This window comes from Rossellomorea aquimaris TF-12, from assembly GCF_001648555.1.
Lineage (GTDB): Bacteria > Bacillota > Bacilli > Bacillales > Bacillaceae_B > Rossellomorea > Rossellomorea aquimaris.
The window spans coordinates 1-57,671 of record NZ_LQXM01000029.1; the positions used below are offsets into that span (position 1 = coordinate 1).

Genomic DNA, 57,671 nt, shown 5'->3' on the forward strand with positions numbered 1-57,671 from the left:
CCATATATGGCTTAGAGGTTTTTTTATACTTCTTAAAAATAAGCTTTATATTTTTGATGTGAAAAATAAAATTATTTAAAAATTGACAAATATTAGCTATGATATTCATATAGTTCATTATAACTAATATTTGAAAACTGAGGTGGTTTATAATGCGTATTCTTAAATTTGGGGAATTGTATCAAATCACGTTTCTAGCAAATTTTTTTCCAGTTAATTGTTACATAGTGGATGAAGGCGAGGAATTAACACTTATTGATGCGGGATTACCATTTAGTTCACAAGGAATTTTAGAAACTGTAAAAAAAATTGGGAAACCACTGACGAAAATTTTACTTACACATGCTCATGAGGATCATGTTGGTGCTTTAGATAGAATAAAAGAAACGTTACCAAAAATTCAAGTATACATTTCTGAACGAGATGCAAGGCTTATGAATGGAGATAAAAGTGTGGATGCACATGAGTCACAACGGCCCATTAAAGGTGGAGTTCCAAAGTCAATGAAAACTAAGCCAGATATTCTACTCCATCATACGAATGAAGTGGGTAGCCTTATTTGTTTTTCTTCACCTGGTCATACCCCGGGTTCTATGTCTTTTTTTCATCAGCAATCCAATGCATTAATCGCGGGTGATGCTTTTCAAACACGGGGTGGAATTGCAGTAGCAGGAAAAGTAAACATTTCCTTCCCATTTCCTGCATTTGGTACGTGGGATAAAAAAACGAGTATTGAGAGTGCAAAACTTCTTATTGAATTAAACCCACAACTACTTGCAGTCGGTCATGGGAATGTTTTAATAAACCCAATCGAAAGAATGAAGCAGGCTGTTTTAGAAGCAGAAAAAAGAAGTAAGGAACCTGTTTACAAATAAAATATTTGAAATTCAACTTGAAGATAGAATAGGAGAAGAGAATAATCATGAAACAGATCATCGCCATGGGTGGTGGAGGGTTTTCTATGGAACCCGATAACCTTTTACTAGATCAATATGTAATTAATCAATCAGAGGAACCAACACCAAAGGTTTGCTTTATACCAACAGCAAGCGGTGATGCAGAAGGATATATTGACCGATTTTATGAAGCGTTTAATGCTTTGAACTGTAAACCATCTCACTTATCACTCTTTAAACTTCCAACTAAAGATCTCGAAAGTTATTTGCTTGATGCGGATATTATTTATGTGGGAGGGGGCAATACGAAAAGCATGCTCGCTTTGTGGAGAGAATGGGAAATTGATCAGATTTTAAGGAAGGCATGGGAGAAAGGCATTATTTTAGCTGGCTTAAGTGCAGGATCCATTTGCTGGTTTGAACAAGGGATGACAGATTCCTATGGAGAAGATTTGGATGTTATTACTGGACTGGGGTTTCTTAAAGGAAGTCACTCTCCACATTATGACGGTGAAGAAAATAGAAGACCATCCTATCATCAATGTATTCTGGCAGGAGAAATCAAGGATGGTTATGCTGCTGATGATGGCGTCGCTCTTCATTTTCATGATGGAAACCTGTTTAAGGTCTTGAGTTCTCGAATGAATGCTATGGCATATAAGGTGAGTAACGTAAATAAAAAAGTTCTAGAAAAGGCTATACCCACTCAATACTTGGGAAAATCCTCAAGTTGAAAATTAGATTTAGAGAACGATAACCTTTTCTTATGGGCTATCATTCAATAACCTTTCTTTTCTTCCTTAAAAGAACTACCTACTATTGAATGAAAGGAGGCTATGGAATGATAACCGTTAAGTTTATATCTGCAGAGGATACTTATTCGATTAGACATAAAATATTAAGGCCAAATCAAGAGGTTGATGACTGTATATATCCAGAAGATTCTAAAGAGAGTACTTTTCATGTAGGAGCGTACAAAGAACATAAACTTGTAGGAATTGCTTCTTTCTATAAGGAAAATCATTCTGATATAAAAGTGGAGAATACCTACCGTTTAAGAGGAATGGCAACTGATTCCAAACATAGAGGGCAAGGAATAGGGACAGCAGTTATTCACTTTAGCGAAGAGTATTTAAAAAGAAAAGGAGTAAAATCATGGTGGTGTAACGCAAGAACGACTGCTTCTCCTTACTATGAAAAGCTGGGTCTCATACAAATAGGAGAAGTGTTTACTATTTTATCTATTGGACCACACGTTATGATGTATAAGAAATTGGAGTAGAGAAAATGTTGAATTTTATATCTTTTTTATTTCCTCTAAAATAACGACCGAGCAGCCATGACTGCTCGGTCGTTTTTCATTCTACTTTATCCATCCCGGATCTTCTTAACCTAATAAATTTAATAAAGTTCAACACAACTGTTTTTGTAACTGCATAAAAAGGTACAGCTAAAATCATTCCAATAATTCCTGCTAAATTTCCTGCAACAAGTAATAAAATGATAATAGTTGCTGGATGTGTATCCAGCCTCTTTCCAAGAATAAGGGGAGAGAGAAGGTTCCCTTCAATTTGTTGTGCTATCGTCACTACCACTATAACAAGTATAGCTTTAGTTGGTGAATCAAATAAAGCTACTATGATCGCTGGAGCTGCACCGATAAAAGGTCCAATGAAAGGAATAATATTTGTAATGGCCCCAATTAAAGCCATAACTAATGCATAGGGTAATCCAATAATTAAATACCCAATAAATGTAAGAGTCCCAACAAAAGAAGCAACAGTCAGTTGACCTTGTATATATGCCGCAAGAGTATCACTAGTATCTTTCAATGTATTGATGCCTTCCTCACGATAGGAAGGAGGAAGGAACTTCGAAATGGCTTTCGGGAGTTTATGACCATCCTTGAACATAAAGAATAATAAAAAGGGAACGGTGACAATCAAAATGGTAATACTAGTAATTACACTAAGCAACCCTTTTAAGGCTGAAGTAATATTGTCAGGTAATGTATTTGCGAAGTCCATTAACTGCTTCTCTAAATCTTTTAGGGACACATACTCCTGGTTCATCATCCATTTGAACTGTTCCGTTTGAGACAGGTATTCTATGAAATTTCTCGTCTGACGAGCATATTCAGGTAGTTCATTGAACAACCCTGTAACCTGTCTTGAGATAATTGGAGCAATAAGGACAATGATCAATGCAAGGACGCCAATAATCACTGCATACAGTACAATAATAGCAAGTGTTCTTGGGATTTTAGTTTTTTCTAGAAGATTAACTAAAGGGTTTAATAAAAAATATAAAAACCCTGAAATGATTATCGGGAAAAATAACGTTGATGCAAAAACAACAATAGGTTCAAATAAAAATGAAATTTTTGTTGAGACATAAATAATGGTAAGTATTATAAGAATTTGCAAGCTCCAGGAATACATTTTTTTCTTGGTCAATCTATTCACCTCTTTATAGTCTAGTCTGTATGGTTAAGTATATCAAAAACATTAGAAAAAACCCTACTATTATAGGAATAAAGGAGAATTAATTTTGAAGAAGAGAATATTAGAAGAATTGTCTGAAATGGAGAAAGAAGAGAATGTAAAGGTCATTTATGCAGTAGAGGCGGGTAGTCGTGCATGGGGCTATCATACGGATACGAGTGATTTTGATGTTCGTTTTATCTATATAAGTCAAGTTCATTCATATTTATCTCTTCAAAAATCGAGGAATGTTATAGAGAAACCTTTTCATTCTAAACTAGAGATGAGAGGTTGGGATCTTACAAAAGCTCTTAAGCTTTTACACAATTCCAACTCTTCAATTTTAGAATGGTTAACAGAAGAAAACGTGTATATAGAACACCCCATTATTAAAAAAATTAGAGCTCTTGGAGAAGCAACATTCTCAATCAAGACTTGTTTGATTCACTATCGACAAATGGCTAAAAGGAATATGAATTTACAAAAGAAAGAAGATTTTGTTGAAGTGAAAAAATATATGAACATCCTAAGACCTTGGCTAGCCTGCAATTGGATTGTAAAGTTTAAAACATTTCCTCCCAATAATATCTATTTACTTCTTAACCAGGTAATGATGAATGCAGAAACACGATTAGAAATAGAACGCATATTGAAACTTAGAAAAAATGATCGGAATTTTATGCCATATGCCTTTTTTGCAGAAGTAACTGAATACATAGAGAGTGAACTTATAAAAATTGATTGTAATATAAAAGAATTAAAGAATCCTCCTAAGAACCTAGGGGAAGCAATTGATGATTTGTTTCTTGTATCCTTGAAAGAAGTTTGGAAAATTAACTTCTGATAGAAATATACCAAAGGTCTGCAACCCATCCTTTACTGCTCTTGCATAAATCATCACTTCTAGGAAAGTATACTAATAAACTTTATTTTCTGAAGGTGCTATGATGAAATCGTCTGATAAAAGAAAGAAGAGATTACCAAAGCCGTTGCTTTCAGATATGGAAGAAATTGAGATGGATGTCCTAAGCTTAGAGGAAAAAATTTCTTATATTAGTGAAAGTCTTTTTAATACGGATGATTTAAAAATTAGAGAATTAACGTTTAATAATAAAAAAATGGTTATTTTATTTATTGATTCAGTTATCGATAACAGGAACTTACAATTAAATGTGATTAAACCAATTATTGAAAAAAGTGCAGGAGATATACAAAATGTCGTAAATTCTAATAATGTAAAAGAAACAGTTTATTTAGACGAGGCATTATGTGCAATGGTTGATGGGCATTGTTTACTGTTAATGGAAGATAGTGATGTTTTGACATATATTTGTATACCAAAAGTTATGAGAGATCGTTCTGAACCAATAAATGAAAAAGTTATAAGAGGTTCACATCAGAGTTTCACTGAAAATATTACAGAAAATATTCATCTAATTAGAGAACGAATCTCAACTCCAATGCTTACAGTGAAATATTCTAGTTTAGGAAAGACATCGAAAACGAAATATGCTGTTGTGTATTTATCACATCTAACAAATCCTGAAATAGTAAAAACCATTGAAGAACGAATTAGTTATATCAATGTTGATTCGGTTCAGTCACCAGGATATTTTGAGGAATTTTTAGAAGATAGCTCTTTTTCTCCATTTCCACAATATATAAATACAGAACGTCCAGATCGAGTTGCAGGTAATCTTATGGAGGGAAGGGTAGCCCTAGTGATGGAAGGTAGTCCAACTGTTTTGCTTCTTCCAGTTACTTTCTTTAGTTTCTTTCAATCAACAGAGGATTATAATAATCGGTCATTGATTGGCTCCTTTATTAGATTCATTAGATTGATTAGCTTTATTGCGACATTGTGTTTACCAGCATTTTATATTGCAGTTATTTCGTACAATTATGAAATCATACCAGTAGAAATTATATTTTCCATAAAAAGCTCGCTTGAATATGTTCCTTTTCCTCCTTTAATTGAAGCAGCCATTATGCAATTTACTTTGGAATTACTCCGTGAAGCGGCTGTACGTCTCCCTAATCCTGTAGCTCAAACCATTGGGGTAGTAGGAGGGCTTGTCATTGGAACGGCTGTCGTAGAAGCTAATTTGGTTTCGAATACAATGCTAATCGTAGTAGCGATTACGGCCATTTCATCATTCGTCATTCCGTCAAACGAAATGAGTACATCAGTAAGGATTTTAGGGTTCCCACTGATGATACTGGCAGCATTGTTTGGTGTATTCGGAATAGTAATTGGATTAATGTTTTTGTTAATACACATGGTTAATCTTAAGTCACTAGGACATAATTATTTATACCCTCTTGCTCCTTTAGATTTGAATGCATTAAAAGACACCTTCGTTAGATTACCTATCTGGTTAATGAAAGAACGAACAAAAGATTTGAAACCACAGTATATGTGGAAAATGACAAATCCAAGAGGATGGAAAAAAAATGAAGAATCAAAATAACCTTACTTCCATTCAATTAATTTTCTTTGTCATCCAAACCCAAATTGGAGTAGGTGTACTTGGTCTTCCATTTAATGTATTTTCTGTTTCAAAAGGGGATGCGTGGATTTCCATTTTACTGGCAGGTGCAGTTGTTCAAATCCTTATGATTGGATTTTGGATCTTAGGCAGGAGATTTCCTACTAAGTCGTTATTTCAATACTCAAAACAACTGGTGGGAAAGGTTATGGGAACATTCATTAATGTAAGTTATATTGTTTACGGACTACTTGTGACCGCATTAGTTTTAATGTATTCTACAGCGATCATTAGCAGCTGGGCACTTACTCTTACACCTAAATGGATTATTATGCTCCTGTTAATTGGAACGGCTGTTTATTTGGGGAGAGAGAAATTATCTCAAATCAGTGATGTTTATGTAGTGGTGTCAAGCCTTATTTTCTTTCTTATCATCATTTCGGTTCTAGTATTAATACTGTACCCAGTAGAATGGAGATATTTATTTCCAATTGGTCATTCTGGTGCGACAAATATTTTGAAAGGAGTAAAAGAGGCGTATTTTTCAATGTTAGGTTTTGAATTATTACTTATCATTTTTCCTTATTTCCAGAATAATGGAGAACGCTCCATCTTGTATTCCGTTTCCTTTGCCAATCTCTTTGTTACCTCGACATATACTTTTCTCACAATAGTAAGCCTTGTTACATTTAGCCCTGAAGAATTAAAAATTGTCCCTCAGCCTGTCCTTTATTATGTAAAATCACTTTATTTACAAATTGTGGAAAGAATAGATTTGGTATTTGTATCGTTATGGGTAGTGAATGTCATTACATCTTTGACAAGCTACCTCTATTTATCTACTGAGGGTAGTACATATACGATAAAACGATTTAATCGAGGCACTTATACGATGTTATTTGGAATACTCGCATATTTAATTGCCCTGATTCCTGGAAAAGAAAATGAAATGGAACTCTTTAATAAGCTAGTAATAAGTCTCTCTTATTTTTATATTGTTGTAATACCATTTTCACTGTTGATCATCTCCTTTATTTTAAAGAAAAATGAAAGAGGGAAGGAAACATGAATAAGAAATTTCTACTAGTAATTGTTCTCGTTTTTGTTTATCTTTCATTGACAGGTTGTTGGGATCAACGATTACTTAAGAATGGAAGGCTTGTATTTGCTTCTTCATTTGACTTAATAGATGGGAAAACTATCCAATCAACGGCCATTATTCGTGATTTTAAGAATGGAACACCTACAAATGTTATCATCCAGGGGAAAGGGAACACCATTCGTGAAACAAGAATGATTATGGACCGAAAAATATCTGGTAATTTTGAGCCTTCCAAAAATAGAGTGTTTCTTTTAGGGGAGGAGTTGGCGAAAAAGGATATTTATCAATTTCTAGATATCTTTTATCGGGATCCTAATAGTTCCATATCAGCAAAAATAGCAGTTGTTGATGGGAAAGGTGAAGAGATACTTAACAAAATAAGTGAGAAAAATATACTGATTGCAGAGTTTTTAATTGAATTAATTGCAAGTTCAGAAGCTTCTACTGCCTCTCCTAAACACAATGTTCAATCTATATGCACGGTTATGTTTGATGAAGGGAAAGATTTTGCCATTCCTTTAATAAAATTAAATGATGAAAATGAAGTGGAGTTAGAAGGTACAGGAATCTTTCACAATAAGTCTCTAGTTGATACCTTGAATGTTCAAGAATCTACGCTATTTCTCATTATGGCTAACCAAAAAGCAAAAATTGCTCGATTGGCTACTAAAGTGGAGAGTGATAAAAAACTAAATATAAATAATTTTATTACCTACAATATTTCAAAAGCTAAATCAAAGCTGAAGATCGTATCTGATTCTCCAAGTAATATTCAAATAGAAATAGATGTTAAGGCAGACATCTCTGTTGTCGAATATCCAGAAGACCAATTAACCGATAAAAAGAAACTTAAAGAATTAAATAACGAGATATCAAAAAAATTAACGGAAGAAGCAGAAAATTTAATAAAAAAAATTCAATTGGCTAACTCAGATTTATTTGGGATTGGTAGAGAATTGATTGCGTACCATCCAAAGACTTGGGAAAAGGTAAACTGGGAAGAACTATACCCTAGGATTACCATCACACCTTCTATCGAAGTTGATATTGTTGGTCATGGGATCATCAATTAAAATGTACAAGTAAAGTGTCCCCCCTATTGAAATCAATAGGGGGACATTTACAAATTGTTTTTTGTCACTGGTAAGCTGCTCCGTCACGAACTTTTTTCAGATGGTGAAGGGGAGGCGGGCGTAGACTCCTACATAAATCTTGCTTGCAGACATCCTTGAAGAGGATAGGTGTAGCGCACTCCGCATAAAAGAGCGTTAAGATATCAACTTCAACCCTATAATACTCCCTACGATACAACTTATAAAAAATAACCGCTTTCCGTCTTTTTTTTCCCTGAAAAAAATCATTCCTATTATGACAGCTCCAGCTGAACCAATACCAGTCCAAATTCCATATCCAGTACTCACTGGTATTTCAAGCAGGGAGAGAGACAATAAATAGAAACTCAAAGCACCTGCTGAAAAACTCAATAAGGAAGGTACAAATTTTTTATAGCCTTCCGATAGTTTCATAAAAGTGACCATGATTACTTCTGAAAATCCAGCTAAAATTAATAGGAACCAAGCCATTATGTGGACCTCCCCGTATTCGTTTGTTCTTTGTCACTCACCTTAAGTCCAATTACACCGAATATCAGTAACGAAATAAATGCTATTTTTAATATGCTTATTCCCTCATTCAAAAAAATCATACCGATGACTGCCGTACCGGCTGCTCCAATGCCAGTAAATACAGCATAAGCTGTTCCTATAGGTAACAGTTTCATAGAATTTGAGAAAAAATAAAAGCTGATAATGATGAGTATGGCTGTGACAATACTTGGGATGGGTTCCGAAAAACCTTTTGATAACGATAACCCTGTTGCCCAGCCAATCTCTAAAATTCCTCCGATGATTACGTATATCCAGCCCATGATGCTACACTCCTTTACTCCTACTACTGCAAGAAATTCCTAAGGAATAAACCTTCCAAGCAGACATCAATCGTTCTTGAAATACCTCTTCCGTGTAATAATGATGCTCTAAGAAAACGCCATCGACTAAACAGAAGAAGGATGCAAGAAATTCCTCTTCTGTCACATTTGCAAATAAATTTTGACGTGAACCTTCATTGTATATTGAAACTAAAATCGTTGTTGTAACCCTTTCAAAGTGTATGAATTTTTCTTGTATTACATCCTTAAAGGGTTTAGGAGGAAAAAAGGTAACTCTTTTCCATAATAATGCCTCTTTTGTTGTCATCAAACGATGACAAAACAAATCAAATAAGATCCGAACATTTTTCATTGGGTGTTTTGAATTCATATTCAAAGCTGCGTTTTCGTAAGCTGATATTTCAGAGGCACTTAAATCCTCTAATACTGCCAAAAATAAATCCTCTTTGCTTTCAAAATGATTATATATAGATGGCTTCTTTATCCCTACAGCAGTGGCTATTTCCTTAAGAGATGTATCTTCATACCCTTTTTGTCCAAATAAATCCAGGGCAACGGTTTTAATAAGTTGTTTATTATCTATTTTCACTTCATCACCTTTTCCTTAAGCTAACTACCGTTCGTTAGTTAGATTTTAATATTTCTAATGAATGAATGCAAGTTTAGATTGGAAGTTGCCAAATGTTTCTTCCTGAGAGTGATTTTTTAAAGTATCCGTTCATATAATCCTTTGTTGATCTTATTTTAAGGCTCTGAATTGGTTGTGGATGGTTTTCTTTAAAGCTGTTGCTTCTAGGTAGAATTCACATTTTGGAACGGTTATTGAAAGGGAAATCTCTAAAGTCGAGTGGGAAAAATCGGAGTGCCGAAAATATGGAATTCAAGCTGAAGAGGCTCGGCCAAAGCTAGCTGCAAGAGAATTCTTTCCCCTCACCATCTAACATGTATCCGATGACAGAGCCATTGTCATAAGGTGAGAAATCGGCTCCTGGAAATCTGAGGAATCATACCAGATCCTATATGAAAGGAAAGAGGATATGACTGTATATAGGAAATTATTCATGTTGTGTATTCTAATTTTAATATTGCTAGCTACTTTTTATTTAAAATACATAAAAATGAATGACGAACAATGGGTAATTATAGAGGAAAAATATTTTCCAGTTGAAGGTCAGAAAAAAGCAAAAGGAGTAAATTCTGGTAAAACGATAGATATTCCTCAGTATAAATCTTCCCCAAAATGTGCAATGGAATTTAATAATAGGAGAATTTATACGATAGATTGTGAAATATATTTGGATTTTAGTATAGGTGATAAAGTGAAAGTTACAGTTATTGAAGATAAACTCATGAAAATAAGAAGAAAGTAATAAAACGTTTTTGTTTTTCACCAAAAATCCATTTCATTCCTTTATGATAAAGAAGAGAGTATTGTATGAAAAAAATTATTTAAGGACTGATTATTGGTTTGACTAAAAGAGATCTTGTTCAATATTTTGTAGTTAATAAAGAATTAAAAATGTCTACAGGTAAGACAGCTGCACAAGTGGCTCATGCTGCAACATTAAGTACGATTGAATTGATGCAAAGAACATCACCCTTTCAAGATAGACAAGAAGATTTTGTAGAATGGGTACAAACGGGTATGAAGAAGATCATCCTCAAAGGAAAACAATCTGAACTAGAAAAATTAGAAAAGCGGGGGTATTTTAGTATTCATGACAGTGGATTGACTGAGATTGCTTCTGGTTCTTTGACGGTTATTGCTCTTCCACCAATGGAGAAATCCCATGCTAAGGAATTTATTGGGCATTTAACTCTATTGAAAAATTAGATTCAAACATTCGAAGCTCTCTATGGTGGGGAGTAGAAAAAAATTATTTGGGGGTGTAGGGATGTTTTCAAAAATTGATACGGTCCATATATGTGTTAGAGACTTAGATCAATCCATTAATTGGTACGAAGAAGTGTTGGAATTAGAAAACCTTTTTTACGCAGGAAAATATGTTGTTTTTAGAGTAGGACTTGGGAACACCACCATTACGATTCAAGAAGGTGAGGTCCGTCCCTCTTCAATAAAACCGATTTTGTTTTCAGATGCGTTAGAGGAGACGAGGTTAAAGCTTTTGGAGAAGGATGTAGAAGCAGGGGCGATTGAGTCAGATGGAGAGGTTACTTTTTTTGAATTTAAAGATTTAGATGGGAACATATTTGAAGTGTGTCATTTTGATTAACATTCAGGAAGTGATCAAAGGCTTAAGCTAAAGAAGTAAATATTCATGAATGGAGATACTTATATGGGTTACATAGAAGAATTGAGACTAATCGTGGGCAACCGACCACTGATTTTAGTAGGGGCTGTTGTGATTATTTTAAATAATAAAAATCAAGTACTGTTACAACAACGTACGTTTCCGCATGGATCTTGGGGCTTACCTGGTGGCCTAATGGAATTAGCAGAATCAACAGAAGAGACAGCAAGAAGAGAAGTAAAAGAAGAAACAAACTTAGAATTAGGAGATTTAACCTTATTGAATGTGTACTCAGGAGCAGATCAATACATAAAAGCTGAAAATGGAGATGAATTCTATGTTGTTACAACAGCCTATTACTCAGATGAATTTGAAGGAGAGCTAATAGCAGAATCGGCTGAATCAATACAAATCAAATTTTTTCATTTTGAGGACCTTCCAACTAAAATGGTAAGAAGCCACAAGGGAATGCTGTCAGAATATAAGGAAAAATATTATTCATCACAATCTAAATAATGAGGTGAACAATACCATTTGTTAAAAAGAAAGTATGGAGCGAGAGATGGATGGAAGAGGTTAATTAAGAAGAAGGTAAATATTAGGTATATCGATGAAGAGAAGAGCTATGCTTCCTATATAAAGATGGAGAATGTTTTAGAACCTTTATTTGTCCAATACGGAGAAGATACTATTTGTATAGTGGACAATGGTTATGAGTGGATTCAATATATCCCTCTCCATCGGCACTATTCTATTACAATGATGTTCAATCAAGAACAGACCATTATTCAATGGTATATTGATATTACGAAAGAAAATGGATTTCATCCTGTAAAGGGTCCTTGGATGGACGATTTATATCTTGACCTTATTGTTCTCCCTTCAGGAAAAATAATAGAAAAGGATAGGAAAGAATTAGAAAATGCTTTTACTCAGGGTATAATAACAAGAGAAGACTATGATTTAGCTATATTTGAAGGCAATTGTATAGCAAGAAGTATTGAAAAAAATGAACTCGATTTGGTTCTTATTACTAGTAAACTTTTAAAATTATTTAATTCTGGAGAAGATTGATTATAGGGGGCATTAACCTTAATCTATTTTTTACAAGAATATAGTTCACTATTTATTTGAAAGCAAAAAGACAAGATATGAGCCGAAATATAAGTATGAATCTAAAAATACACAAAAAAGGCTAATCAGCTATTAATCTGATCAGCCTTTTTTATATCATTTTAATGTATCTAGATACGCATAATATGCGGCAAGTTTTTCATTGTTGTTTGCTGCTTTACCGTTCCCCTTTAATGATTTCCCGATGGCGAAATATTCTTGATGCACAGGTAAAACATGAACTGTGACAGCAGGATTGTTCTTTTTTTTGAAATTTTTTGGCACAAAAAGCATAGAGAATTTATTCAATTATATTCCTCCTTTAAGGAGAGTTTATTTCCTAATTCATAGTTTGAGATTTAATAATTGTTTAACCTTATCACAGCACAAAAATTAATTCAACTTTCTAATTATTATAATAATTAGAAATGGATAGACTCATATAACGACCCCCAATAATCAGTTGGATGCTTCGTAGTATATAGTGAATATACCCTCACTATATACTATATCCAAACAACTTGGGAGGTATTTAAAAGTATGAATATTGATGAAGTACTAGAAGATACCGTAGAACTTGGACAAGAGGACCTATTGCGTCCCATATATCACATTGACATCGACTTATTATTAGAAAAAACTAGTAAAGTATAATACAATTTTGGCTGTTAAATAAATACTTATATATAAGATAAAAGGCAATCCCTAAGTGGGCTTGCCTTTTATCGTTTAGTCTATTCAAAATTCTTTATTCTCAATTTAGCAAAACATGCACTATTTAATCGTGTCTTTTATGTTTATTTACTAGTTCTTTCATCATATTGATAATCGTTGCTCTATCGTTTCTACCAAAAGAGTGTGTCCAGCTTGTAATAAGGGCATTCTCAGTAGAAGAAAGGTCTCTCTGTAGTCCATTTTCAAAAATTTCCTTAATTTCATTCTTTGGATTTTGTTGATTTAATGTTTCATTGTTCATTTATATAACCTCCTTAGTCTCCTTCATTATTTTCCCTTCCATCTTAAATCAAAACATTCAAAACCTCTTTTAACATTCAATGGGTATTTTATAGATTATTATGTGTTATGAGCTTTACTTATTTTTGTTGTTTTTGATAAGAGAGTAGTGGTTGATTTGCGCTCCAGGTGCTTAACGGAGGCGTTTAGTGTGCTTGTATAGTAGAAATACTATTTCTTTCGTTTATTTTTTGTTCCACCATATAGCACCTACTGCTTGAGAGAGCCATTTACAATATTCACGCTTTAAAGCAACAATCTATGCAAAATGCCAAATAAAATGAAAACAAGTTATGTATTCGAATAGGGAAGGGAATGATAATTAAAAAAAGGTTAAAGGAGAACACTATGGCTCTGCCCTTCTTTATAACGATCTTCATTGTTCTTATTTACATAGTGCTTTTTATGTCTAAGAAGCTTTCATTTGCTGCAAATTCAATTTTATTTATGCTTTTATCCATTCTCTCTACAAATTATTTAACAATCATGTCAACGAAATTAAATTGGATAAAGACATCTGAAGATTATATAAAGTTCAGTAGTTTATTAATAACTCGGGAATGTATCATGCCGTTAGTTGGAGTTTTGATTGTAAATGGGTTGATGATTTACACTAATAGATTACAAAAGGCAACGTTATTTATTGGAATTTTAATTTTTATGTGTTTAATGGATGTTCTTCATTTACATTTTAATGCTCTGGAGCACGTCGAATGGAGTTTGTTCAATTCAGTCATTGTGAATATTGTTTATTTGCTTATTGGAATAGGAGTGGGGGAATTTTTGTATTTTATCCAGATAAGGGAGGAGAGAGGAAATGGACAAAATTTATGAAAAATCATTTGATTTGAATGAGTGGTTTATTATCATAAGTCTCGTTGTTCTCATCTTTTTAATATGGATAACTCCCAAAGTATTCTCATTGTTAGAAGGATTAAGTTATTTTATTTACGGTATTTCAATCGGTATGTTCTATGATCATACGATCAGTATTCCACCGTGGGATTATTACGATGTAAATGACTCCTCGGCTTATCAAGCAATCGATTTCCTCAGCTACATTATGTATGGACCATATAGTTATTTTTTTATCTACTTTTATAAGAAATTAAGGATAAGAGGTATTATGAATCTGGCTTACGTTTTGGTTTGGACAAGTTTTTCACTCCTAATGGAGTGGGTAACCTTAAAGATAGGGATATTTCATTTTGATAAAGGTTATAAAATGTATTGGTCTTTTCCAATCTATTTGAGCGTTCAAACAATTCAAATACTATTTCATCATCATATAAAAAAAAGCCGAGGATATTAGTCATCTTAAAAGACAAATATCCTCGGGTTTTTTCTCTTATTAGATATTAAATCGGTATTTCTACTTTATATTGATTAAAACCGAAATCTTCAAGGGCTTGTTTTAAGCTTGAACTTGTCTTCAAATCCTCAAATGTAATCCCAAGATTTCCAAGGGTATGTGCTACTTCAGGTCGTATACCTGTTAATACAGATGTAACTCCCATCATTTTTAATGCTTGAATGATTTGATAAATATTGTGAGAGACCATTGTATCCATTATGGCAACCCCTGAAATATCTATAAATAAATAGTCCAATTGAAAGTCTCCACTTCGCTTTAACACCGTTTCCATAATGGAACTAGCTCTATGGGTATCAATTTCTCCAATCAAGGGGAGGACGGCTACCTTTTCAGCAATTGGTACAATGGGTGCTGATAGTTGATCCATAGCTGAATGCACAAGTGCAAGCTGGTCTTTTTGCTGTTTAACAAATAATTCATTGAACACATTACCAATTTCGTCAAGGAGTGGATTAATCTTTTTATTCGCTAGAAACATAGTAGCAGATGAAATCTTTTGATTATTAATTTCTTCTATGAAAATATCCCAAATCGCAGTACGAAAGGCAGAGAGAGTTTTCATGGAATCATTTAAAGGAATCCCATTTTCTAGAGCTATTCCACCAACCCGTTCAGCCCAAATTCTTATATTATTTAAATTATTTGCTTTGTTTTCATCTAATGTTGTTCCTATCATATGAATGAGCTCTAATCGCCATTCTAATATCTGTTCACTTTTAACATTGGAGAAATTCAACTTAGAAACATAATCTGATTCTTGATATTGAACTAACTTTTGAGCAATATCAGATTTATGTTTAACGATTTGTTCACCAATATATATTAATTCATCTCTCATTTACTTCGTTCAGCTCCTTCATACTGCATAGTTTGAAACATTTGAAAAGTCCATTTGAAAAGTCTATTTTATTGGCTTTCAATTATAACATAGTCTATAGAAAAATCACACCGGGTCTAAAAAAACAGAAAAAGTGTCAAGTAAAATAGTAAAATGATAAAATAGGGAAATATAGGTAGTGAATAATTTTGAAACGATAGCAACAAAAGTCTCGAAGGATTTGATTGAAAGGGGATAAATAGTCATGACTCAAATATGCTTGGTCCGACATGGACAAACAGAATGGAACCTTCTCGGGAAACTTCAGGGACAGACTGACATACCATTAAATGAAACAGGAAAGTTTCAGGCAGAAGAATGTAGAGAATATTTAAAGGATGTAAATTGGGATGCATTAATAACAACTTCATTAAAAAGAGCAAGACAAACAGCAGAAATAATAAATAAAGAGTTACATTTGCCAATTATAGTAATGGACCACTTTATTGAACGATACTTTGGAGTTGGAGAAGGGATGATACGCCGTAAACGAGAGAAAGAATATCCAGATTTTATTTTTCCTGAAATGGAATCCCAAGATGATTTATTCAAGAGGATTGATGAGGGATTAAAAGTTGTAAATCAAGAATTTCATAATCATAAAGTATTAATTGTGGCACACGGTGCAGTAATAAATGCCATATTAAGTAGATTTCATAAAGGTAAACTAGATTCAATAAAACTATTCAACGGCTGCTTAACAAATATTCAATTTGAACATAACGAGTGGAAAGTTCATGATTTTAATTTTGTAAATCATTTATCCGAACATAAGGACAAAAATATCCAGGCTCCTCCTTTAAAGGATTTCTAGAGGTGAAGACACGAAATCATAGACTTCGAGCCTTCACATTCCTTATCCTTTTAAAATACTGACATAGACCTCTCTATGACGTGGCCCATCAAATTCACAAAAATAGACTCCTTGCCATGTACCTAACATGAGTTTGCCATTTATGACTATCACTGACTGGGAATGACCAACTGTACTTGTTTTTAAATGAGCTGCTGTATTTCCTTCTCGATGAAGATCAAGTGTATGATTCCAAGGATAAAGTTCATCTAAGCGCCTTAGAAAATCTGTTTTCACATCAGGGTCAGCATTTTCATTTACAGTAATTCCCGCTGTAGTATGAAGGGATTGAACGATTACTAAGCCACCTTTCGTTCCAGACTGAGTAACAATATCTTGAATGGTGTCAGTTATATCAATCATTTCATCGCGTTTACTTGTTTCAACAGTAAATCTTCTCATTAAAATCACGTCCTAGCTTTGTATTTTAGTGGCATTAGTACATTTCCACATTAGGAAAAAGATAAACAAAAGTATGTGAATAAATAATAAAAATGGAAAGGAAGAAGACGATGGAAATTAGAGAATTACATTCAGCAGATGAATGGGCTCAAGGATTTGAAGTTTTAAAAGAACTAAGAACAACGTTAACTCTTGTAGAGTATATGGAATTAGTCAAAAAAATGGTTGAGGGAGGGTATCGTGCCTTTGTATTGAAGGTGGATAATGAAATGATTTCGTATGCCGGTGTATCAGAAGCGACAAATTTTTATAATGGACATTATCTCTTTGTATTCGATTTTGTTACAAAAAGCTCCCATCGTTCGAAAGGTTATGGTGAACAGCTTCTCTCCTTTTTAGAAGATGAAGCAAAGAAATTAGGATGCACGAAAATTTGCCTGGACTCAGGATTGCAACGTCTTGAAGCCCATAGGTTTTATGAGGATAAAATGAAGTTTAATAAATCAAGCTATGCTTTCAAAAAAGAGCTCTGATTTCGAGTGAGTTAGAATAGTTTATCATTTGCGAATAGCGTTCCATCCCTTAACGAACAATATGAATATTCTTTAAGGCAAGGGGGGCTAGGATGTTTCAATTGATCACTCATAATGATTTAGATGGAGTAGCTTGTGGAATTTTAGCTAAATTGGCTTTTAAGGAAAAGGTGAAAGTGAAATATTCTTCTATTACTAATGTAGACGGATTTATTGAGAAATTCTTAAAGAAATCACCAAAAAAACAATTCCTCATCATTACGGATCTAGTTCCTTCAAGCGAAGTGGTGGAAAAAATTGTTACTTACCACCAGAAACAAGGGAAAATTCAACTTATTGATCATCATAAAAGTGGCGAATATCTAAACAAGCACAAATGGGCAAGAATTAAAGTGGAAAATGATGATGGTCAACTAACAGCAGCAGCTTCTCTATTTTATCAATATTTAGTTGAACAGAATTGGCTAACACCTACCAATGCATTAAGTGAGTTTATTGAATTAGTCAGACTTTACGACACCTGGGATTGGGAGAGACAAAACCAAGAAAAAGCTAAAAAGCTGAATGATTTATTATATTTAGATACAATTGACATCTTTGAGAAAAAAATGCTAAAACGCTTAAGTGAACATCAAGCTCAATTTTATTTTGATGAGTTTGAAAAAAAGTATCTCCAGGTAGAAGAAGGGAAAAAGGAAAGATATATTCATCGAAAAAAACGAGAAGTTATACAACTTTCTGTTCACGATCATTGCATAGGAATTGTGTATGCTGAAACCTACCAATCAGAGCTTGGAAATGAAATCGGTAAGGACTTTCCCCATCTAGATTATATTGCTTTAGTCAATCTAGGTTCACGCAGAATCGCTTTAAGAACCATCCATGATTCAGTTGATGTGTCAGAAATAGCATCAATGTTTCAAGGAGGAGGTCATCCTAAAGCAGCCGGCTGTGTATTAACCCCGGAAGCATATGAAATCTTCATAGATAAACCCTTTCGATTAGAGTACATTCAATCTGACTCAAATAGTAATGAGTTCAATCTAAAAGGGGAGAGCTCAGGGACTCTATATGTCAATCACCTCGGAAAACAATTTTACATCTGCCCTGTAAATGAGGATGAATGGGAGGTTACAATGGAGGGAGAATATATAGCAATATTCTCTTGTTTTGAAGATGCTGAACAGTATGTCAAACGAACACATACAGCTTGGATTGCAGAAGATGAACAATTCATTAACTATTTAACAGTACATGACAAAATAAAGAAAAATGTAATTGAAAATCCAGGATTAATAAGGGAATTAGAGAAGCGAGTAGTTCATGAGCATGAGCTTCATTAATATTATTTACAGTTAGCTTTTTCTCTTTGAACCAATTGAAGTAAATCACGCTCAAATATTCCTCGAAAGCATGTACCATCTTTTGTTTTGTAAAGTGCTTCATATACTTTTTCTTTATTTGAAAGAGTTTTGGTTTGTATAATTCCGATAATTGTTGAATGAGGAGTTGTTGTGTGTAAGCTGGATTGAATATTCTCATGAAGTTGGAAACGTTTATAACCATATATTGTAATAACACAAGCTACCAGTAAAATAAAAACCCAACGGAAACCATCTAGAATCAGTGATTTGTTCATTATCTTGTACTCCCATCTACTACTAATCTTTGGCAATTAAAATAAAAGGGACTTCGAAGTCCCTTTTAATATATCTATTCACAAAGGAGATTAAATAATTTCTTCGCTAACTCTAAAGCTGCATCATTATCTCCATGTAAACATACTGTATCTGCTTGAATCCTCAAAATTTCGCCGTTGGTAGAAACTACTTCCTGTTTTTCTACCATTCGTAAAACTTGTTCTTCTACTTGATCTTTATCATGAAGCACAGCATTAGGTAAAGAACGAGAAGTAAGTGAACCATCTGACTGGTAGGTTCGATCTGCAAAAACTTCATGGGCTACCTTTAGGCCAATATTTTCACCTGCACTTGTTAATTTACTCCCTGAAAGACCAAATAAGGTTAAGGAGGCATCAAAGTCGTAAACGGCTTTTGCAATGGCGTGTGCTAAATCTTCATCTTTAGCAGCCATATTATATAAGGCACCATGAGGCTTGACATGCGAAAGTTTACCTCCTTGTGAAGTAACAAACGCGTTAAGGGCACCTATTTGATATAGAATGAGTGCATATGCTTCATCAGGTGAAATACCCATCATCCTTCTACCAAACCCTTGAAGGTCTTGTAATCCTGGGTGAGCACCTATATTTAAGTTATGTTGTAATGCTTGTTGGACAGCATGCTTCATTACAAGGGGATCTCCTGCATGAAATCCACAAGCAATGTTAATGGAAGAAACATACTTCATCATCTGTTCATCTTGTCCGAGTTTATATGCTCCAAAACTTTCTCCTAAATCGCAATTCAAATCAATCTTCATGGGTTGCATCCTTTCAAATGTGAGTTTAGTAATGAGGTATCTTCATGCGAACCGAAACTTTCTGAATTCTCTATTTATCATATCATAAAAAATAAGCTGGCGTTTTATGTAACATTTTGTAAAAGTCTCTTTGTATTGATGGTTACTATTTTAGAGGAATTTGGAATAAAGTTCCATTAATGTAGAGTATTCAGTATAATAGATTAGATTAATAGAAAGGAGGAATGTAAATGGACATTGTATTTAAGAATCATAAAAATGTTTTTAATTACAGAGTAGTAGCAGTTTGGCTGGAAAAGAATCATGTTCTCTTACATAAGGAAACAGAAGATACACATTGGTCCCTCCCTGGAGGTAGAGTAGCTATGGGAGAAGAATCAATCTCCAGTTTAAAAAGAGAGATGATGGAAGAACTTGGAGTAAAAGTTAACATAAAGAACCTATTGTTAATTAATGAAAACTTTTTTTCGTTGAAATCATTGGATTTCCATGAAATAGGTCTATATTATGAGGTTACCACAGATACAAACCCTATTTTTAAAAAGGGACCATTTTACGGGTTAGAAGGAGAGCGCTTAGTCTATCAATGGTTTCCTGTAAAAGAAATTACGGACCTTGAGCTATACCCACAAGAAATTAAAGAAATGATATTAAATAAACCTGAAGTAACTCAACACTTAGTTTCTAAATAAAAATAGGCCTTTGTCTAATGAAAATAGACAGAGGCTTCATGATATATTGTATATTGTTCAGTATTCTTTTGAAGACAAGAGAACTTAAGAGGCTAAAATCTTTAATTTTACTTTTTGATAAATAGACTTTACCTTCCCTTGTTCCTTAACTTCTTGACCGGCAATAACTTTTTTTCTTAAGTAATAGTAAATACTTTCTTCTGCGATGATCAATAGAATAAACAAAGAAATAATAACTATTCCAACCATCATATGTACATCCCCTTTCTTAAGAAAATCAACCTTACATTTATATGGTTATAGTTACCACTTAATGCAAGAAAATAAACCTATTATGTGATTGGAAAAGGACATTTTTATCATGGAAGTGTAGAATGGGGCAGAGAAACAAAAAAAGCTCATTTCATAAGGAATGTTGTTACAAAGTAGTATTTGATTGCAGTGGAAATTAACGTTCTCTCATGAGTTTTTAAAAATTTCTTCTAAAATAAAAGCATTAATTTATTAGATAGGGTTATTTGATTGTCATCTCTGGTCTCCAACGGTTCCAACTCCTTGAATGCTTCTTACAAAAATGATAGGTAAATATAAATTAGTACCTTATATCGAAGCACAACCACATAACATTCCCCCAGAAATTTCTATCGGACAGTGTCTTTTTTTTATGTATTTCAGCTCATTCTGTTTTGTACGATTATATTTTTTACATTATGTTTAATTCATACGACACAATAAGTTTACTTTAATTTTATTATGTAAACTGATTTTCTTATTGAAATCTTTACTTTTTCTCATTAGATTTTAATGTACATAAAGGAAAATAATTGTATCGAAAAGGGGAGGCGTTAACATGTGGATTCGCTTAATTCCTATCTTATTTTTTAGTGCAACTGCAGTAATATTGATGACATATCAAGGGATTGAGATTTCTCAAGCCTTATATGATTTTATTTTCCAGAAAAGTAAACTAAAATAAGTCATAAAAGAGTAAATAGTAGGTGACAGTGTGAAACGAATCTTAGTTATAGAAGATGAGAAAAACCTTTCGCGTTTTATAGAATTGGAATTGAAATATGAAGGATATGACCTTGAATTAGCATTTGATGGTCGAGAAGGCTTAGAGCTAGCATTGAATCATGAATGGGATGTAATATTGCTGGATTTAATGTTACCGGGTTTGAATGGTCTTGAGGTATGCAGGAGAGTTAGGCAGACAAAGGATACTCCTATTTTGATGATTACAGCTAGAGATAGTGTGATGGATCGTGTTTCTGGTCTCGATAGCGGAGCAGATGATTACATTGTTAAGCCATTCGCAATTGAAGAACTGCTGGCAAGATTAAGGGCCGTTTTCCGACGTTCAATTCATGAAGAGTCTTCGACAAAAGTAACAACGCTTGAATACCGTGATTTAACTGTTAAAAAGGAATCAAGACAGGTCTTAAAGCATCAAGAAGAAATTGACCTAACGAAAAGAGAATATGATCTATTACTTGCTTTTTTAGAGAATATTAACATTGTGTTAACGAGGGAAGTACTTTTAAATAAAGTGTGGGGTTATGACACAGAGGTTGAAACAAATGTGGTAGATGTTTATGTAAGGTATTTGCGCAACAAGATTGATTCAGTCGGAGAGGATAGCTATATACAGACTGTTCGAGGCACTGGTTATGTGATGAGGTCATGAAAAAATGGATTGAAAAAATAAAACCATCTTCCCTGAAATTTAAATGGGCTTTAGCTGCAGGCTCAGCAATATTTTTAGCTTTCTTTATATTTAGTTTTATTCAGTATCATGCCATTAGTAAATGGATGATTGAAGAAGAAGAAAATAATTTCAGCAGAGTTTTGGATGAAATTACGGTTTTCTTTAAACAAAGAGGACCGAATATTGGTCTTCAAGATATTTACGATAGTAGAGACCTGATGAAGCAAATTGCTGAAAAAGATCAATCAATAAGAATTTTGGATCGCAAGGGGACTCAAGTTTTGGAATTAAGAGGTGAAAGGGAGGCAGCTTTTTATTATCCTTTTCAACCTGTTCAAGAAAAAGTCGTTGCACTAATAGAGTCACAGAACAAAAATTTGCTCATTGGTAGAGCTCCAATAAAATCAAGTCAATTTAATGGATATGTAGAGATCATTCAACCGCTAAATCGGTATGAAAAAATAATGAAAAATTTATTTTGGATGATGAGCATCATCGGCTTTGTGGCCTTATTTATTAGTGCTTTAATTGGATACCTTATGGCAAGAAGCTTTGTGAAACCACTTAACAAACTTTCTGGAATTATGCGTTCCATTGAAAGAAAAGGATTTCATGAAAGAGTAGAGAATATAAAAGCCCATGACGAGATAAGTGAACTATCACAGATATTTAATAAAATGATGGCTCAAATCGAGAAATCTTTTCAACAGCAGCAACAATTTGTTGAGGATGCTTCTCATGAGTTAAGAACGCCAATACAAATTCTAGAAGGACATTTAGCTTTATTAAACCGCTGGGGAAAAAAAGATCCAACGATTTTAGAAGAATCATTACAGGTTTCATTAGAAGAGCTTGAAAGAGTTAAGAGACTAGTTGGTGAGCTATTAGAGTTGTCTAGGGCCGATAGGGAGCAGTATGATTTTCATAATTCCAAAGCTAATAGTAAAGAAATAGTAACGAAAGTTCTAAAAGACTTTATTTTTCTACATGAAGAATATACCTTTACATGTGAAGATAAAACAGATAAAAATACGTATGTAATGATTATGTCTAGACATCTTGAACAGATATTGATTATTCTATTAGATAATGCGGTTAAATATTCCGACCCGAATTCTAAAATCAGAATTTCTCTTCAAGAAACACCGGATGAGGTTGTGATTGATGTTAGTGATGAGGGAATCGGTGTTCCTGATGATGATCTATCAAGAATATTCGATCGGTTCTACCGAGTAGACAAGGCAAGAAGCCGGGATAAAGGCGGTTATGGCCTTGGTTTAGCTATAGCGTCTAAAATTATTAATAATTATAACGGAAAAATCGAAGCATTTAAAAACCAACCTAAAGGTTTGACGATACGGATTATTTTAAATAAAATAAATGACCTATAGCTTCTTTCTTTTCTAAAATAGCCACAATCTTAACCGAGTCTAAAATAGACGTCTCAGTATCGTTCTGAGACGTCTATTTCTGTATATTGCATATCAATACTTTTGGGTATCTTCAATTCAAGGATGCCATCCTTGTATTGAGCTACGGCTCCCTTTTTCTTCACTAATGCAGGAAGAGTAATGACCTGTCTATCACCGACCTCTGGAATATTCTCAATAATGGCTTGGTTTGATGTGTGAAAAATCCGAAGCTGTTTCATCCACTCTTCATTAGTTATTTGCAGTCGGAGAAAGACATCCTCAAACGTTTCAAAAATATTGGTAGGAATTTTATGTGAGGGGGTATCCTTTGCTGATTGCTGATTATTAGAATGGGTAAAGGATTGTGCACCTTTCATTGTATCATTAGGATTCATCATTCCTTCCCATCCGTTTGGAAACATATTTTTCATCATACTTTGAATATATGAATCAATTTCCTTTGGGTTCATGGAATTCATTTTATCCTTCATATCTTTATTAAATGGGAATAAGTTCCACGGGAACATGTGAATCACCTCACTTTAAACTGTTTGAAAACGAGTCGGAAGAATGATGGTAATTAGAGGAGTCCATTACCGGGGGTCAGGATGATACATTCTATGCAAAAGAAAGTATATGGGTTCACATCATCATTTGCTGCATTCTCATATCATCATACGTCTCTAATACTTGAAAAATATTAAAAATAGTAAAAAATCAAAAAAAATATTTGGTTTTTTTTAGTAACAGTAGTAAGATGGTTTATGAAAAAAACACCCATGAGTTGGGATCCAGGAAGGTGAATAAGAAAACGCTTAATGAAAAAAGTTATTTCAGAATAGTCTATTAAAAATAGGTTTTTTTATATTTTATTATGGGAATATAAGTTAATGACACCTTTATTCCGAAATTTTAAGAAATTTGTCATAAAGACTTTATATTACTACTTCACAGTGATAAAATGTCCTTGTAAGCGTTTTAATGTTTAGCGAATTACTATTCTTACATAATGATAATTAACTGATCACCTGTAAGGATACATGATACCCAAATTATACTAACTGGCAAATAAGTTGGAGGTTTTTCACAATGAAAAAGCAATCGACATATAAAGGGGAGCCTTGGCAATCCTTTTATGGACCAAACCTTGGATATGTAATGGAGGTTTATGAACAATTCTTGGAGGATCCTTCAGAGGTTGATCCAGAGTTAAAAGAATTATTTGAGCAATGGGGACCTCCTACTGCCGAAGATATTCAAGTAATGGTTAATGCACAACATACAGATTCATCCTTTACATTACCTGCTCAACCCACTGCGTTGAGTAAAATGGTGGCGGCAGTTAAATTAGCAGATAATATACGTACATATGGCCATTTAGCAGCTGATATTAATCCACTTAACGATAGAAACAAAGATACCAGAAGAATTGAATTATCTGAGTTTAACTTAACAGAAGAAGATTTAAAAAAGATTCCTGTAGATTTCTTATGTCCAAATGCGCCTTCACATATAAAAGACGGTTTGCAAGCAATTGAACATCTTAAGCAAGTTTATACAAATAAACTTGCATTCGAATATGCTCATGTTCATGAGCTTGAAGAGAAAAATTGGTTAAGAGAGAAGATTGAATCAGGTTCTTATTTTCCTGAGCGATCGAAGGAACAAAAGATATCATTATTAAAACGATTAGCCGAAGTTGATGGCTTTGAAAAATATATCCACCGCACTTTTGTTGGACAAAAACGCTTTTCTATTGAAGGTTTAGATACAATGGTTCCTTTATTAGATGAGTTAGTACGCTATTCTGTCGAATCAGGAGCGAAGACCATAAACATAGGAATGGCACATCGTGGACGACTAAATGTTTTAGCTCATGTAATTGGAAAACCTTATGAAATGATCTTTGCTGAATTCCAGCATGCCCCTAGTAAAGATTTAATTCCATCTGAGGGTTCAATCGGTATCACGTACGGTTGGACAGGGGATGTTAAGTATCATTTAGGTGCTGATCGTGAAATTGCTCCTCAACAGTCTACTACAGCGAGAGCAAGAGTAACCTTGGCCAATAACCCTAGTCATTTAGAAGTTGTAAGCCCTATTGTTGCTGGATATACACGTGCAGCTCAAGAAGTACGTGAAGACAGAGGGTACCCGAAACAATCACCTGAGTCCTCTTATGCAGTTATGATTCATGGTGATGCAGCATTCCCTGGTCAAGGGGTAGTGGCAGAAACCTTGAACATGAGTCAGCTTAGAGGCTATAACACAGGTGGATCGATTCATCTTATTGCCAACAATATGATTGGTTTTACTACGGAAAGTCGGGATTCTAGGTCGACTAAATATGCATCAGATACTGCAAAAGGGTTTGAGGTTCCAATTGTTCATGTTAATGCAGACGATCCTGAAGCGTGTTTAGCTGCAGCCGTCCTAGCCTATGAATATCGTAAAACATTTGGAAAAGACTTTGTGATTGATTTAATTGGTTATCGCCGCTTTGGTCATAATGAAATGGATGAACCAATGGTGACAAATCCGTTAATGTATTCAGTAATTCAAAATCATCCGAATGTTAAAAAACTATATTCTGAAAAATTAATTTCAGAAGGTATTGTTTCACAAGAAGATGTTGATAAGATGGATTCTGAAATTGAAAATGAACTTAAATCAGCATATGAGAAGGTTCCTGCAAAAGATGAGGATCCAGATACAGTACTTGCTCCACCAGAAGATGTAGCCAATGGTTTACCTGACATTAACACGTCTGTTGAATTTAATAAGCTACAAAGCTTAAATAGCGAGCTTTTAAAATGGCCAGAAGGCTTTAACGTATTTAAGAAGCTGGATCGTATTCTTCAAAGACGGAGTCAAGTATTTGAAGGAAAAGGGAAAATTGATTGGGCACATGCAGAGACCCTGGCTTTTGCTTCTATTTTAAAGGATGGAACACCTATTCGTCTTACTGGTCAAGATTCTGAACGTGGAACATTTGCTCAACGTCATCTTGTTTTACATGATGAAAAAACAGGGGACGAACATATACCATTACACAATCTTGATGATAGTCATGCTTCATTTGTTGTTCATAATAGTCCACTTACAGAAACAGCTGTAGTTGGATATGAGTATGGGTACAATGTATTTGCTCCTGAGACATTAGTTTTGTGGGAAGCTCAATTTGGTGATTTTTCCAATATGGCACAAGTAATGTTCGATCAATTTATCTCGGCTGGAAGAGCAAAATGGGGACAGAAAACGGGTCTTGTCATGCTGTTGCCCCATGGGTATGAAGGCCAAGGTCCTGAGCATTCAAGTGCACGCTTAGAGCGTTTCTTACAATTGGGTGGAGAATACAATTGGACAGTTGCTAATTGTTCTACATCAGGTCAATATTTCCATATTTTAAGACGTCAAGCAGCGATTCTTCAAAAAGAAGAGGTTCGTCCGCTGGTTATTATGACTCCAAAAAGTTTATTGAGAAATCAGTTTGCTTCTGTAACAGCAGAGGAGTTAGCAAATGGGGAATTTCATTCAGTTCTAGAGCAAAAAGGCCTTGGAGATAAACATAAAGAAGTAGAACGAATTGTTTTATGCAGTGGAAAGATAGCGATTGATCTTGAAGAAAAACTTCAAAACATGGATAAAACCGATTGGTTACACATCTTACGTGTAGAGGAAATCTATCCGTTCCCGTCAGGAGATATCTCTTCCATCCTTGAAAGATATTCTAACTTGAAAGAAATTCTATGGATTCAAGAAGAGCCTAAGAATATGGGAGCTTGGACTTTTGCAGAGCCAAGGTTAAGAGATCTGGCCCCTGAGGGTGTTGAAGTACATTATGTTGGTCGCCGAAGACGTTCAAGCCCGTCCGAAGGAGAACCAACGGTACACAAAAAAGAGCAAGCAAGAATCATAAACGAAGCACTAACTCGATAAGAAAGAGGAGGACATCATAGTGGCAGAAATTAAAGTTCCAGAATTGGCAGAATCAATTACAGAAGGTACGATTGCTCAGTGGTTAAAGCAACCAGGTGATTATGTTGAAAAAGGCGAGTATATCGTTGAACTTGAAACAGATAAAGTAAATGTGGAAGTTATCTCAGAAGAAGCAGGTACTATTCAAGAACTAAAGGCAGATGAGGGCGACACTGTTGAGGTTGGTCAAGTTATTGCCATTGTAGGTGCAGGTGGAGAAGCTCCTAAATCTACTGAAACAAAAGAAGAGAAGAAAGAGGAAACTTCTACTCCTAGTCAAGAAGAGAAGAAAGAAGAAAGTACTCCTCAAGAAGATACATCTACAAATGATAAGAAAAATCGTCCTATTGCGTCACCGGCTGCTCGTAAGCTAGCTCGTGAGAAAGGTATCGATCTTTCTGAAGTACCAACTGATCCACTTGGTCGTGTACGCAAACAAGATATTGAAGCATACAGCAATAAGCCAGCAGCACCTTCTAAACCAGCAGCTGAAGAGAAAAAAGCTCCAGCTAAAAAGAATGATGGAAAACCTGTTGAGCGTGAAAAAATGTCTCGTCGTCGTCAAACGATTGCGAAACGATTAGTTGAAGTTCAACAAACTGCAGCAATGCTTACGACATTTAACGAAATTGATATGTCGGCTGTCATGGAACTACGTAAACGTAAAAAAGATAAATTCTTTGATGATCATGATGTGAGATTAGGCTTTATGAGTTTCTTTACAAAGGCTGTAGTAGCAGCTCTTAAGAAATTCCCATATGTAAATGCTGAAATTGATGGTGATGAAATTGTATTGAAAAAGTTTTATGACGTTGGTGTAGCAGTTTCTACCGAAGATGGATTAGTGGTACCAATCGTTCGTGATTGCGAGCGTAAAAACTTTGCAGAAATAGAAGGTGAAATTGTTGAGTTAGCTACTAAAGCTCGAAACAATAAACTTTCTCTTGGTGATCTACAAGGGGGTTCTTTCACCATCACAAACGGTGGAGTGTTTGGATCTTTACTATCTACACCAATTCTAAACGGACCACAAGTAGGAATTTTAGGAATGCACAAAATACAACTACGACCAGTGGCTATTGATAAAGACACGATGGAAAACCGTCCTATGATGTATATTGCCTTATCGTATGACCATAGAATTATTGATGGTAAAGAAGCGGTTGGTTTCCTTGCGATGGTGAAGGATTTACTTGAAAATCCTGAAGATTTACTTCTGGAAGGCTAATCGTTCTATACGCTTTCTTATTGAATAATGATAGATGAATGGATAGCTGATATACTGCTCTTTGGGCATGTATATCAGCTTTTTTTTTCACCATTTTTTCCTAACAACATAAAATATGAGTAAGTAAAATAAAGTTTGCTGAGTGAAACTTTAGGACAAAAGATAGGAGGGGAGTTTGAGTATGTACCATTCAAAAAAAGTTATGCACTACTCTTACTTGTTTCATAAGATGGGAATAATAGACGATCAGCAATATCAAAAAATAAAAGATTTTTACCATAACAAAGTGTGTCGGTGAAAAATTTAAACGTAAATACTGACATCCTGTTCGTAAAAGTGAGAAAAAAAAGACAGACTCAAAATCGATGAGTCTGTCAAAACAACGTTTGATCTCAGGGGGGTGAGATATACAAGGTATTAAAATTTCTTTATTTCCAATGTCACGATTTCCTAAAAGGTTTTAATCCTCTGGTACGAATTTCTTTCTTTAAAAGCAGAATCCAGTCTTGATCATTCCCTTGTTTCTCAGCATCACGATAAGCTGCAACTAACTGTTCATTACTCAAGATTTTCATGACCTACCTCCTAGGAAATGTTTAAAATATAGAATTTTCTATATTTTCTATATATTCTACATACAAATACTCCATTTGAAAAGAGTTTTTTAGAATTTACTTCTAAAGTAGGATTTTAAATGATTTTGTAGAAAAAGGTTTAATAAAGTGTGATTATGTCAAAAAAATATAATTGAACTAGTATTGTATTTCATCATCTCTACAAATTAAAAAATACGAACTGAAAATTATCAATTTAATAGTTTGAATATTTTAATTTTTGTGATAATATTACACGCAAGAGTGACTATCAAAGCACTTTACATATGAAGCTTTTTCACACCTGATTAAAATAACAACGTTCAAAGGGGGATTATATCTTGACAGAGATTTTAAATGTTACAGTGGGTGAGTTACTTGAAGAAAAGGCGCGCATTCAACCAAATCAAGAAGCAGTCGTTTATTCAGATAGAGGGTTGAGATGGACGTATGATGAATTTAATCAAAAATGTAGAAAAGCTGCGAAAGGTTTAATGAAATTAGGGATTAATAAAGGAGACCACATTGCCATTTGGGCTTCGAACACTCCTGAATGGTTAATAAGTCAGTTTTCGACTGGTAAAATGGGTGCTGTATTAGTGACGGTCAATACGAACTATCGAACAGCTGAGTTAGAATACTTATTGAAACAATCAGATAGCAGTACAATTATTCTGATGGAACAATTTAAAGACGCGTCGTATATAGATATGCTCAATGAAATTTGCCCGGAATTAAAGTCTTCAAAACCAGGGGAATTAAATAGCTCTAAGCTCCCTTATTTGAAAAATGTCATTGTATTAGGTGAGAATAATTATCCAGGTACATATAGTTGGGACGATATTATGAAATTAGGTGAGGATGTTTCCGAAGTTGAATTAAATGAACGAGCAAACAGTTTATCGTCTCAAGATGTGATCAATATGCAATATACTTCAGGAACAACAGGATTTCCTAAAGGGGTTATGCTAACCCATTCAAATATTGTGAATAATGCTTACAATATTGCTAATTGCATGAGGTTATCCAATGAGGACCGATTATGCATTCCCGTACCATTCTTCCATTGTTTCGGGTGTGTATTAGGTACACTTGCATGTGTTTCAGTAGGTGCCACAATGGTACCTCTACAGGAATTCAATCCAAAAGAAGTGCTAAGAGTAGTCCAAGATGAAAAGTGTACCGGATTACATGGGGTACCAACGATGTTTATTGCTGAATTAAATCATCCTGACTTTGAGCGTTATAACCTAAGTAACTTGAGAACAGGGATTATGGCTGGGAGCAATTGCCCAATTGAAGTGATGAAAGGAGTAATGGAGAAAATGGGTGCTGATGAAATTACCATTGCTTATGGTCAAACAGAATCTTCCCCTGTTATTACTCAAACTCGTACTCACGATCCGATCGAATTAAAGGTTCAAACTGTAGGTAGAGCACTGCCAAATGTAAATGTGAAAATCGTTGAACCTGGAACGAGTAAGGAAGTACCTTATGGAGTGCAAGGGGAGCTATGCACGAAAGGGTATCATGTTATGAAGGGGTATTATAAAAATGAAGTAGCAACGGATTCAGCTATAGACACTGAAGGGTGGCTTCATACAGGTGACTTGGCTGTCATGGATGAACATGGTTATTGTAGAATTACAGGTAGATTGAAAGATATGATTATCCGTGGTGGGGAAAATATTTACCCTCGAGAGATTGAAGAGTTTTTATATTCTCATCCTAAAGTTCTTGATGTTCAGGTGATTGGGATCCCTGATGAGGTATATGGAGAAGAAGTAATGGCTTGGATCATCTTAAAAGAAGGTCAATGTGCAACGGTTGATGAAATCAAAGCATATTGTACAGGTAAAATATCTCGTCATAAAATACCGAGGTATATAGAATTCACTGATGCTTATCCTATGACAGCCTCTGGAAAAATCCAGAAATTTCGATTGAGGGAGCAGGCAAAACAGGAAGCTCTAGTGAATAACAGAGAAAAATGAAAACGCTTAACTTTAAAACTACCCTTTGACCATAAAGAGTAGTTTGTAACTGTGAACTATCATTAGAAATGTCCTGTTATTTGATGCAGGGCATTTTATATTTTTAAGGTTTAAAATGTGAGTAAAGTATATTAAAGATGATTTCAAAATAGAATTTTTGTAATTGTACACAAATACACGGATAAATCCAGGAAGCTAATGGATAATTTTAAATTGTCAGGGATAAATCAAACCATTCAATGGATAACTTTGCTCTCACAAAACAAGATCCAGATAAAATGTCTTTACTAATGAAAATCAATAGGATAATTAAAAACAGAAAACGATTATAAGACTTTTTTTGATTAGCCTTAATAAAATAAGGAGAAACTCGTCAATGACATGTCTTTTAAGTCTGAAACGATACTGATATAAATTTTTAAAAAGGAAATAATACGATTCAAGAGTAGATTAACTGAAAGGTCAGAATATTTCTGTTAAAATATAATAATACTAATTGGATTAGATTAATTTGACAATAAATATATTATGTAAACACAAGGAGAGTAAGAATATGTACGTTTTTGTTTATGGCTCTTTAAGAAGAAATGAGAGCAACCATGCTTTGTTAAAAGAAGCAGAACTCATATATGAACAATCATGGGTGCGAGGAACACTATATGATACAAAGAGGGGATATCCAGCACTAAAAGAAGGCAATGGCAGGGTCTATGGCGAAGTATATAAGATCAACTCTAAAATTCTACCAACTTTAGATAATTTGGAAGGGTATTTAGAGAATCAATTAGACAATCTATATACTCGTAAACTAATAGAAGTTCAGACAGACTCAGGATTACTCGAAGCCTATGTGTACTATGCTAAAAGTGAAGATATGCTTCAAGAAGAGATTGTTTCAGGAGATTGGAAAGTCCATCGGTTTATCAAGGAAAAACCTGATCAAATCCTTTATTTCGCTTATGGGTCTTGCATGGATGATGAACGATTTAAACTTGCTGAAGTCGACCATCATTTTAATAACTGTCTTGGGGCAGGGCACTTAAAAGGGTATTCTATGAAGTATTTATTTAAAGTGCATGACGGTGGTCGTGGAGATATTATTGAAGACGGTGGATCAATGGAGGGACTGGTCTACCAAGTACCTCAAGAAGCTGTGGAATACTTATTCAGGCGTGAAGGTGTAGGACCTGGATGGTATAGGGCTGCATTTGTAGACATTTCAATCGCAGAAAAAGTGTATAAAGATGTATTAACGTTTATTGTTAAAGATAAGTTTGAAGAAACTTGTCCTCCTGATCATTACGCAAAAGAGATCCTTAGGGGCAGTCTGCCATATGTTAGCTCTAAGTACCATGAAAACTTACAAAATCATTTAGTTGAAATAGGAATGACAGCTGACCAAGTAAAGGGTTTATTGGATTGAGTTTCAATGGAGGGAGATAAAGTTTTTTAAAAAAGCACCATCAACTTTATGAATCCTAAGTAAAATAATCTAAAGGAACAAACATAGCCAACATTTCTAAATGGTTTCCTTTTGCTCAATATAGGGTATTTAATCAAGGAATGATTAACAAAAGTTACACATAAAGAATAATAATAAGAGATAATGATGAAAAATGTGCAATATCCTATTTTGAAAAACCCATATAGTAGGGTAACAGTCGTTCTCTTGAAAAGAGGTGCTTTATGGAGTTTTTACTTCATTTAGTTGATCAATTTGGTTACATTGCCATGTTTTTATTTAGTTGGATCGTTTTCTTGGGATTGCCTGTTCCTAACGAATTAGCAGCAGCTTTCTCGGGATATCTTTCCGAATGGAGACACTTCAATCCGTATACTTCGTTTATTTTTATGTATAGTGGATTGGTTAGTTACGGAATCTTTGGATTTATCGTGGGGAAATATTTTGGAACGAAGTTACTCTATAAATATTTTAAAGGGAAGAAAACAAGAAATATGGTTACGAATGGAGAGAAGTGGATTGAAAAATACGGTCTGCTTGCCATCTCTTTTAGTTACTTTATTCCAGGGATTCGTTTATTTATGCCATACATCGCAGGAACCTCTAAAGGGATTTCTCTTCTTAAATTTCTTCTTTATGCACTTCCTTCTGCCTTTGCCTGGGCAACTATCTATTTTCAAATAGGGCGTTTATTCCCAAGGAGCTTTCAAACTCTTATAGAAGAATTAAGTGTTAAGGCAGGAATCATTTTTTCAGTAGTGCTCCTAATGGTGTTTCTATACAGTTTAATTAATAAATTGAATAAGAAGACCAATCATGGGATGAGAGTTAGATATAGAAAAATAAAATAGACTGTTTAAAAGAAATTGGTTCTTTTAAACAGTCTATTTAACTTTGATTTATTTGTTTTTCGTCTTTAATAATTGTAAAGTACTTTCCAAATACACCTATTGCTTTAATTGTTGTCCTCGTCCCATCTTCATCCTCATATATTTTGCCGATTGTATTAAACAATAAATAATCATTTTTAATATTAGAGCCAGTTTCTATAACAGATGAAAAGGAGTGATCGTTTAACTCTTTTTTACAAGTGAGGTTTCCTTTACATTCTATTTGGTATGTATCCTGCAGCCATAAATAAAATTGTTCTTCGCTGGGACGGTGTGTACACATATAAAATACAATTGGTAATGCCAGGATGATTGTGAAAACCTTAATGAATTTCTTCATTTTATTACGACCTTTCAAATAAATGTCTCCTATAATATACCATATGTTATGACATAAATAGACAACATTTTTAAAACTCCTACTATTGTAATAGAAATAAATGCACTATATACATATAAGGGAATAGGCGAGTAACAATAAAGTATATATAAGTATCAGACGCCATTCCCTAATAGATTAGATTAGCCCAAAAATAAATCTAAAATATTTGAGCCCATCGAACTTTGTTTATTGTACAATTCACAGTAACCACAATTTTAACAGAAAACAACGACAAACTTATTGTGCTGCACATCAAACATCTTTGATAGGCCAGTTCCAGAAGTAGAAATCTCTTTTGTTCCAGCATCTCTGCTACCACATTTCATGCAACCTTTTTCTTGAGTCATTATTTACATCATCCTTTCTCCTCGTTATTAATACATACGAATAAGGATAAAATTGGTTTCAATGCTTTTCACCTTTTTGTTTGTAGTTGAACTAAAAGCCGTGTAAGAATATACTTATATCATGGTCAAATACTAATTATTTGTAGGAGGGACAAAATTGATACATAAAACATGGACAGAAAAAAGTACTGAAAAAAAAATAAAGTGTGTACATACGAATGCAAAAAAATATACAGTTGAAAACGTTCTTACAGTTGGAAAGGTGTATGAAGTGAAAAACGAATCAGAAGAATACTACTTCGTGATTGATGAAAGCGGGAAAATGGGAGGCTTCTACAAAGAATACTTTGAAGAAGTATAGAACAAAGACTATGCTGATTTCTTCATTATTACAAATGAAGAAATCAGCATTTTTATACACCAGAAAACTAAGGGAGATAGGAATGGAGCATAAATACTTAAAAAAACCAGTTGGGAAAGATGACTTACGAACATTAGTTGAACTATTTAAAGACTATGAAATCAAGGTCTATGGAGAAGTTCAATCAAGCGAAGATGATATTAATGAAATTCTCACATCTATTCCAGAAAGCGATCGTAAGGGGCTTTGGCATAACGATAGGTTAGTAGCTGTTTCCATTTTAACTGAAAAAGATCATCGATTACCCTCATTATTACTTTCCAGACCTACTGAATTAATGGAAATATATTTGAAAGAATTGATGGGGGATTTGATTTCTTCTGCAAGAAACAAAAAAGAACATGTGGCAGAAGAAAAGACCATTGTTTTATCTGCAAATCTCGACAGTGAAAGAAAAACATTTGAAGATTGCGGGTTTATTCCAACTCGCTACTGGTTTCAAATGAACAAGGAACTTCAACATATACAAATACCAAGAATAGATCCCGATTTCCTGATAAAGACTTTTAATCCTCTTAAAGAATCAAATGAGCTTCATGAGGTATTTGAAGAGGTATTTTCAGACCATTTTGACTATCATCCTACAAGTTTAGAGAAATTTAAAGAGCGATTTAATAGGCATTCTTTTGATCCAAATCTTTGGTTTTTACTAAAAAAAGACTGTGAAATAATTGGATTCATTTTGTGTTCTATTAACAATGAAACGAAAATTGCTGAAATTTCACATCTTGGTGTACGTAAACTGTGGAGGAAAAAGGGTTTTGCCAATTTCATACTTCAATATGCATTTTCTGTTTTAAAAGAAAAGAATATGAAATCAGTTGCTCTTTCAGTGGATAGTGATAGCTATACTGATGCGACAATCGTATATGAAAAAGCAGGTATGACTGTGTCCCGTGGATTTACACGCTATGATTTAACCGTTTAAAACACCCAAAAGTAATATTTGGGTGTTTTTTTGGTCCTGGAGATTGATGTTTACATTGGATCCTTCACAAGGCTCGCTTCCCGTCGTCAGGCGGTGGGAATCCCCCTGGGCCTCAACATCTAGCCTAGCTGGTTGAGAGAGCCATTAAGAGGATTATGTTATAATACAGCAATCTTTTCGAAGTAGGTCTTTCATAAAGAATATTGTTCTATATTATGAGTTCTAAGCAAGAGAAATATGAAGAAAAATAGCATTCCCTTTGCAGAAAGACATCTATTACATGTAGAATGTCTCTAGTAGATGAAATGGAAAGGAAGTTTTAAACAGATGAATTTTGAAATAGATCTACCTGAAAAGGTTACACATATAGTAAAGGAACGTAGAAACCAATTTAGTTCGACAGAGCAGGCTTATTTAATTGGAGAAGGGGGTTACACGTCTAGTCAGGACTTCATCATTGAAGATAGTATTATTGCTTTAACGATGGGGAAGAACGTTTTACTCAAAGGTCCAACGGGATCTGGGAAAACGAAACTTTCAGATACATTATCATCAATCCTTTCCCAGCCTATGCATAGTATAAACTGTTCTGTTGATTTGGACGCAGAAGCGCTTCTTGGCTATAAAACTATCAGCGAGCATGGTGGGAAAAATACGATTGAATTTATAGAAGGACCAGTCATTCAAGCAATGAAAAAAGGTCATTTACTTTATATAGATGAAATCAATATGGCAAAACCTGAAACCTTACCTATTCTAAACGGGGTTCTAGATTATAGAAGAAGCATTACCAATCCGTTTACTGGAGAAGTTGTAAAAGCTGCGCCTACATTTGGTGTCATTGCTGCAATTAATGAGGGCTATGTGGGGACGGTCCCTATGAATGAAGCATTAAAGAATCGCTTTGTAGTTGTTGATGTCCCATATATTAGTGGGGAAACATTAAAAACAGTTATTCAAAGTCAAAGTTTGTTAGAAGATCAAACGATAATTGACCGGTTTGTAGAGCTTTCGTCAGATTTATTAATACAAGTGAAGAATGGTCAAGTTTCTGAAGAGGCAGCATCCATACGTGCTTTATTAGATGCTTGTGATCTTGCGGTATATTTACCTGCAAAACGTGCCATTCAACGTGGAATTATTGAGAAGTTAGAAGATGAACGAGAAAAAGCAGCAATTCAAAATATAGCAGAAACATTATTTGAATGAGGGAAAAATAATGCAGCGATTTATTCAATTTAATGATGAAACTATTGATTCTTTCCTGTTTATGGAGATGTCAGACTTAGCGAAGACATTAACCAGAAATGGTGCAATGACTGTAAAGTATGGTCCGTTTTCTTATCTTGACGTGAAAGAAGAGACGGTTTTCATAAGCCACTTTTGGGATCATCGCAAAAGAGAAGAAGAAGTAAATGGATTAAAGAGTGATGTTTTCTTAAGAACAATTGGTAATCTTAAGGAAACAAATAGTGATGAAATTGTAAAGTATATTGATAAAGTGAAAAACACATCTGTTCCGCGTTTTGCTAAACAACTATTTGTTATTGGTGAAGATTTACGGTTAGAGGAAATTTGCAAAAAGAAACGTCCAGGAACAAAAAAATCATTTGCGATTAGAAGGGAATTGTATCGACAACATTTCCAAGCCCAGTTAAATGTGAATTTAACAAAAAGTGTATTTACAGATTCTCTCTTCAATAGTATATTTCTTCTTCTAAATGCCCAATCTCCTCTAGAAGAACCAGTTAGTATTAATGAAGAAATCGATTTAGCCATGCCATATATAAAAGGGCAAATTTCTCGATTTTATGAAACGAAAACAACAGAGGATGTATCCATAGTCTGTATGGGAATTGTTGAAGTAGTAGACGAAATTGTAAAAAGAGATATGTTAAATGAATATTTTCATTTACCAGAGGATGTTTATGGAAAGGCAGATTCACCTGTTGATTCTTTTGAAGATTTAAAGAGAAAAGATCCATTAGCAAATCAAGATGTCTTGGAGGAAGAGAGCACGGGTGAAGAAGAGGTAATGGATGAAGAATTTCGGACTTGGCACCGTGAAACAAGTGATAAGGGGGAATCCTTTCTTCAATTTGATTTGGACCAGGGTTCTCAGTCGGATCTTATGGGTGAAGGGGTTCGAGAAGGTGACGATGGAGATCAGGCCCTGGCTATGGTACAAGGGTCTGCAAAAGAGACTGAACAGGAACAGTATCAAAATGTAAAGGCAGAGGAGCAGGAACATGATGATCGGAAAGGTGGAGGGGAAAGTGAGTACGGCAGAGACAACCGATTTGCTGTTCCACATATTATTTCACCAACTGTCCCAACTGCTGAGGAAAAGAAGTCTTATCAAAGTAATAAACTTCTTATTGCTCCATATCAGAAGAAGTTGCAAAAAATGATTGAAAAAACGTTAGAGCATAAACGAATTCAGCCTCGAAGTGATTTACACTTTGGCCGATTAAACAAAAAGCTATTACGCTTTATAACGGATGATAATCCTAGACTATTTTATAAGAAGCAAAACCCTTCCTCTGAAATAGATGCTGTATTTTCGCTACTTGTGGACTGTTCAGGGTCTATGTTTGACAAGATGGATCAAACTAAGCTAGGAATTACCTTATTTCACGAGTCCTTAAAGTCTGTCCGAGTACCTCATGAGGTTGTAGGTTTCTGGGAGGATACAAATAAGGCAACAAAAACAATTCAACCTAATTATTTAAATCCTGTGTTAGATTTTTATTCATCATTAATACCATCGAGTGGTTCAGAAATCATGCAACTTCAACCGGAAGAGGACAATAGAGATGGTTTTGCTATAAGGTTGATGGTTGAAAGAATTTTAAAAAGAAATGAAAAACAAAAGTTCTTACTCGTATTTTCTGATGGTGAACCTGCCGCAATGGACTACGAGCAAAATGGTATTGTGGATACTCATGAAGCCGTTTTGGATGCGAGAAAGCAAGGAATTGAAGTAATAAATGTATTTTTAGCAAATGGTGAAATCGACGAGGGTCAGAGAAAAACGATACAAAACATTTATGGCAATTACAGCATTTTAGTATCAGATGTTGAAGAACTCCCTGAAGTGTTATTCCCTTTGCTACGTAAATTACTATACAAAAGTATTTAATGAAAAATTAAACGATCACACTAAGAATGGTGTGATCGTTTTTCGTTTACCTTATATTTACTATTTCATTTGGATATTTTTAATTAATTCAATAGCAGTTGCACCAATTAGGTGAAAACAGCTTGGTGATGATAAGACGTTAACCAGGAGGGATGAAAGAAAATCAGCCCTAAGTCTGATAGAAAATCCATCATCCTTATCATTCAACGAATGGATTTCTGTCATAACATAAGAGTAACAAATCAAAGGGGTTGAAACATATGACGAACTTGTCAGAAATGGATGCTTATTTTCAAGAATATCGACACTATAATCAAAAAGTAAATCAATATGGTTGGAAACAAGAAAAAGTGAAGTTTAATAAAAGATTTTTTACTTGGATTTCGGTTAAATAGATGAATAAAAAGTTTTATCAAGTGAGGAAAAAAATGTATAATAAGTGTGAATGACTACTTTATTGTTATAGGTGAAGATGGTCATTCTTTTTTATTGTTTCGGTTTTTTCTAATAATGGGAAAAAGAATGCCATCAATTATTGAACTGGTTAATAATACGTAAGTTAATATTTATGAGATTGGAGGGTAGCTTAAGATGTAAAAGGGTATACCATTCTTCAGGATCAGTTTTCAAAAAATTGATATGGATTACATATATAGGGGGTATTAGAGTGCACGAGCTAGACATGCATCATATTTTTGAACTAGGGCTTATCTTAGTGATGATTGCAGCAGGTATTACAGCAATTGCTAAAAAATTTAAGCAGCCTTATCCTATCGCTCTTGTAATTGTTGGAGCACTGATTGGTTTGTTTAATATTCCAGTTTTGGAACCCCTTAAGGAGTTTATTACTGAGGGTGAAGTTTTCAATTTCGTTATTATTACTTTATTTTTGCCTGCTTTATTAGGAGAGGCAGCATTAAAATTGCCATACACGCAATTAAGATCAAATAAGGAACCCATTCTTGCATTGGCATTTCTCGGTACTTTTATTTCTTTCTTAATTATTGGCTTTTCAGCTTATTATTTCTTTGATTTTCCTATACCAGCTGCATTTGTATTTGGGGCATTAATGAGTGCAACGGATCCAGTGAGCGTATTATCCATATTCAAAAGTGTTGGTGTAAAGAAAAGGCTTGCTGTCGTTATAGAAGGTGAAAGTTTATTTAATGATGGTCTAGCGGTCGTTTTATTTAATATTTCAGCCTATTATCTATTGTCATACATAGATGCTGGATGGGCTGGATTAGGTAGTGGATTATGGGAATTTATTCGAGTTGTATCCTTAGGGGTTATTATAGGAGGATCATTGGGGTACGCTTTTTCAATTTTAACGAAATATTTTGATGATTATCCTTTAGAAATTATTTTTAGTATTATTTTATTTTACGGTTCGTTCCTTCTTGCTGAAAGTGTTCATGCTTCTGGAGTTATTGCAGTTGTTATTGCAGCTCTTATCTTTGGAAATTATGGAGGAAAGATTGGAATGAGTCCGACTACTAAGTTGAATATCAGTAACTTTTGGGACGTAGCAGCATTACTTGCTAATTCACTCGTGTTTTTAATGGTAGGTCTTGAAATTACCCGAATCGATTTATTAGATAAATGGATGTTTATCTTAGGAGCAATCCCACTTGTCATTGTAGCACGAAGCATTGCAGTTTATACAAGTTTATCACTTATAGAAAACTTTCCTCATAAATGGAAACATATATTAAATTGGGGCGGACTAAAAGGGTCACTATCCATCGCCTTAGTCCTTAGTTTGCCGAGGGATTTCCCCGGAAGAGAAGAAGTACTGATTTTAGGATTTAGTGTTGTACTCTTTAGCTTGGTGGTACAAGGGCTAACCATTAAGCCATTAATTAATGTTTTAGGAGTTAAACCTAAAGAGGAAGGGCACGAGGAATTTGAAAAACTTCTTTCCCAACTACACAGATATGAAACGGCGATTTCTGAAATACATCGAGTTAAACAAAAGTTATATATAACGGATCCTGTCTCAAATGAACTAATCGATAAATATAAAAAGAGAATAGATATGCTCAAGGCTCAACTAGATGATCTGTTTGAAAGAAACCCTTCGCTAAAATCAGACCAAATTGCAAGTTTAAGAAAGCATGCATTGTATGCAGAGTATGATGCCATCATAAAGCTTGAAAAAGAAGAAATAATTACAAGCACCATTGCAGAGAAAGAATTTGAAGCGATAACAGATGCCATAGTAAATAACGATGATAAGTAAAAAAGAGATGCCATGGCATCTCTTTTTATTTTTTGAATTGTAGTAACTTTTGCTTCAATTCCTCTTCCATTGTAACCATTTCTTGTTCAGCCTGATAACGCTTTTGGCGTCCCTCTGCTTGAATGGCAAGGGTTTCTTCAATTGTAGCAATCAGGTTTTCTTGAGTCTTTTTTAACGTATCAATATCGATAATCCCGCGTTCATTTTCTTTGGCTGTTTCAATACTGTTTGTTTTTAACATTTCCGAATTCTTTAGAAGCAACTCATTTGTTGTACGAGAAACCTGCTTTTGAGCAGAAACAGCTTTTTGTTGATTGATCAGCGTAAGAGCGATGGCGATTTGATTTTTCCATAGAGGAATTGCAGTAAGAACAGATGCCTGGATTTTTTCTGCTAAGGCTTGATTAGTATTTTGAATTAAACGAATTTGAGGTGCTGATTGAATGGTCATCTGCCTGCTTAATTTCAAATCATGAATCCGTTTCTCTAATCTGTCAACGAATTGCATCGTATCATTTACTTCTTGGTAAATTAAATCATCCTCAGTTTCTTCTGCCTTTTTCCTAAGAGAAGGGAGAAGGGTTTGTTGAATTTCCTCTCGTTTATATTCCGCAGCAGCAATATAAATATTTAAGGCTTTAAAATAATCTTTATTTTTGTCATAGAGAGACTCTAATGAGCGATTATCATCCAGAAGCGTTTTTTTAGACTGTTCTAGTCGAACGGAAATCCGATCAATTTGGGAACCGATTTTTTGGTATTTTGACAACACTTCTTGTAGGGAAGAAGAGACTTTGCGAAACATCTTTTTAAAGAATCCTTTTTGCTTAGCATTCAATTCATCAGGGTTCATTTGTTCAAGCTTTTTCATTAAATCGCCTAAAACATCTCCGATTGGTCCTATATCACGTTTTTGTACATGATCTAACATGGAATGAGAGAAATTTGATAATTGAGTTTGAGCATTTGTACCATACTTAAGAATGGCTTCATAATCTTTATAATCAATCTGCTCAGCTAATTGTTTTGCCTTGATTTGCTGTTCTTGAGGTAACCGGTCCAATAATAATGTAGATGGTCCTTTTACTGGAGGAAGCTCTTCATCAAACGGGTTTGAAAGCAGCTGATCGAGTTCATTTAATTCATTTCGTTGTTCCATAAATATCCCCCTAAAAAACTATTTTAAGTCTTTCTTCTGCGATATATGTTTATTCGCGAAATGTAATTCAAATTGCAGAGTGTCTACATCGCTGGCTAACACGTTTTGTAAATCATCTTCAAGTGAACGGGTGAGCTCATCGAGTGTGGTACGTGTTTGCTGCAGTGATAAAAAGGATTCTTTATTTTTACCCGGTTGAGAAGCGAGAAAGGTGTACTTTTCTGTTATCTCAACAACTGAATCTAAATGATAGTAAAAAAACGACTCTGCAGAATAATATCTCTTTGGTTCTTTTTTGACTAATTGAAAGATCCGTCTACTTAATCGATTAATATCTAAAATTTGTTTGAAAGCACCTAAAGACCTTACCTTTAGTTGTTGTTTTTGAAGTCGATTAATTTTCTCCTTCGCTTCTTTTAGATTTTTTTTAATATAACGAAATTCTTTTGAAGTAAGCCCGTTTTTATTTAGCCACAAACGAAATTGAATCCTTTTAATAATTAGATAAACAAGGACGCCTGTACTTAAGCTAATAAGAAGGGTTAGGAAAAAACCTAAGTCTACTCCTATTAAATAAACGAAAAAACTCGTTACTCCGAAACTGAACGATACAAAAGACCTAAATGAAAACTGTAGAAATGAACTCATACCATCTACCCCTTAATAAAGATACTTATAAGTATTACGTTCTAAATAAACAAAAAGTTTCATATCCCTATTCTTATTTTATTGCAAATTAGGTAGAAAGGGAAATACTGTTTTAATACTATTTCGTATAAGTAAAAGGGAAATGTATATATACTTTATGTCCTGTAAGGATTTTACTCTATTCTTTCATTTTCTTAACATTTAACACATTCATGATTAAAACAATTCGTTCTTTGATAGAATGATGATGTACATTGACAAGACAGGTGTGTGGTTATATGAAAAAATGGATAATGGCGTTGGTCATCCTTTTGGGAACTTCGTCTATTGCATCAGCAGAAGAAAAAAACATAGAAAAGCCTGAGGCTCTATTCAGCCAATCGGCTATAATAATAGATTCAAAAACGAATAGCGTACTTTTTTCAAAGAATGCCCATAAAAAAATGAATCCAGCTAGTATTACAAAGGTTGCCACTGCAATCTATGCACTTGAACATAGTAATGTACAGGATACCGTTACTATTAGTAAACATGCAACGGATACCGAAGGATCCACCGTTTTCTTGCTACCTGAAGAACAAGTAACATTAAACCAATTATTGCAAGGAATGATGATTAATTCCGGGAACGATGCAGCGGTTGCTATTGCAGAACATACAGAAGGCTCAGAGGTAAAATTCATGAATAAATTAAATGAATTTTTAATAGAAGAAGTGGGAGTGAAAAATACTCACTTTGAAAATCCCCATGGACTCTTTGGAGAAAACCACTATACTACTGCCTATGATATGGCGAAAATTACAAGTTACGCATTGAAAAACAAAGAGTTTCAAGAGCTTTTTGGAAAAAAATCTATGGATTGGTCATCAAAGGGGTGGGATACAACCCTTTATAATCATCATAAAATGGTTAAAGGTGAACTTCCATACCCTGAGGTAACGGGAGGAAAGAATGGTTATATCAATGAATCTAAACATACTCTTGTAACATCCGCTGAAAATGAAGAGCTTTCTATTGTGGTTGTAGCCTTAAAAGCTCAATCGAAAAAAGCAATATATTCAGATACAAAAGGCTTGTTAGATTATGGATTGAATAGCTTTACAGAGAGTTACATCCCAAAAGGTACTGTCTTTCAATATAAAGACAAATCATATAAGCTTAGTGAAAATTTCAATTACACTCAACCTATTAGTGGCAACATCACTGAAAAGCTAAATGCTGACGGTGAGTTAACCTTGTACAATCAAGATCATGAGAAGATATCATCCATTTATCTTAATGAAATGAAGAAGCAATCTAGCTTGAAGCAAGAAAGTACTCTCGCTTCAAGTGAAAAAGGATCAACCGTTCATAAAAACGATCTTCATTCACAAATTCTTTTTTATCCTTTCTTTTTATATATGATTATCCTACTCATAGCTGGAATAACAATTATCAGAAAAAAAGAATCATTGTAAATATAAAAGGGTGACCAAAAAAATTGGTCACCCTTTATTTTATAAGCTTTTCTCGACTGAGACTTGTGTTTGCTGATACAAAGATCTTCCGAGCATAGTTTGAAGAACTAAGAACAACCCTCCAACCGCCCAATATAAAGGTAATGCGGCTGGTGCGTTAAAAGAAAAAATTAGAATCATAATGGGCGAAAGGTAACTTACTATTTTCATTTGCGCTTGTTGTTCCTTTGGCATACCTATCAAGGAAACTTTGGATTGAATGAAATAAATAATCCCAGCCAGTACAGCCATGAAAATATCAGGCTGACCTAGATTGAACCAAAGAAATGTATGGCTTGCAATTTCAGTGGATGATCGAATGGCATAAAATAAACCAATCAAAATAGGTGTTTGAATAATTAAGGGTAAACAACCCATATTCAATGGATTCACTTGATGTTTCTGATAAAGAAACATCATTTCTTGCTGTAGTTTTTTTTGTTCCTCCTTATTTTTTGTTTCTTTTATCTTTTTTTGAATGTCAGTTAATTCAGGCTTTAAGTTTGCCATTTTCCCCTTCATTTCCTGCTGGTTTTTGTATGTCTTTAGCATAAATGGGAGGAGAGCAAGACGAATGAGCAACGTTATGATGATAATTGCTAGACCAAAGTTACCTCCTAAAAGAGTTCCAAGCTCGTGAATAACGTAAGTAAAAGGATTAACGAGAAAGTCATGGAAAAAGTTACCCTCCGTTGTTGCACTTTGACATCCTGAAACAATGAAACTTAAGAATATTAAGGTAATAAAAAGAGATATTTTCTTCAATTGTTTTCCTCCTCTGTTTCTCTTTGAATTCAGATAAACATTGAAGAGGGGATGTCTTCCTTATCATCATGATACAATTGCAGCTTTAATATCCTGCACACCAAAATTCCAACAGGTACTATGCACTCATTTACATCTTTTTTTATTAATTGACATGGATCATTCAATCGATATTTGGATTGATTTGGATACCAGTTCAAAGATATTGTGGAGTTAAACCAAATGAATGAAACAATAAAAGAAAATATTATCGCTATATATAAAGGACTAATATAAAATTCCATCAAATCTTGTATAATGATATATGACAATGAGTGGTCTCCTTTAATGAAAAGTTATTTCTGTTAGAGTATACTTTGTAATTAATTTCTTTTCCACACTATTTATACGTTTTTAGTATGAAGTAGGTTTCAAAATGAATCATTAAGGATGTTTGTATGAAAAAATATGTATTAGTTGCAGTGGGTGGAGCGTTAGGCAGCATTTTTAGATGGGGAATAAGCTATCTTTTGCAAAGTGAAAATGGATTTCCATTTGCCACGCTGTTTGTTAATTTATTTGGTAGTTTTTGTTTAGTTTATTTATATAGTCGTTTATCGAGAAATCATGAAAATACATTTTTATTTTTTGCAACTGGTTTCCTCGGTTCTTTCACTACATTTTCTACTTTTAGTGTAGAGCTTGTTGGATATATTCAAGATGAGTTTTGGCTCAAATCACTGTTATATTTTTTTATCAGTAGTATTGGAGGACTTAGTTTTGGATTATTAGGATATAAACTAGGGCAAAGAAGAGGAAGTAAGGAGGAAAATCTGGATGTATAGTTTACTTCTAGTGGCAGTCGGTGGGGGCCTTGGAGCAGTAGGCAGGTATATGATAGCAAACTTGGTGAGAAATTTAAGTTCAAGCTCTTTTCCTAAAGCGACATTGATTGTGAATTCTCTTGGATCTTTATTGCTTGGAATTCTATTTGGATGTGAGGTTGGAAAGACGACCTTGCTATTAATAGGAGTAGGGTTTTGTGGGGCCTTTACTACATTTTCAACCTTTAACTGGGAAACGATTAAGTTATGGAATGAAGGTAATCTTAAAGCAGGCATTTATTTTATTGCAGGCTACATCTTTTCAATCCTTTCTGGATTGGGGGGCTATTTTTTAGGTGTTCTCTTATTATAGGGGAGAAACCGTTCACAAAAGCAAAAGGATGGATAGCCTTTATAAACGGTTTAAGTCATATTACCTATTTATTAATCTACAATGATATAGCCAATCATCGGGCCGTTGTTTTCAAGGATTTTATGAGCTTCACAAATTAATCGGTAGGTTCCTTCTTTGGAAAAAGTAACATTTACCACTGTTTCTTCTCCTTTTTTTACGATGCCTTTTACACTGGTTCCTTCAATGTAGAAAGGATGTTCCGCTCCATTTATTCCTAGTATCCGAAGCTCCAACTCTTTCCCTTTTTCTACGAATATTGTACCAGGATCCCATCGGTATACCTCTAATTCGTTCCCGTCTACGGTTTTTGATTTATATTCGCCTATTACGAGGTGGACGGTTTGTTTATCTGAAGCCTTTTCTGATAGGGAAATCGTTGGATAGGTATTTTTAGAGGATAATGACCAAACAGCTCCAAGCGTTAATATCATAATTGAAAGTAAGATGAAGATAATAGACCCTTTCTTTACGACGATAAATTTCAACATTTATTCCTCCTTTTTTAAAACATTACATCAGGCGATCATAAGAACGAAGGTGTAAATTAATTTTCACCTTTCAGAATTGGACAGATAGTAATAAAGAACACCTATAGTTCTTAACTTATGCTTGTACATTTAAGAAATTGACTATAAAAAAAGTGAAACATTTTTATTTTCTCTATAAGTTAGGTACAATTTGTATAGGTAATAAAGGAGGGGGAAGCATTGGAAAAGAGATGGAGAGTCGTTTCCACAAAAAGTGATGCAGAACCGTGGTGGTTTTTTGATGGTTGGGAAAAAGATATTATGGAAGAATGGACGTTTAAGGATAAACATGATGCGATTGAAAAATATATAAAGGACATTCAGTCTTTTCAAGAAAAGTTTCCTCATAAGAAAATGAAAAAATATCATTCTATAGCCTTTTGGGACAAAAGAGAAGTGGCTTTTTGTGAAGCGTGTGATGATGACTTACAAGTCTACCATGGCTTAATTTTGTTCGAAGATGATAAACCGATGGTTATTATTGATGATTCTGAAACAGCCTATAAAATTGATGAATCTATGAAAACAAACAGGTAGGAACGAACCCTAACTGTTTGTTTTTTTGTCTCCTTAATCAATGACTCCAGTACGAATAATCTTATTTTTTACGTTTATTTTAAAGCTGGCCTCTTTATATAGTGTCTGCCACTTTTCATTTGTCAGGTCTTGGTGACCTCTTATCGTTTTATACTCCATCCCAAACCCAATAGGATCTGTGCCTTCTCTTTGAAGTAAATCGATTGTTTCCTTTAAGTTTTTCTCTAGGAAGATACTTATTTCTTTTTCAAGTAAATTTAAAATTTTAGGATCAGAAAGCTTAAGTTCTTCAGACATTTCAAGTAACCTTGCTTCGATGTTTAATGTAATAGTGAATTCAGGCTTCTTCTGTTTTTTTGCTTTAATTTTATGATTTGATTTTATACTATCTAAGGTAATATAGAGTTTTTGTTTCTTTTCTTCCATTTCTTCTTGATAATGATTTGTATTTAGTAAAAAAGAATCGAATTTATCTAATGGAATTTCAACCTCTAAGCTACCAAGTTTATACTCTTCTATTAGTGAGCGAATATAGAATATCTTTTCATTATCTATTTCTTTGGCAAATTTATCTCCGTGAAATAAAGCAATCCCACCAACTCCTACTTTTCCCTCAGAAGCGGTAAGTATTGGTAGCACCGGGTCCTTACCAACACTTCCATAATCTGTGATGAATTCCTGGAGTGTTGGTGGAACCAATAATTCACTTTCGAGGTTTTGACGTAACAAGTTATATAAATATGTACCCATATTAGAAGGTCTTTCTTTCATTTCATACGTAAGAATTTCTTCAGCTGTTGAATGAGAGATTGCTAAGTAAACCATATTCCCAATGGATGCATCACGTTCTAATGTATCCACAAGATGAGCAATTCCCTCCGAAGCTAGTTCAGAGCCATAAATAGCAACACGTAACTGACCTGAAGCGAGCTTATGATCCGTTTCTAGGTTTTGAGATAATCTGATTCCTTTACTTGTCTTTGCTTTGGTTGTTAATATTTTTTCAACGTCTTGCTGAGTAGGGTTAAATTGATAAAGAACTAAAGACCCTTTGATTTCTTCATTTTCCGATTTATCGTAGCCAACAGCAGTAATTAGTCCAAGTTTTTCTAAGTATCTTGTTTCAACACAGCTGACCATGAAGCAGGAAACAATGAGAATTAGAAGAAGAAGGCAGAATTTTTTCACGAGGAAGATCCTTTCTTTTTTAAATGTTTAAGTTTTACTAATATAAAGAGAAAGCTTGGATAGATAAATACTAAAATGAAACTAACGGTAGCTAACTGATCTGTTAGAGAATTCATCGTCAGTCGTTTATCAATTAAAAATGATCCTCCCCATATTAATAAGGCTAAAGAATAGATAGCTTTTTTTTGTGAGATATTAAAGACCCTTTTCACCCCTCGTGTACTTGCCCAAAAAAAGATACAAATATTAGGCAAAATGATTAGCATCCAAAAAGAGACAGCAATAAATTCAAAACGCTCTAAGTTAGGGATTTGCAAAATTTTAAACATAGATAACACAGGCCAAATCGTTTTTTTTAGGGCATCCTCTGAGAAGAAGCCTATGCTTACAATCGTTACCACTGTAAAAAGAAGTGTGGAGGAAAATGTTCCTAAAAGTGTATATTTTAATATTTTTTTCTTTTCCTTCACATAAGGGTATAACAGAAGTATCAATTCAAATCCAATGATGGAAAAACTCGTTTTATAAACCCCCATTAACATTTCTTTCGGTGAAGATGTAAGAATAGGTAGTAGGTGATTAATATCCATATGTTTAATAGGTGTATAAATCATGAAGACGATCCAAAGAGCCAGTACCAACCCTAGAAATGTGATACCTACAACTACTCTAATTCCTCCAAGCACCCCATATACCATAAGGAATATTAATAACCCCATTAATAACCAAGTTTGCAGTTTAGGGAAAATCCAAGCTTGAACCATTTCAACGTAATTCATTAATATGACGTAGGTGAGGATAACATAATACAGAATGTAAAGAGCGTTAAAGACTTTACTAAACCACTTTCCATAGATATCTTGATGAATTCCATAAAGGTCTGCGCTTTTATAGGTCTCAAGTATTTTAACCATTAACCATACAACAAACGATACGAGGATCCAGGAAAGAAGCACAGAAATCCAAGCATCTCGACCTGCTTCCATAAAAATAATTCTGGGTAATCCTGCTATACCAACACCTGTTTGAGCTGTGTGTATAATAAACATAATTAAGTATGAATTAAATAACAAACTTTCTTTTGGATCTACATTTATTTTCATTCAGCTCATCCTTTATTCATCAACATCTTTCTTTTGAACGGCATTTTTATTTGGAATTCGACCTTTATCTTGAGTGCGATTGGTTACTGGTCGAATTTGTAAATATTGGTATGGGAGACGGAAAATACTGTATTTTAAATCACTAAAGCGGAAGGGATAGAGTGGAGATAAATAAGGTCTTCCTAAGGTAGTAATTTTCAGCAAATGAATGAGCAGGAAACAAAAACAGAACATGATTCCAACTCCTCCATAAAACCCAGCCATTACAATGATTGGAAAACGAATAATTCGAACAGCTGTGCCTATCGAATAACTGGGGGCTGTAAATGAACCGAGAGCACTTATAGCGATAATGATTATTAATATATTACTGGTAAATCCAGCCTGTACAGCAGCCTGCCCAATAACAATACCACCAACAATACCCATGGTCTGGCCAACTTTGGTCGGAAGTCTTGCCCCTGATTCTCTTAGCAATTCGATTATGAATTCTAATAGAAGAGCTTCGAACATTGGAGGAAAGGGTACATTTGAGCGTGATTGACCAAGGGATACTAATAATGCTGATGGAATAACCTCGTAATGATAAGTGAGAACCGCCACATAAGCGGGGGTTAAGAGAATGGAAAAGAAGATGGCAATTAATCGTAGAAATCTAAGGAAAGTTCCCATATTCCATCTCATATAAATATCTTCCGTTGATTCAAAAAAAGTCATGAAAGTAGAGGGTCCAATAATGGCAGTCGGACTTCTATCCACTAATAACCCAATTTTCCCGTGAAGAAGTGAAATCGATAGTCGATCAGGTAACTCTGTTGTAAGAAGTTGAGGGAAGAACGTGTAAGAATTATCTTCTATCATTTGAGCCAGAATAGTTGAGTCCAAAATGCTATCAACCTCTAAATCGGTAATTCTTTGTCGAAATATGTTTACATTCTCCACTTCAGCTATATCTTTTATGTAGACCATCTGAACTTTTTTCTTCGCCCTTGACCCAATCATAAAGGTCTCAACACACAACTTAGGATCATTAATATTGGAGCGCAAAAGGTTAAGGTTTTTGGAAATAGATTCTGTAAATGAAACTTTGGGACCGAAAACAAGGGATTCTGTCTCTGCTTTCTCCAAACTTCGTGTACCTTTATCTGCAACATCGGCTAAAATCCCAAGGTTATCTCTTTCTCTATAAATATACGCAGTACCATTTACAAGGTTATTAATGATGTCGTCTAGCTGATTGGTTTGAGTAAGCTTTGCGATATGTATTGAATTCTCTATTACTTCAAAATTAATATCGTCAGTTATTTTCTCTAACGGTTTAATAACACTGTCTTGAAGGGATTTCGTATCAATTAAATCTTCGAAGTAAAAAATCCCAATTCGTTGATTTTGCAAAGTCAGGAGTCTTAAGACTAAATCTTCACTGTTACTTACAAGAGACACTATATCCTTATGAAGGGCATCTAAATTAGTACTATGAGGTGACTCTAATTTAGGATCATCTTTATCTACTCGTCTTTTTCTAAACACAATAATTCAACACCTTGCTCCTTATTGATATTTATAGACTTCCCATGAGAGATAATTTTACTCAAACAATTACGAGTATTTTAACCACATAAAATAGTTCTTATTTGGAGAAAGTATAAATGGAGGTGATGGTGATGAGCAGAAAGAAAGAGGATCCATCAAAAGCAGTTTTAGGTTCTTCTCAAGTAGAGGGGCAAGGTACAACAAACCAAGAATTAACTGGGGGTACGAAGGCAAAATCATCTAGAAAAAAGAATAAGAAATAATGATGTGATTTATACTAGTATCCTTCTTTTCAATGGGGGGGCGCTTCATATATAAATATGATGGAAAGTATGGTATAATAGATATAATCGCAGAAATTATTATTGTCTTTACTTTGTTACACAAGAAAAACCACATACATCTGCAGAATAAATTAGCACACTTATTATTTTCCTGTTAGAATGCATAGCACGGAAATCCTACTTATCTTAAAGGAGGACATTCAATGGCTTTTGGTCGTAGAAATCAAGTTGAAGAAGAAATTAAAACAGAGGAAACAAAGATTTGGGCTTGTTCCACTGAAGATTGTAAAGGCTGGATGAGAGATAATTTTAAAAGTGAAGATACACCTAAATGCCCACTTTGCAAGGCTGATATGGTTACTTCAACGAAAGTTTTACAAGTGGTAGATAATCCGCATCCAACAATGAAATCGTCCTAATGAACGTTTAGAACCAATCATATGATTGGTTCTTTTTTCATGAACCGTACCTACGGCGGAGGTGTGAAGGGTTACGGGGAATAATCCCCTCCTACACGATTTACATTTTATTCATAGAAATCCTCTTTTTTAAAAATTATTAAACTCTTTTTTTACATTTGAATAGTATGTAATGTATGTATGTATTAAAGGAGGGAGCACCATGTCCAAGAAAGAAAAAGAAGTGAAAAGTAATTCTACTGAAAGTGACCGTAAAGAAACTGTGTGGGATGGCTTTTGGAAGCTGTCTAAGCCTGTTGAAGTAAATAAAGAGGAAAAAAAAGTTAAATGGTTTTAATTTAGTGAAGAGGCTGTACATGGAATGTAAGAATATTCATGTACGGCTTTTTTTTAAAGTTTAATCAAACTTAGGAGAGGTAAAAAGAGAATATATAACAGAAAAGGAGGAAGTGCCAATTGAAATTATCGAATGTAAGACTATATGACGGTATGAACTATACAGATCCCAATAAGAAATACACTGTAACAATCGAGGAAGGGGGGATTAGGGATATAAAGGAAGGCGGAGGACAAAGGGAAACAAAAAATGCATTGGATGCGATGGAAAGAGTGCTATCTCCTGCATTTCATGACACTCATATGCATTTTTTGCGATACGGTTTAATGAAGAAAGAATTAGATCTAAGACATGTTAAGAGTTGGGAAGAAATGAAAAACGAAGTCCTTGAATATTACCCTAAAATGGAAAAGGGGGATTGGATTGTCGGTAGAGGTCTCAATGATAGTGAGTTCGAGGATCGAAATGACCTTTTAACAGGAAAAGATCTGGATGAATTGCACTTACATACGTATATGTTTTTTCTTCATCAAGATGGACACGAATGTGTCGTCAATCATAAAGTTCTCGATTTATTAAAGGATGAAGATGAATTTAATGAAATTCCTGAGGCTTTTAAAGAAAAAAATGATAGTGGCGAGTGGACAGGGCGTTTCAAGGATAGTGCCGTTCACTTCATCAAACATCATTTTCGGAGCAGAAGTTCTGATGTAGCGAAAGAAGCTATCAGACAGGGGATTCCCCATATTCTGAAGCACGGTATTACTACCATACACACGGATGACTTGAATTTCATAGGGTCCTATGCCCGTTTATGGAGTGCATATAGCGAGTTAGAGAAAGAAGGGGAATTACCATTAAGAGTATATTTACACCACTACATCTTTAAAAAAGAGCATTTGCAGGATTTTCTTGAACACCATCCTCATCGCACTGGTGAAGGTAGCGATCATGTAAAGGTAGGCGCGGTGAAAATTTTTCTTGATGGGACCCAACGTCTTCACACTTCTGCCATGAGGATTCCATATAAGGATCGACCTGATACAAATGGTATCTTAATTTATTCTCAAAAGGAACTTAATGAAATAATCAGGCTTGCAGGTGAAAATCGAATGCAGGTAGCGATGCATGCCATTGGGGACAAAGCTGTTGAACAAGCCATAACGGCACTGGAACAAGAAGAGGCACAAACAGATACACTTCATCACAGAATCATCCATGCCCAAACATTAGGCGAAGATTTGCTCTATCGCTTGGAAAAGGTCAAGCCTACCATTGAAACACAACCTTCATTCTTGATGGGAGAATGGGATAAAAAGGTTAAATGGGTAGGAGAGGATTTGGCACCCTATTGCGACGCGTTTAAGAGCATCGTAAAGCGAGGTATACCATATACATTGAGTTCAGATCTGCCTATTGGTTCCATTGATCCTTTTGAAGGAATGTTTGCAGCCGTCAATAGGACAGACCTGTCCGGGAAGCCGGAAGGAGGGTGGCAGCCTCAGGAAAAGCTCTCAATAGATGAGGCTTTTCGTGGATATACGTCCATGGCCACCTTGATCGAATTAAATGAATCTTACAATTCAGGGACCATCACAGAAGGAGAACGTGCGGACTTCATTCTATTGGATCGACATCCATTGGAAGTTTCAAAAAATGAAATAAACAGCATACGGGTTGTTGAAACCTGGCATTCCGGAAACAAGGTTTATTCGATCTAAGTAAAAAGTAACTTCCCCCTTACAAATAAAGATTCAGGGGGATTTTTTACTGGAACTTTCAGTCTGCCTATTGGCACGTCCATTGATCTCTAATACAATATAATGATAAGAATTCTATTTGGAGGGAAGATTGTGATCACAGAAGCAAAACAGGTATTAAAGCAATACTTTGGTTATGATGAATTCAGGGACGGTCAAGAGAGCATTATTGAATACATATTAGATGGGAAAAACACAGTGGGCATTATGCCGACAGGTGGAGGAAAGTCTCTATGTTACCAAATTCCCGCCCTAATGTTAGAAGGCGTAACACTTGTTATCTCTCCACTCATCTCTCTTATGAAAGACCAGGTGGATTCTTTAATCCATCAGGGGATTCCAGCTACCTATATTAATAGTACTCTTTCTACCAGTGAAGTTGAGAAAAGAATGGAAGAGATTTCTCTAGGTGAGTTCAAGCTTGTATATATTGCTCCAGAGAGATTGGAATCTTTTGGATTTGTCCGTTTCCTCAATACATTGCCCATCCCTCTTGTAGCTGTTGATGAAGCGCATTGTTTATCCCAATGGGGTCATGATTTCAGACCAAGCTACTTAGGGATTTACAATGCAGTGAGTCAACTTCAAACAAAGCCTACCATACTCGCTCTTACTGCCACCGCTACTCCACAAGTGCAAGCTGATATTCTTCATCACTTACACATTCCGGATCAATATAAAGTATTAACTGGTTTTCAGAGGACGAATTTATTTTTCCAGGTGGTAAAGGGAGAAGATCGGAAACGGTGGGTTGAAAGATATGTACAAAAGAATCATCAGGATTCTGGTATCATTTATTGTGCCACCCGTAAGGAAGTTGAAAATCTTTATGTATTTCTAGAGAAAAAAGGATTATCCGTAGGTAAATATCACGGGGGGCTTTCTGACACCTTAAGACAAGAACAACAGGAAGCATTTCTGAATGATTCCATTAACATCATGATTGCGACCAATGCTTTTGGCATGGGAATCAATAAATCAAACGTGCGTTATGTTGTTCATTATCAAATTCCGAAGAATATGGAAGGTTATTACCAAGAAGCAGGAAGAGCAGGACGTGATGGAGTAGACAGTGAATGTGTATTGTTGTTCTCCCCTCAGGATATCCAGACACAGCGTTACATCATTGACCAGAATATTGTAAATCCTGAATTGCACGAGAATGAAATGCAGAAGCTCCGTGACATGATTGATTTTGTTCATACAGAAGCATGCCTACAGAACTATATCTTAGATTATTTTGGTGAACTGGTAGATCAATCATGCGGTAACTGTAGTAATTGTTTGGATGATCGAGAATCAGAAGATGTAACAAAAGAAACACAAATGGTTTTGTCCTGCATGATGCGAATGAATGAAAGGTTTGGAACCTCACTCATCAGTGGTGTACTTACTGGTTCAAAGAATAAAAAAATCCTCGAATGGGGGTTTGATCGTCTGACTACGTATGGATTAATGAAGGATTTGTCCCAAAAAGAAGTAGGTCTATTCATCGATTATTTGATTTCTGAAGGGATTATTCAGGTTGAGGGTGGTAGTTTTCCAGTTCTGAAGGTTTCATCAAAAGGCAAGGAGGTATTAATGGGAGAAAGAACTGTTTCTAGAAAGGTACAGCCTACGGTTTCTGCTATTATCCCTAATGAAGATGGTTTATTCCAAGCCCTCAGAGCCCTTCGGAAATTGATTGCAGATTCAGAAGGGGTGCCACCATTCGTTATTTTCTCAGATAAGTCTTTGCAGGATATGTGTGTGAAGATACCGAAAACATCAGAGGAATTTCTTCACGTTAGCGGAGTAGGGGAAAGCAAGATGGAACGATATGGAGAGGTTTTCATTAGAGAAATTTCAGCTTTTTTAGAAGCAAACCCTGATCACCAAGTGGAGGTAGTCAAGCCAACATCATCTCGTAAGACAAACAACTCTGATACGGCTTCCTATTTGATCAGCTATGCTTTATTTAAAGATCAAAAAGGGATCAAAGATATTGCTAAAGAGCGGGGTATGAGCACGGCAACGATTGAAAATCACATTATCCGTACCTATCAAGAAGGCATACTGGATGATTGGAGTATTCTCTTTACAGAAGAAGAAGAAAGTCTGATTGAAGAAGCTGTTTCGAAAGTAGGGGCAGACCTATTGAAGCCCATTAAAGAAGAATTACCAAAAAAAATAAGTTATTTCCAAATTAAAGGATTTTTGGTTAAAAACGGTCAGAATTAATTTGTCACGATAACAGGAGCCAAATCAAAAAAGCAGATGCCAGGCATCTGCTTTTTACTTTGTATTCGATTAAGCCTTCATTGCAGCTTTCATTTCCAAGAATTCATCATACGTCGTTTCTTTATCGATTAGACCGTCTTCTGTGATTTCGATAATGCGATTTGCGATGGTTTGAATGAACTGATGGTCATGAGAAGCGAAAATCATCGCACCTTTGAAGTTGATCAATCCATTATTTAGTGCCGTAATGGATTCCAGATCCAAATGGTTTGTTGGTTCATCAAGTAGGAGAACATTGGATCCGCTTAGCATCATTTTCGATAACATACAGCGAACTTTTTCTCCTCCAGAAAGGACACTTGGCTTCTTTAAAACTTCTTCCCCAGAGAAGAGCATGCGACCAAGGAATCCGCGAAGGAATGTTTCGCTCTCATCGTCTGGTGAGTATTGACGTAACCAGTCCACAAGTGAAGGTTCATTTCCTTCAAAGTACTTGGAGTTATCATTCGGGAAGTACGCTTGAGTAGTGGTCACTCCCCATTTGAATGTACCACTGTCAGGTTCCATTTCCCCTGCAAGGATCTTGAATAGGGTTGTTTTCGCAATTTCATTTGCGCCAACCAATGCGATTTTATCATCTTTGTTTAGTATGAAGTTCACATTATTTAGTACCTTAACGCCATCGATGGTCTTTGTTAGACCTTCGACACGGAGAACATCATTTCCGATTTCCCGTTCAGGCTTGAATTGAACATATGGGTAACGACGAGAGCTTGGCTTGATGTCGTCCAATGAGATTTTTTCCAACGATTTTTTACGTGACGTGGCTTGTTTGGATTTAGATGCGTTGGCACTAAATCTGGCAACAAATGCCTGAAGCTCTTTAATCTTTTCTTCCTTTTTCTTGTTCTGATCCTGGGCCATTTTCAGTGCTAATTGGCTTGATTCATACCAGAAATCGTAGTTTCCTACATAAACTTGGATTTTTCCAAAGTCAAGGTCAGCAATGTGTGTACACACTTTGTTTAAGAAATGACGGTCATGTGATACAACGATTACGGTGTTTTCGAAGTTGATTAGGAAGTCTTCTAACCACTGAATCGCTTGGATGTCCAAGTGGTTGGTAGGCTCATCCAGTAATAAAACATCAGGTTTGCCAAATAACGCTTGTGCCAGTAAGACCTTCACTTTGTCTCCACCTGTTAGTTCAGACATTTGTTTCGTGTGAAGTTCTTCGTTGATACCTAAGCCTTTTAGTAGGATTGCCGCTTCTGATTCA

General features: G+C 34.7%; 63 protein-coding genes and 1 pseudogene (1 of these 64 running past the window's edge). 41 read left to right on the top strand and 23 right to left on the bottom strand.

Features of this window, described 5'->3' with window-relative positions; all coding sequences use genetic code 11:
- Nucleotides 1-152: 152 nt before the first annotated feature.
- The 3 genes from IQI_RS13505 (at nt 153) to IQI_RS13515 (ending at nt 2,178) form a co-directional block, all read left to right on the top strand.
- Nucleotides 153-875 carry an MBL fold metallo-hydrolase gene (locus tag IQI_RS13505; protein ID WP_064093189.1) on the top strand — a complete coding sequence of 241 codons (723 nt, stop codon included), beginning with the start codon at nt 153-155 and terminating at the stop codon, nt 873-875.
- Nucleotides 876-922: 47 nt separating this feature from the next.
- Nucleotides 923-1,630: a Type 1 glutamine amidotransferase-like domain-containing protein gene (locus tag IQI_RS13510; protein WP_064093190.1), complete on the top strand. Its 708-nt coding sequence runs from the start codon at nt 923-925 to the stop codon at nt 1,628-1,630.
- 107 nt (nt 1,631-1,737) lie between these two features.
- The gene (locus IQI_RS13515; protein ID WP_064093191.1) at nt 1,738-2,178 is read left to right on the top strand and encodes a GNAT family N-acetyltransferase; all 441 of its coding nucleotides are present in this window, start codon (nt 1,738-1,740) and stop codon (nt 2,176-2,178) included.
- A gap of 76 nt (nt 2,179-2,254) precedes the next feature.
- Here the strand turns inward: IQI_RS13515 and IQI_RS13520 are convergent, their stop codons facing one another.
- Nucleotides 2,255-3,352, bottom strand: a complete 1,098-nt coding sequence (locus IQI_RS13520) for an AI-2E family transporter (protein ID WP_064093192.1) — start codon at nt 3,350-3,352, stop codon at nt 2,255-2,257.
- A gap of 94 nt (nt 3,353-3,446) precedes the next feature.
- Between IQI_RS13520 and IQI_RS13525 the strand changes: the two genes are divergently transcribed.
- The 4 genes from IQI_RS13525 (at nt 3,447) to IQI_RS13540 (ending at nt 8,043) form a co-directional block, all read left to right on the top strand.
- Nucleotides 3,447-4,223, top strand: coding sequence for a nucleotidyltransferase domain-containing protein (locus IQI_RS13525; RefSeq protein WP_064093193.1), 777 nt, complete (start codon nt 3,447-3,449; stop codon nt 4,221-4,223).
- Between the two features lie 103 nt (nt 4,224-4,326).
- Nucleotides 4,327-5,850, top strand: coding sequence for a spore germination protein (locus IQI_RS13530; RefSeq protein WP_197489752.1), 1,524 nt, complete (start codon nt 4,327-4,329; stop codon nt 5,848-5,850).
- Nucleotides 5,834-6,937: a GerAB/ArcD/ProY family transporter gene (locus tag IQI_RS13535; RefSeq protein WP_064093194.1), complete on the top strand. Its 1,104-nt coding sequence runs from the start codon at nt 5,834-5,836 to the stop codon at nt 6,935-6,937. Before IQI_RS13530 ends, IQI_RS13535 begins: the two co-directional genes overlap by 17 nt.
- Nucleotides 6,934-8,043 carry a Ger(x)C family spore germination protein gene (locus IQI_RS13540; protein ID WP_064093195.1) on the top strand — a complete coding sequence of 370 codons (1,110 nt, stop codon included), beginning with the start codon at nt 6,934-6,936 and terminating at the stop codon, nt 8,041-8,043. Before IQI_RS13535 ends, IQI_RS13540 begins: the two co-directional genes overlap by 4 nt.
- Before the next feature lie 195 nt (nt 8,044-8,238).
- On the opposite strand, the gene IQI_RS13545 is transcribed toward IQI_RS13540, so the two are convergent.
- Genes IQI_RS13545 through IQI_RS13555 form a run of 3 tightly spaced genes read right to left on the bottom strand, consistent with a single transcriptional unit; the run spans nt 8,239 to nt 9,507 of the window.
- The gene (locus tag IQI_RS13545) at nt 8,239-8,553 is read right to left on the bottom strand and encodes a DMT family transporter (RefSeq protein ID WP_064093196.1); all 315 of its coding nucleotides are present in this window, start codon (nt 8,551-8,553) and stop codon (nt 8,239-8,241) included.
- A complete protein-coding gene (locus IQI_RS13550) occupies nt 8,553-8,897 on the bottom strand; it encodes a DMT family transporter (RefSeq protein ID WP_064093197.1) in 345 nt (114 codons plus the stop codon). Before IQI_RS13550 ends, IQI_RS13545 begins: the two co-directional genes overlap by 1 nt.
- A gap of 4 nt (nt 8,898-8,901) precedes the next feature.
- Nucleotides 8,902-9,507 (bottom strand): TetR/AcrR family transcriptional regulator, encoded by a 606-nt coding sequence (locus IQI_RS13555; RefSeq protein WP_064093198.1) that lies wholly within the window; start codon nt 9,505-9,507, stop codon nt 8,902-8,904.
- Between the two features lie 448 nt (nt 9,508-9,955).
- Here IQI_RS13555 and IQI_RS13560 point away from each other — a divergent pair, with 448 nt between their 5' ends.
- The 5 genes from IQI_RS13560 to IQI_RS13580 all read left to right on the top strand — a co-directional run bounded on the left by IQI_RS13560 (nt 9,956) and on the right by IQI_RS13580 (nt 12,244).
- The gene (locus IQI_RS13560) at nt 9,956-10,288 is read left to right on the top strand and encodes a hypothetical protein (RefSeq protein WP_156509904.1); all 333 of its coding nucleotides are present in this window, start codon (nt 9,956-9,958) and stop codon (nt 10,286-10,288) included.
- Between the two features lie 98 nt (nt 10,289-10,386).
- Complete coding sequence (locus IQI_RS13565) at nt 10,387-10,752, top strand: aminoacyl-tRNA hydrolase (protein ID WP_156509905.1); 366 nt, start codon at nt 10,387-10,389, stop codon at nt 10,750-10,752.
- 61 nt (nt 10,753-10,813) lie between these two features.
- The gene (locus IQI_RS13570) at nt 10,814-11,152 is read left to right on the top strand and encodes a VOC family protein (protein ID WP_064093200.1); all 339 of its coding nucleotides are present in this window, start codon (nt 10,814-10,816) and stop codon (nt 11,150-11,152) included.
- Between the two features lie 63 nt (nt 11,153-11,215).
- On the top strand, nt 11,216-11,686 hold the full coding sequence (locus tag IQI_RS13575) for an NUDIX hydrolase (protein WP_064093201.1): 471 nt from the start codon (nt 11,216-11,218) through the stop codon (nt 11,684-11,686).
- An 18-nt stretch (nt 11,687-11,704) separates the two neighbouring features.
- Complete coding sequence (locus tag IQI_RS13580; protein WP_064093202.1) at nt 11,705-12,244, top strand: DUF402 domain-containing protein; 540 nt, start codon at nt 11,705-11,707, stop codon at nt 12,242-12,244.
- Nucleotides 12,245-12,400: 156 nt separating this feature from the next.
- Here IQI_RS13580 and IQI_RS13585 read toward each other — a convergent pair whose 3' ends face one another.
- Complete coding sequence (locus IQI_RS13585) at nt 12,401-12,592, bottom strand: hypothetical protein (RefSeq protein ID WP_064093203.1); 192 nt, start codon at nt 12,590-12,592, stop codon at nt 12,401-12,403.
- Between the two features lie 469 nt (nt 12,593-13,061).
- The gene (locus tag IQI_RS13590; RefSeq protein WP_064093204.1) at nt 13,062-13,259 is read right to left on the bottom strand and encodes a hypothetical protein; all 198 of its coding nucleotides are present in this window, start codon (nt 13,257-13,259) and stop codon (nt 13,062-13,064) included.
- 386 nt (nt 13,260-13,645) lie between these two features.
- On the opposite strand from IQI_RS13590, the gene IQI_RS13595 reads away from it, so the two are divergent.
- Complete coding sequence (locus IQI_RS13595; RefSeq protein WP_064093205.1) at nt 13,646-14,131, top strand: hypothetical protein; 486 nt, start codon at nt 13,646-13,648, stop codon at nt 14,129-14,131.
- Nucleotides 14,115-14,609 carry a hypothetical protein gene (locus tag IQI_RS13600; protein WP_064093206.1) on the top strand — a complete coding sequence of 165 codons (495 nt, stop codon included), beginning with the start codon at nt 14,115-14,117 and terminating at the stop codon, nt 14,607-14,609. The genes IQI_RS13595 and IQI_RS13600 overlap by 17 nt, the downstream gene beginning before the upstream one ends.
- A 46-nt stretch (nt 14,610-14,655) precedes the next feature.
- On the opposite strand, the gene IQI_RS13605 is transcribed toward IQI_RS13600, so the two are convergent.
- Nucleotides 14,656-15,510, bottom strand: a complete 855-nt coding sequence (locus tag IQI_RS13605; RefSeq protein WP_064093207.1) for an STAS domain-containing protein — start codon at nt 15,508-15,510, stop codon at nt 14,656-14,658.
- A gap of 244 nt (nt 15,511-15,754) precedes the next feature.
- Between IQI_RS13605 and IQI_RS13610 the strand changes: the two genes are divergently transcribed.
- Nucleotides 15,755-16,363: a histidine phosphatase family protein gene (locus IQI_RS13610; protein ID WP_064093208.1), complete on the top strand. Its 609-nt coding sequence runs from the start codon at nt 15,755-15,757 to the stop codon at nt 16,361-16,363.
- A gap of 42 nt (nt 16,364-16,405) precedes the next feature.
- Here the strand turns inward: IQI_RS13610 and IQI_RS13615 are convergent, their stop codons facing one another.
- Nucleotides 16,406-16,804 (bottom strand): secondary thiamine-phosphate synthase enzyme YjbQ, encoded by a 399-nt coding sequence (locus tag IQI_RS13615; RefSeq protein WP_064093209.1) that lies wholly within the window; start codon nt 16,802-16,804, stop codon nt 16,406-16,408.
- A 110-nt stretch (nt 16,805-16,914) separates the two neighbouring features.
- Between IQI_RS13615 and IQI_RS13620 the strand changes: the two genes are divergently transcribed.
- A complete protein-coding gene (locus tag IQI_RS13620) occupies nt 16,915-17,337 on the top strand; it encodes a GNAT family N-acetyltransferase (protein ID WP_064093210.1) in 423 nt (140 codons plus the stop codon).
- A 92-nt stretch (nt 17,338-17,429) separates the two neighbouring features.
- Nucleotides 17,430-18,680: a DHH family phosphoesterase gene (locus IQI_RS13625; RefSeq protein WP_064093211.1), complete on the top strand. Its 1,251-nt coding sequence runs from the start codon at nt 17,430-17,432 to the stop codon at nt 18,678-18,680.
- A gap of 2 nt (nt 18,681-18,682) precedes the next feature.
- Here the strand turns inward: IQI_RS13625 and IQI_RS13630 are convergent, their stop codons facing one another.
- Both IQI_RS13630 and IQI_RS13635 read right to left on the bottom strand, forming a co-directional pair.
- Complete coding sequence (locus tag IQI_RS13630; protein ID WP_064093212.1) at nt 18,683-18,976, bottom strand: hypothetical protein; 294 nt, start codon at nt 18,974-18,976, stop codon at nt 18,683-18,685.
- A 74-nt stretch (nt 18,977-19,050) separates the two neighbouring features.
- The gene (locus IQI_RS13635; RefSeq protein WP_064093213.1) at nt 19,051-19,779 is read right to left on the bottom strand and encodes a LamB/YcsF family protein; all 729 of its coding nucleotides are present in this window, start codon (nt 19,777-19,779) and stop codon (nt 19,051-19,053) included.
- 230 nt (nt 19,780-20,009) lie between these two features.
- Here IQI_RS13635 and IQI_RS13640 point away from each other — a divergent pair, with 230 nt between their 5' ends.
- Entirely contained in the window at nt 20,010-20,471 is a 462-nt protein-coding gene (locus tag IQI_RS13640; protein ID WP_064093214.1) for an NUDIX hydrolase, read from the top strand.
- 84 nt (nt 20,472-20,555) lie between these two features.
- Here the strand turns inward: IQI_RS13640 and IQI_RS20655 are convergent, their stop codons facing one another.
- Entirely contained in the window at nt 20,556-20,723 is a 168-nt protein-coding gene (locus tag IQI_RS20655) for a hypothetical protein (RefSeq protein ID WP_156509906.1), read from the bottom strand.
- Nucleotides 20,724-21,321: 598 nt separating this feature from the next.
- Between IQI_RS20655 and IQI_RS21185 the strand changes: the two genes are divergently transcribed.
- From IQI_RS21185 to IQI_RS13650, 3 genes are read left to right on the top strand one after another with little or no spacing between them, the layout of a single operon-like run.
- Nucleotides 21,322-21,447, top strand: a complete 126-nt coding sequence (locus tag IQI_RS21185) for a hypothetical protein (protein ID WP_268874494.1) — start codon at nt 21,322-21,324, stop codon at nt 21,445-21,447.
- 30 nt (nt 21,448-21,477) lie between these two features.
- On the top strand, nt 21,478-22,158 hold the full coding sequence (locus tag IQI_RS13645; protein WP_064093215.1) for a response regulator transcription factor: 681 nt from the start codon (nt 21,478-21,480) through the stop codon (nt 22,156-22,158).
- Nucleotides 22,155-23,570 (top strand): sensor histidine kinase, encoded by a 1,416-nt coding sequence (locus IQI_RS13650; protein WP_064093216.1) that lies wholly within the window; start codon nt 22,155-22,157, stop codon nt 23,568-23,570. The genes IQI_RS13645 and IQI_RS13650 overlap by 4 nt, the downstream gene beginning before the upstream one ends.
- A 53-nt stretch (nt 23,571-23,623) precedes the next feature.
- Here IQI_RS13650 and IQI_RS13655 read toward each other — a convergent pair whose 3' ends face one another.
- On the bottom strand, nt 23,624-24,118 hold the full coding sequence (locus IQI_RS13655; RefSeq protein ID WP_064093217.1) for an Hsp20/alpha crystallin family protein: 495 nt from the start codon (nt 24,116-24,118) through the stop codon (nt 23,624-23,626).
- Between the two features lie 562 nt (nt 24,119-24,680).
- On the opposite strand from IQI_RS13655, the gene IQI_RS13660 reads away from it, so the two are divergent.
- Nucleotides 24,681-27,530 carry a 2-oxoglutarate dehydrogenase E1 component gene (locus IQI_RS13660; RefSeq protein WP_064093218.1) on the top strand — a complete coding sequence of 950 codons (2,850 nt, stop codon included), beginning with the start codon at nt 24,681-24,683 and terminating at the stop codon, nt 27,528-27,530.
- A gap of 19 nt (nt 27,531-27,549) precedes the next feature.
- Nucleotides 27,550-28,797 carry a 2-oxoglutarate dehydrogenase complex dihydrolipoyllysine-residue succinyltransferase gene (odhB, locus tag IQI_RS13665; protein WP_064093219.1) on the top strand — a complete coding sequence of 416 codons (1,248 nt, stop codon included), beginning with the start codon at nt 27,550-27,552 and terminating at the stop codon, nt 28,795-28,797.
- A 440-nt stretch (nt 28,798-29,237) separates the two neighbouring features.
- Here odhB and sda read toward each other — a convergent pair whose 3' ends face one another.
- Complete coding sequence (sda, locus tag IQI_RS13670; RefSeq protein WP_064093220.1) at nt 29,238-29,372, bottom strand: sporulation histidine kinase inhibitor Sda; 135 nt, start codon at nt 29,370-29,372, stop codon at nt 29,238-29,240.
- A gap of 368 nt (nt 29,373-29,740) precedes the next feature.
- On the opposite strand from sda, the gene IQI_RS13675 reads away from it, so the two are divergent.
- The 3 genes from IQI_RS13675 to IQI_RS13685 all read left to right on the top strand — a co-directional run bounded on the left by IQI_RS13675 (nt 29,741) and on the right by IQI_RS13685 (nt 33,697).
- Nucleotides 29,741-31,384, top strand: a complete 1,644-nt coding sequence (locus IQI_RS13675) for an AMP-binding protein (RefSeq protein WP_064093863.1) — start codon at nt 29,741-29,743, stop codon at nt 31,382-31,384.
- Between the two features lie 553 nt (nt 31,385-31,937).
- A complete protein-coding gene (locus tag IQI_RS13680) occupies nt 31,938-32,807 on the top strand; it encodes a gamma-glutamylcyclotransferase (protein WP_064093221.1) in 870 nt (289 codons plus the stop codon).
- A 263-nt stretch (nt 32,808-33,070) separates the two neighbouring features.
- The gene (locus tag IQI_RS13685) at nt 33,071-33,697 is read left to right on the top strand and encodes a DedA family protein (RefSeq protein ID WP_064093222.1); all 627 of its coding nucleotides are present in this window, start codon (nt 33,071-33,073) and stop codon (nt 33,695-33,697) included.
- 37 nt (nt 33,698-33,734) lie between these two features.
- On the opposite strand, the gene IQI_RS13690 is transcribed toward IQI_RS13685, so the two are convergent.
- Together IQI_RS13690 and IQI_RS13695 are read right to left on the bottom strand one after the other, a co-directional pair.
- Entirely contained in the window at nt 33,735-34,094 is a 360-nt protein-coding gene (locus tag IQI_RS13690; protein WP_064093223.1) for a hypothetical protein, read from the bottom strand.
- Between the two features lie 164 nt (nt 34,095-34,258).
- A pseudogene (locus IQI_RS13695) lies at nt 34,259-34,465 on the bottom strand (zinc ribbon domain-containing protein).
- A 157-nt stretch (nt 34,466-34,622) separates the two neighbouring features.
- On the opposite strand from IQI_RS13695, the gene IQI_RS13700 reads away from it, so the two are divergent.
- The 6 genes from IQI_RS13700 to IQI_RS13720 all read left to right on the top strand — a co-directional run bounded on the left by IQI_RS13700 (nt 34,623) and on the right by IQI_RS13720 (nt 41,198).
- A complete protein-coding gene (locus tag IQI_RS13700) occupies nt 34,623-34,826 on the top strand; it encodes a DUF6501 family protein (RefSeq protein WP_064093224.1) in 204 nt (67 codons plus the stop codon).
- 82 nt (nt 34,827-34,908) lie between these two features.
- Entirely contained in the window at nt 34,909-35,814 is a 906-nt protein-coding gene (locus tag IQI_RS13705) for a GNAT family N-acetyltransferase (protein WP_197489753.1), read from the top strand.
- A gap of 327 nt (nt 35,815-36,141) precedes the next feature.
- On the top strand, nt 36,142-37,023 hold the full coding sequence (locus IQI_RS13710; RefSeq protein WP_064093226.1) for an ATP-binding protein: 882 nt from the start codon (nt 36,142-36,144) through the stop codon (nt 37,021-37,023).
- Between the two features lie 10 nt (nt 37,024-37,033).
- Nucleotides 37,034-38,956, top strand: a complete 1,923-nt coding sequence (locus tag IQI_RS13715) for a vWA domain-containing protein (RefSeq protein ID WP_064093227.1) — start codon at nt 37,034-37,036, stop codon at nt 38,954-38,956.
- A 260-nt stretch (nt 38,957-39,216) separates the two neighbouring features.
- Complete coding sequence (locus IQI_RS21190) at nt 39,217-39,351, top strand: hypothetical protein (protein WP_268874495.1); 135 nt, start codon at nt 39,217-39,219, stop codon at nt 39,349-39,351.
- Nucleotides 39,352-39,623: 272 nt separating this feature from the next.
- Nucleotides 39,624-41,198: a cation:proton antiporter gene (locus IQI_RS13720; protein ID WP_156509908.1), complete on the top strand. Its 1,575-nt coding sequence runs from the start codon at nt 39,624-39,626 to the stop codon at nt 41,196-41,198.
- A 25-nt stretch (nt 41,199-41,223) separates the two neighbouring features.
- On the opposite strand, the gene IQI_RS13725 is transcribed toward IQI_RS13720, so the two are convergent.
- Nucleotides 41,224-42,357, bottom strand: coding sequence for a toxic anion resistance protein (locus IQI_RS13725; RefSeq protein WP_064093228.1), 1,134 nt, complete (start codon nt 42,355-42,357; stop codon nt 41,224-41,226).
- An 18-nt stretch (nt 42,358-42,375) separates the two neighbouring features.
- Complete coding sequence (locus IQI_RS13730; protein ID WP_064093229.1) at nt 42,376-43,005, bottom strand: 5-bromo-4-chloroindolyl phosphate hydrolysis family protein; 630 nt, start codon at nt 43,003-43,005, stop codon at nt 42,376-42,378.
- A gap of 278 nt (nt 43,006-43,283) precedes the next feature.
- On the opposite strand from IQI_RS13730, the gene IQI_RS13735 reads away from it, so the two are divergent.
- Nucleotides 43,284-44,462, top strand: a complete 1,179-nt coding sequence (locus tag IQI_RS13735; RefSeq protein WP_064093230.1) for a D-alanyl-D-alanine carboxypeptidase family protein — start codon at nt 43,284-43,286, stop codon at nt 44,460-44,462.
- A gap of 39 nt (nt 44,463-44,501) precedes the next feature.
- On the opposite strand, the gene yidC is transcribed toward IQI_RS13735, so the two are convergent.
- Nucleotides 44,502-45,266 (bottom strand): membrane protein insertase YidC, encoded by a 765-nt coding sequence (gene yidC, locus IQI_RS13740; RefSeq protein WP_064093231.1) that lies wholly within the window; start codon nt 45,264-45,266, stop codon nt 44,502-44,504.
- Between the two features lie 437 nt (nt 45,267-45,703).
- On the opposite strand from yidC, the gene IQI_RS13750 reads away from it, so the two are divergent.
- Together IQI_RS13750 and IQI_RS13755 are read left to right on the top strand one after the other, a co-directional pair.
- The gene (locus IQI_RS13750) at nt 45,704-46,090 is read left to right on the top strand and encodes a fluoride efflux transporter FluC (RefSeq protein ID WP_064093233.1); all 387 of its coding nucleotides are present in this window, start codon (nt 45,704-45,706) and stop codon (nt 46,088-46,090) included.
- Nucleotides 46,083-46,442 (top strand): fluoride efflux transporter FluC, encoded by a 360-nt coding sequence (locus IQI_RS13755; protein ID WP_064093234.1) that lies wholly within the window; start codon nt 46,083-46,085, stop codon nt 46,440-46,442. Before IQI_RS13750 ends, IQI_RS13755 begins: the two co-directional genes overlap by 8 nt.
- Before the next feature lie 71 nt (nt 46,443-46,513).
- On the opposite strand, the gene IQI_RS13760 is transcribed toward IQI_RS13755, so the two are convergent.
- Nucleotides 46,514-46,972, bottom strand: coding sequence for a cupredoxin domain-containing protein (locus IQI_RS13760; protein ID WP_156509909.1), 459 nt, complete (start codon nt 46,970-46,972; stop codon nt 46,514-46,516).
- 219 nt (nt 46,973-47,191) lie between these two features.
- Here IQI_RS13760 and IQI_RS13765 point away from each other — a divergent pair, with 219 nt between their 5' ends.
- Nucleotides 47,192-47,548, top strand: a complete 357-nt coding sequence (locus tag IQI_RS13765; RefSeq protein ID WP_064093235.1) for a DUF1033 family protein — start codon at nt 47,192-47,194, stop codon at nt 47,546-47,548.
- Between the two features lie 33 nt (nt 47,549-47,581).
- Here IQI_RS13765 and IQI_RS13770 read toward each other — a convergent pair whose 3' ends face one another.
- Genes IQI_RS13770 through IQI_RS13780 form a run of 3 tightly spaced genes read right to left on the bottom strand, consistent with a single transcriptional unit; the run spans nt 47,582 to nt 51,369 of the window.
- Nucleotides 47,582-48,736 (bottom strand): Ger(x)C family spore germination protein, encoded by a 1,155-nt coding sequence (locus IQI_RS13770; protein ID WP_064093236.1) that lies wholly within the window; start codon nt 48,734-48,736, stop codon nt 47,582-47,584.
- The gene (locus tag IQI_RS13775) at nt 48,733-49,839 is read right to left on the bottom strand and encodes a GerAB/ArcD/ProY family transporter (protein WP_064093237.1); all 1,107 of its coding nucleotides are present in this window, start codon (nt 49,837-49,839) and stop codon (nt 48,733-48,735) included. Before IQI_RS13775 ends, IQI_RS13770 begins: the two co-directional genes overlap by 4 nt.
- A 12-nt stretch (nt 49,840-49,851) precedes the next feature.
- Nucleotides 49,852-51,369: a spore germination protein gene (locus IQI_RS13780; protein WP_156509910.1), complete on the bottom strand. Its 1,518-nt coding sequence runs from the start codon at nt 51,367-51,369 to the stop codon at nt 49,852-49,854.
- Between the two features lie 134 nt (nt 51,370-51,503).
- On the opposite strand from IQI_RS13780, the gene IQI_RS20660 reads away from it, so the two are divergent.
- From IQI_RS20660 to recQ, 5 genes are all read left to right on the top strand, one after another.
- Entirely contained in the window at nt 51,504-51,635 is a 132-nt protein-coding gene (locus IQI_RS20660; protein ID WP_156509911.1) for a YuzL family protein, read from the top strand.
- Nucleotides 51,636-51,859: 224 nt separating this feature from the next.
- Entirely contained in the window at nt 51,860-52,075 is a 216-nt protein-coding gene (locus IQI_RS13785) for a cold-inducible protein YdjO-related protein (protein WP_064093238.1), read from the top strand.
- 202 nt (nt 52,076-52,277) lie between these two features.
- Nucleotides 52,278-52,412 carry a hypothetical protein gene (locus tag IQI_RS21195; protein WP_268874496.1) on the top strand — a complete coding sequence of 45 codons (135 nt, stop codon included), beginning with the start codon at nt 52,278-52,280 and terminating at the stop codon, nt 52,410-52,412.
- 119 nt (nt 52,413-52,531) lie between these two features.
- Entirely contained in the window at nt 52,532-54,133 is a 1,602-nt protein-coding gene (locus IQI_RS13790; RefSeq protein ID WP_064093239.1) for an amidohydrolase, read from the top strand.
- A gap of 132 nt (nt 54,134-54,265) precedes the next feature.
- Complete coding sequence (gene recQ / locus IQI_RS13795) at nt 54,266-56,392, top strand: DNA helicase RecQ (protein WP_197489754.1); 2,127 nt, start codon at nt 54,266-54,268, stop codon at nt 56,390-56,392.
- 69 nt (nt 56,393-56,461) lie between these two features.
- On the opposite strand, the gene IQI_RS13800 is transcribed toward recQ, so the two are convergent.
- Nucleotides 56,462-57,671 carry the 3' portion of an ABC-F family ATP-binding cassette domain-containing protein gene (locus IQI_RS13800; RefSeq protein WP_064093241.1) on the bottom strand. It continues 392 nt past the right edge of the window, so only the last 1,210 of its 1,602 coding nucleotides appear in the window; its start codon lies off the right edge, out of view — the gene reads right to left on this strand; its stop codon occupies nt 56,462-56,464.

What these genes read in the sequence shown, in the direction of transcription:
- IQI_RS13760 (WP_156509909.1), bottom strand. Translation starts at nt 46,972, where the DNA reads ATGTTGAAATTTATCGTCGTAAAGAAAGGGTCTATTATCTTCATCTTA.
- IQI_RS13685 (WP_064093222.1), top strand. Translation starts at nt 33,071, where the DNA reads ATGGAGTTTTTACTTCATTTAGTTGATCAATTTGGTTACATTGCCATG.
- IQI_RS13710 (WP_064093226.1), top strand. Translation starts at nt 36,142, where the DNA reads ATGAATTTTGAAATAGATCTACCTGAAAAGGTTACACATATAGTAAAG.
- IQI_RS13715 (WP_064093227.1), top strand. Translation starts at nt 37,034, where the DNA reads ATGCAGCGATTTATTCAATTTAATGATGAAACTATTGATTCTTTCCTG.
- IQI_RS21190 (WP_268874495.1), top strand. Translation starts at nt 39,217, where the DNA reads ATGACGAACTTGTCAGAAATGGATGCTTATTTTCAAGAATATCGACAC.
- IQI_RS20660 (WP_156509911.1), top strand. Translation starts at nt 51,504, where the DNA reads ATGAGCAGAAAGAAAGAGGATCCATCAAAAGCAGTTTTAGGTTCTTCT.
- IQI_RS13590 (WP_064093204.1), bottom strand. Translation starts at nt 13,259, where the DNA reads ATGAACAATGAAACATTAAATCAACAAAATCCAAAGAATGAAATTAAG.
- IQI_RS13785 (WP_064093238.1), top strand. Translation starts at nt 51,860, where the DNA reads ATGGCTTTTGGTCGTAGAAATCAAGTTGAAGAAGAAATTAAAACAGAG.
- IQI_RS13560 (WP_156509904.1), top strand. Translation starts at nt 9,956, where the DNA reads ATGACTGTATATAGGAAATTATTCATGTTGTGTATTCTAATTTTAATA.
- IQI_RS13505 (WP_064093189.1), top strand. Translation starts at nt 153, where the DNA reads ATGCGTATTCTTAAATTTGGGGAATTGTATCAAATCACGTTTCTAGCA.
- IQI_RS13510 (WP_064093190.1), top strand. Translation starts at nt 923, where the DNA reads ATGAAACAGATCATCGCCATGGGTGGTGGAGGGTTTTCTATGGAACCC.
- IQI_RS13550 (WP_064093197.1), bottom strand. Translation starts at nt 8,897, where the DNA reads ATGGGCTGGATATACGTAATCATCGGAGGAATTTTAGAGATTGGCTGG.
- IQI_RS21195 (WP_268874496.1), top strand. Translation starts at nt 52,278, where the DNA reads ATGTCCAAGAAAGAAAAAGAAGTGAAAAGTAATTCTACTGAAAGTGAC.
- IQI_RS13540 (WP_064093195.1), top strand. Translation starts at nt 6,934, where the DNA reads ATGAATAAGAAATTTCTACTAGTAATTGTTCTCGTTTTTGTTTATCTT.
- IQI_RS13575 (WP_064093201.1), top strand. Translation starts at nt 11,216, where the DNA reads ATGGGTTACATAGAAGAATTGAGACTAATCGTGGGCAACCGACCACTG.
- IQI_RS13735 (WP_064093230.1), top strand. Translation starts at nt 43,284, where the DNA reads ATGAAAAAATGGATAATGGCGTTGGTCATCCTTTTGGGAACTTCGTCT.
- IQI_RS13615 (WP_064093209.1), bottom strand. Translation starts at nt 16,804, where the DNA reads ATGAGAAGATTTACTGTTGAAACAAGTAAACGCGATGAAATGATTGAT.
- IQI_RS13775 (WP_064093237.1), bottom strand. Translation starts at nt 49,839, where the DNA reads ATGAAAATAAATGTAGATCCAAAAGAAAGTTTGTTATTTAATTCATAC.
- IQI_RS13725 (WP_064093228.1), bottom strand. Translation starts at nt 42,357, where the DNA reads ATGGAACAACGAAATGAATTAAATGAACTCGATCAGCTGCTTTCAAAC.
- IQI_RS13660 (WP_064093218.1), top strand. Translation starts at nt 24,681, where the DNA reads ATGAAAAAGCAATCGACATATAAAGGGGAGCCTTGGCAATCCTTTTAT.
- IQI_RS13750 (WP_064093233.1), top strand. Translation starts at nt 45,704, where the DNA reads ATGAAAAAATATGTATTAGTTGCAGTGGGTGGAGCGTTAGGCAGCATT.
- IQI_RS13625 (WP_064093211.1), top strand. Translation starts at nt 17,430, where the DNA reads ATGTTTCAATTGATCACTCATAATGATTTAGATGGAGTAGCTTGTGGA.
- IQI_RS13705 (WP_197489753.1), top strand. Translation starts at nt 34,909, where the DNA reads ATGGAGCATAAATACTTAAAAAAACCAGTTGGGAAAGATGACTTACGA.
- IQI_RS13595 (WP_064093205.1), top strand. Translation starts at nt 13,646, where the DNA reads ATGGCTCTGCCCTTCTTTATAACGATCTTCATTGTTCTTATTTACATA.
- IQI_RS20655 (WP_156509906.1), bottom strand. Translation starts at nt 20,723, where the DNA reads ATGATGGTTGGAATAGTTATTATTTCTTTGTTTATTCTATTGATCATC.
- sda (WP_064093220.1), bottom strand. Translation starts at nt 29,372, where the DNA reads ATGAAAATCTTGAGTAATGAACAGTTAGTTGCAGCTTATCGTGATGCT.
- IQI_RS13535 (WP_064093194.1), top strand. Translation starts at nt 5,834, where the DNA reads ATGAAGAATCAAAATAACCTTACTTCCATTCAATTAATTTTCTTTGTC.
- IQI_RS13620 (WP_064093210.1), top strand. Translation starts at nt 16,915, where the DNA reads ATGGAAATTAGAGAATTACATTCAGCAGATGAATGGGCTCAAGGATTT.
- IQI_RS13515 (WP_064093191.1), top strand. Translation starts at nt 1,738, where the DNA reads ATGATAACCGTTAAGTTTATATCTGCAGAGGATACTTATTCGATTAGA.
- IQI_RS13730 (WP_064093229.1), bottom strand. Translation starts at nt 43,005, where the DNA reads ATGAGTTCATTTCTACAGTTTTCATTTAGGTCTTTTGTATCGTTCAGT.
- IQI_RS13610 (WP_064093208.1), top strand. Translation starts at nt 15,755, where the DNA reads ATGACTCAAATATGCTTGGTCCGACATGGACAAACAGAATGGAACCTT.
- IQI_RS13530 (WP_197489752.1), top strand. Translation starts at nt 4,327, where the DNA reads ATGAAATCGTCTGATAAAAGAAAGAAGAGATTACCAAAGCCGTTGCTT.
- IQI_RS13640 (WP_064093214.1), top strand. Translation starts at nt 20,010, where the DNA reads ATGGACATTGTATTTAAGAATCATAAAAATGTTTTTAATTACAGAGTA.
- IQI_RS13630 (WP_064093212.1), bottom strand. Translation starts at nt 18,976, where the DNA reads ATGAACAAATCACTGATTCTAGATGGTTTCCGTTGGGTTTTTATTTTA.
- IQI_RS13650 (WP_064093216.1), top strand. Translation starts at nt 22,155, where the DNA reads ATGAAAAAATGGATTGAAAAAATAAAACCATCTTCCCTGAAATTTAAA.
- IQI_RS13605 (WP_064093207.1), bottom strand. Translation starts at nt 15,510, where the DNA reads ATGAGAGATGAATTAATATATATTGGTGAACAAATCGTTAAACATAAA.
- IQI_RS13655 (WP_064093217.1), bottom strand. Translation starts at nt 24,118, where the DNA reads ATGTTCCCGTGGAACTTATTCCCATTTAATAAAGATATGAAGGATAAA.
- IQI_RS13570 (WP_064093200.1), top strand. Translation starts at nt 10,814, where the DNA reads ATGTTTTCAAAAATTGATACGGTCCATATATGTGTTAGAGACTTAGAT.
- IQI_RS13545 (WP_064093196.1), bottom strand. Translation starts at nt 8,553, where the DNA reads ATGGCTTGGTTCCTATTAATTTTAGCTGGATTTTCAGAAGTAATCATG.
- IQI_RS13600 (WP_064093206.1), top strand. Translation starts at nt 14,115, where the DNA reads ATGGACAAAATTTATGAAAAATCATTTGATTTGAATGAGTGGTTTATT.
- IQI_RS13680 (WP_064093221.1), top strand. Translation starts at nt 31,938, where the DNA reads ATGTACGTTTTTGTTTATGGCTCTTTAAGAAGAAATGAGAGCAACCAT.
- IQI_RS21185 (WP_268874494.1), top strand. Translation starts at nt 21,322, where the DNA reads ATGTGGATTCGCTTAATTCCTATCTTATTTTTTAGTGCAACTGCAGTA.
- IQI_RS13635 (WP_064093213.1), bottom strand. Translation starts at nt 19,779, where the DNA reads ATGAAGATTGATTTGAATTGCGATTTAGGAGAAAGTTTTGGAGCATAT.
- IQI_RS13755 (WP_064093234.1), top strand. Translation starts at nt 46,083, where the DNA reads ATGTATAGTTTACTTCTAGTGGCAGTCGGTGGGGGCCTTGGAGCAGTA.